This window comes from Sphingomonas horti (assembly GCF_009753715.1).
In the GTDB taxonomy this organism is placed as follows: Bacteria; Pseudomonadota; Alphaproteobacteria; order Sphingomonadales; family Sphingomonadaceae; genus Sphingomonas_B; species Sphingomonas_B horti.
In genome coordinates this window covers 55,372-111,816 of record NZ_WQMS01000001.1, presented here as the reverse complement: position 1 = coordinate 111,816, position 56,445 = coordinate 55,372, and the positions used below count along the sequence as shown (strand labels likewise).

The following is a 56,445-nucleotide window of genomic DNA, read 5'->3' as shown; positions in this document are numbered from 1 at the left end:
GCGCACGTTGGTGCCGAGCGCGGCGGTGGCGTAGCCGCCTTCCTGGACGATGACGGTGGGCAGGCCTGCGTCCGCGATGTCGCCGGCGAGCATTCGATAGTCGCCGGTGCTGAGCTTGAAGTGGGAGATCGGGTCTCCCTCGAACGTGTCCGCGCCGAAGCTGACGACCAGCAGCCCGGGATTGAAGGAGCGGATCGCCTCGATCGCCTGCATCTGCGCCGCGCGGAAGTCGGACAGGCCAGTGCCCTGGGGCAGAGGCAGGTTCAGCGTCGCGCCTTCGCCCGGCCCGCCGCCGGTCTCGTCGGCATGGCCCCAAAAGAAAGGATAGTCGGTCGCCGGGTCGGCATGAACGGAGGTGTAGAACACGTCGCCGCGCTCCCAGAAAATGTCCTGGGTGCCGTTGCCGTGGTGATAGTCGATGTCGAGGATCGCGACGCGCTCGACGCCAGCATCGCGCGCTCGTTGCGCGGCGATCGCGGCGACGTTCAGGTGGCAATAGCCGCCGAGATAATCGGCCCCCGCATGGTGCCCCGGTGGCCGGCAGAGCGCGAACGCGGCCCGCTCGCCGCCCAGCACCGCGTCCGCCGCGGCGATCGCGGTTTGCGCGTTCCAATAGACCGCGTCCCATGTGCCTTCGGCGATCGGCGTGGTCGCATCGAAGCTGAAGCGGCCGAGCAGCGCGTCGATCCGCGCCAGCCGGAGCGGTCGGCGTCCCACCACCGGCCAGGCGTAGGGGATCGGATCGCCTTCGCGCCCGGCCGCGCGCCACAGCCTATGGGCAGACTTCAGGAATTCGACATATTCGCTGCTGTGCACGGCAAGGATCGGCGCTTCGCCCTGGTCCGCCGGCATCTCCGTCGGCCCGATCGCGTGGAGGATGGACTCGGCGCGGTCCGGCGTCTCCTGATACGGCGCGAAGCCGCCATTGTGCAGCTCGGCGGTCGGGCCGTGCAGCAGCTGCCGGGGATCGAAAAAGGCACGCATCCGGAACTCCGCGGCATTGCTATGGCGCCGTCATTGCGCGGAGGCGGCGGCGAAGCAATCCGGCAGGAGAGGCGCACACGAAGCCGCCTCTCCTTCGCCGCCGGGTCAATATTGGGCCGTGAAGGACAGGCCGATGGTGCGCGGGCGGATAATGCCGGTGCCGATCGCGCCGTTCGGATAGATGTCGAAGCCGTTCGCCTTGACCGCCGACGTGGAGGTTATGCCGTGGCTGTTGCCCAGGTTCTTCACATAGGCCTCCAGCGCGAAACGGCCGAAGTCGACGCCGGCCCGCAGGTCGACGACGCTGTAGGAGGGAACTTCCCGCTGACGGCCGTTCGCGGCGCGGAAGGTCGCGTCGAACGCGCCGGGCTGGTCGCCGACCAGTCGAACCGACCCGCCGACAAAGGCGTCGGTGCTGCCGCCGAGCGACCAGCGATAGTCGCCATTGACGGCGCCGCTGAATTTCGGCGTGAACGGCAGCCGGTCTCCCTTCAGGCCGCCGACCAGCGGACTGCTGTCGGCAGTCAGCCGCGCATTGGTGAAGGCGCCGTTGATCGCGAGGTTGAGGCCCGCCGTGGGCCGTACCGTCACCGTGAACTCGGCGCCGTCGCTCTTCGCGCTGCCGCCGTTCGTGTTCACGCCGAAATCGTTGACGACCGCGAACAGCTGAATGTGCTTCCAGTCGATGTGATAGAGCGCGAAGTCGATGCTGAACGCATTGTCCGGCGTCTGCGCTTTCACCCCGGCTTCGTAGCTGAGCACCGAATCGGAGTCGTACGTCGCAGGGGTACCGGCAGGCGCGTTCGGCGGCAGCACGTTGGGACCGCCGGGACGGAATCCCTTGGCGACGCGCACATAGACAGAGACATTGTCGTCGAACTTCACCTTCGGCGCGACCGAGTAGGTGAAGACGTTCTCGGAGGACGAAGCGACATTGTTGGTCGGGCCGCCGGCCAGCGCGCCGTCGCCGACCTGGTTGGCGTGCTGGCGGTTGTGGCTGTAGCGGCCGCCGAAATCGATATCGAACCGCTCGCCCAGGTGAAGGGTGGCGTTCGCGAAGCCGGCGATCTCCTCATACTTTGAATGCAGGCTGACCTGCGCCAGCAGCGGCAGGGTGGTGATCCGGGTGAAGCTGCCCGGCACAACCGGGACATATTCCTGCACGATCTCACCCTTTTCATGGGTGTAGTAGCCGCCGACCAGCCAGTCGAACAATGGCGACTGGTTCGAGAGCCGGAGTTCCTGCGTGAACTTCTCGTCATTGGTCTGCTGCGCGAGGAAAAGCTCGTTCGGCGTCCCGAAGACCGCCGCGACCAGGCCGCTCAGATTGGTCGTGACGTCCGAGCGGAGAGTTTCGTCCTGCGTCGAATAGCTGGTCGACGAGGTCAGGCTCGCGAAGCCGAGGTCTATTTCCGCGGTGCCGTTGTAGATTCGGTAGCGGATATCGGTGAATTGCGGGACGAACTGCGACTGCGACAGGCGCCCGTAAAGGGGTTTCAGCGAAAACGCGTCGGCCTCGACCGTGCTCGGCGCGTCGGCTTCGATATTCTGCAAGATCGCCGTCAGCCGGACGGACAGCGCATCGCTCGGCGCGAACAACAGCGATGCACGCCCGCCATAGACGCGCGAATCGTTGATGTTTTTCTCGACATCGGAGCCGGCGGTGCCGATGGAATCGATGAACCCTCCATCCTTGCGGTACGTGCCCGATGCGCGAAAGGCGAGCGTGCTGCCCAGCGGGATGTTGACCACGGCGTTGCCGGCATAGGACGTGTCGCCGCCGTCCACCGCTTCCACGGTTGCGCGACCACGCACCTCCAGCCTGTCCATCTGCGGCGCGTTGGTCACGAATTTGAGCACGCCGCCCAGCGAGCTCGCGCCGTACAGCGTGCCCTGCGGACCGCGCAGAACCTCGACTCGGGCGACGTCGAACGTGTCGAAGTCGCCCGCCAGGATGGCGCCGTTGACGAGACCGCTGCTCGACCCGAACGGCGTTTCGTCGACATAGACGGAGACGGTCGAGGCGACGCCGCCGGTGTTGATGCCGCGCAGCAGCAGCCGGCCCTGGCCCGGCGTGGCTTGGCTGAGCTGGAGCCCGGGCACGAGCTTCAGATAGTCGCTGAAATTGTTGGCGTGCTGCTGCTCCAGCGCCGCCCCGCTGACCACGGAGATCGATTGCGGCACGTCGATCAGCAGCTGCTCGCGCTTCTGGGCAGTGACGATAATGTCTTCCGAATTGGCCGCCGCGGCGGACTGCGCGCCGGCCGAAGCCGCGGTCTGGGCGGTTGCGGGCGCCGCCATCAGCGCCGCCGCCATCGCGGTGCCGCTGCAAAGGATGCGAACCATGTTCATCGAATCTCCCCTCCGTACCCCTGAGTGCCGTCTGCGCATGCTCGTCGCGCCGATCCCGGCGCGAGCGCGACAGTCATTTTCTGAATAGAAACATGCTATACGGAAAAATGCAATCCCGTTCAGGACAAGTCTGTCAGTTCGTGCGCGCTGTGGCCGGTATGAACAGCAGGTCTTGATAGTCCCAGCTGAAGTCGACCAGCGGCGACACCGCCTTCATCGTGATCCGCTCGATCTTGCCGTCGGCATCAAGGCTGAAGGTCACGTAGGCGGGCTCGATCGCCTTGTCGTCCCACACGGTGCGGAAGCTGTCATATTGCCAATGTTCGAGCGTGCCGGTCATCCGCGGCGTCTGCTTGAAATCGATCCTGAGCTTGCCGCCATCGTTGCGGATCGAGATCGGGCCGTACCAGGGATCGACATAGTCGCCGGCGTAGCGCGCGATCGGCAGCGACGGGCCAACCCTGGCGGGCGCGGCCGTTGTCGCCTTCAGCGCGGCGACCGCCTGCGCCTGCCGGTCCTTCTTGAACGCGCGCCAGGCGGCGGGCCAATCCTGGGTCGGCCGCTCCAGATAATGGTCGAGCAGCTCGTTCATCAGACCCCGGATGATCTCGCCGTCTTCGGAGTTGATCAGGATCGTGAAGCCGACATTTCGTTCCGGGATCAGCACCACGGCCGACTGGAAGCCGAACACCGCCCCGGTGTGCGACACGATCTTCGCGCCCTTGTAATCCTGTACGTCCCAGCCGAGCGCATAGGTGTTGAACATGGGCGTCGCAGGCGTGAGCGGGGGCGGCAGCGTCGGATTGGGCATCAGCACCACCGGCTTCCACATCTCGGCGGAGACGGCATCGCTGAACAGCCGCCCGCCTTCGGGCAGCTTGCCGTGTGCCAGCTGAATCTCCATCCATCGCGCCATGTCGTCGGCGCTTACCGCGAGCCCGCCGGCCGGCGCGGCATTGCGGCCGAGCTCGTCGCGCTCGTTCAGCGTCACCTGGTCGCCAAGGCCGCGGAATGGGCCGTTCAGCCGCGCGTGCGGGAAGGCGCGGTCGGCGCTCGCGAACCGGGATTCGCTGTCGCTGGTCGAATGCGCCATGCCGGCCGCGCGCAGGACGTGATCGCGGACGAACACTTCCCAGCTCTGGCCGCTGACTTCCTCGATCAGCTGGCCCGCGGCCATGTACAGGACATTGTCATAGGCATAGGCGCTGCGGAAGCTGGTCGCCGGCTTCAGGTAGCGCAGCCGGCGGACGCTTTCCTTGCGCGTCAGGTTGGTGCGCGGGACCATCAGCAGATCGCCCTGGCCCAGCCCGAGGCCGCTGCGGTGGACGAGCAGGTCGCGGATCGTCATCTCGCGCGTGACCCAGGGATCGTACATCGCGAACCAGGGCATGTGCTCGATCACCTTGTCGTCCCAGCCGATCCTGCCCTGGTCGACCAGGATGCCGAGCGCGGCGACGGTGAAGGCCTTGCCCGTCGATCCGTTCGGGAAGATGGTGTCGGCGTCGACAGGGTCGGCCGCGCCGAGCTTCTTCAAGCCATAGCCCCTGGCGAGCGTGACCTTGCCGTCCTCGACGATCGCGATCGCCATGCCGGGCACGCCGATCTCCTTGCGCAGCGCCTCGACGCGTCGGTCGAAATTGGCCGGCGGCGCCGCCAGCGTCAGCGAAGACGAGGCGAGCAGGGCGGTGGCAAGGGCGGTGCGCATGATCGAAGGCATGTCAGGCTCCTCCGGGTGTTGCCGGTCGATGGATGAAGGCCGTCGGGTTCAGCAGCTTCGCCGCGCCGATCGTCAGCAGCGGCACCACGTAGACGGCGAGAATCGTGTAGGCGAGCAGCCGGTAGCCGCTGCCGATCAGCGCCACGAGGCCGAACCGGTCGGCGACGAAGATGCAGCCGATCAGCAGCGCCGCCGCGAATGCTGCGCGGGCGCGGTAGGGTAGCTCGACGCCGCGCCGCCTGCGCCAGACGGCCGCGATCCGCTCGTTGATCGCGTGCACGGCGCCGGATCCGCTTTCCAGCAGCGCCGCGAAGATCATCGCCTGGAACAGCAGGTGGAACGCAGGGATGTGGAGTTGCTGCAGGATGAAGTCCGACGGCAGGGTCTCGCGCGCGATGCCGGGGTAGAAGGCGATCATGCAGGTGAAGAACAGCAGGGCGGGGAGCATCGCGAGCGGCCCTGCGACCAGCCCAGCTATCACCGCGTCGCGGCGCCCCGTCATGTGGCGCATCACCGGCAGGATTACGACCGCGCCGACGACATTGTAGCTGGCATAGGTGAGGCCGCCGAGCGCCCAGCCGTGGCTCGGGCCGCCGGCCGCGAAGCGTTCGCCGATCCGGTCGCCGAAGCTGCCGAGCGACAGCAGCACGAACAGCACGTAGACGCCGTAGAGCAGGAACGAGACGTATTTGAATAGCCGCTCGACCGAGGCATTACCGAACGTCACGAACAGCGCGATCGCGGCCGCCAGCGCGAGCGTTCCGGCAAGCGTGGGGAGGCCCAAAGTCGCCGTGCCGATCGCGCCCGCCGCTGCGCCGAACACCGACAGGATCAGGATCACGAACAGCACATAGGCGATCTCGAACACCACCCAGGCGGGGCCGAGCAGCCGCTCGAAAAAGGTCCGGTAGTCATAGGCGCGAGCGGCGTGCGCGAACGCGAAGGTGAGGGCGCAGATCAGGCTCCAGGCCAGCATCGCGAGCAGCATGCCGGCAAGGCCGCCCCAGGGGCCGCTCGGCAGGAAGAATTCGGCGAGCTCGCGTCCGGTCGCATAGCCGCCGCCGATCACCACCGCCTTGAACGCGAAGCCCGGCAGCAGGAAGCGCTGGAACCAGCTCGATCGCGTGCCGTCTGCCCCCGCCGTCATCGCGTCAGCCGAGGCAGCGATCGATCAGGCGATCGAATGCCGGGCCGCCGCGGATCGGGTCGGCGACGGGCAGGCCGAGCCGTGCTTCCTCCTCCGCCATCAGGCGGGACGCTTCGGTCTCGTCCAGATCCGACGTGTTGAACGAGACGCCGCCGCAGCGGATCGCCGGATTGGTGCGGCGGCCGAGCGCGATCGTCAGCTCGACGATCTCTTCGACCCGCGGCACCGCGAATTCCTCCTCGCCCAGCAGCACGCGGCGGCCGGGCTCGTGGCAGACGACAAAGACGTCCGGCTGGCTGCCGTGGAGCAGGCCGAGCGATACGCCGGCATAGGCCGGGTGGAGCAGTGAGCCCTGCCCCTCGATCACGTCCCAGTGACCGGCGGCCGCGTCCGGCGACAGCAATTCGGCGGCGCCCGCTTCGAAGTCGGCGACCACCGCGTCCATCGGGATGCCGCCGCCGGCGATCATGATCCCGGTCTGCCCGGTGGCGCGGAAGTCCGCATCGATGCCGCGCCGGGCGAAGGCCGCGGCGATGGCGAGCGCCGTGTATTTCTTGCCCAGCGCGCAATCGGTGCCGACGGTCAAAAGGCGCCTGCCGCTGCGCTTGCGGCCGGTCGCGACCGGGATGTTCGCCGGCGGCGTGCGCACGTCGATCAGCCGCCGCCCATTCCGCCACGCCGCTTCGGCAAGGCCTGGCAGGTCGGCCAGCCGCACATGCATGCCGCTGATGATGTCCAGCCCTGCCTCCAGCGCCTCGACCAGCATCGGCTGCCATGCGGGCGGGATATAGCCGCCGCTATTCGCGACCGCGACGACCAGGGAGCGGGTGCCGCGGCTCGCCGCCTCGGCGGGCGTCATACGGGGAAGGCCGGTGGTGACCGCCTGCGGGTCAGACGCGCATTCGCCGATGCATTTATCCGGCGCCCAGTCCTTCAGGCCGAATGCGGTCTTGGCATAGCCACGCTCGCGCACATCGCCGACGAAGAGCAGATAGGGCGTGGGCAGCTCCAGCGCCGTGCCGCTGGAATCATGATCGCCACGGCTCTGCTGGACGGGCTGAAAGACTGTCATGCCTCCAGCCTAACAGCCGCCCATAGTTTCCGTCTAGAGAATTATTGCTTGAACAGGCTTGCTTGCGGCCCGGCGGACAATTGTTCAGAGCGCGTGGGCCGCGATATCTTCGAGCGCATTCAGCGTGCGGTCGACTTCCCCGGCCGTGTTGTAGTGGCAGAGCCCCAGTCGCAACAGCCCGCCGCTCTCCGAAAGCCCCAGCCGGGCGACGACCTCAACCGCATAGAAATGGCCGGACCAGGCGAAGATGTCGCGGCGCGCCAGCGCTTCCGCCGCGCGATCCGGGCGGCAATTGGCGAGGGTCAGGCCAAAGGTCGGCACGCGCCCGCTCGTGGTTGGCGGCCCCCAGAGCTTGACCGACGGGATCGCATGCAGGCCATCGAGCAGGCGCTTGCTCAACAGAACCTCATAGGCTTGGAAGGCCTGGAAGGCGCTGCGCAACCGTTCGACGCGGGTTCCGGCGCCGGGCGCGAAATGGGCGCCAAGCCGGTCGAAATAATCGATCGTGCCGATCACCGCCGCCTGCGCCTCGAATGACGGCGTGCCGGTCTCGAACGCGCGCGCCGGCGGACGATCCGCGGCGGGGCGCACCTTGTAGGCGCGAATCTTTTCGAGCAGCTCGGCCCGGCCCCACAGCACGCCCTGGTGCGGCCCGAAGAATTTGTAGGGCGAGCAGACCAGCAGGTCGCAGCCGAGCGCGGCCACGTCCGTCGCGACATGCGGCACCGACTGCACCGCGTCGACGAACAGGATCGCGTCGGAATGCGCCTTCACCAGTTCCGCGATCATCGCCACGTCGTTCAGCGTGCCGATCGCGTTGCTGGCGCCGCCGACCGCGACGAGGCGCGTGCGCGGCCCGAGGAGCGCCGGCAGCGTGTCGAGCCGCAGCACGCCGCTATCGGGGTCGAAATCGAGCCAGCGCACCGTCGCGCCGCGATCCTCCGCCGCCAGCAGCCAGGGCGCGACGTTCGCGTCATGGTCAAGCCGCGTGACTACGATCTCGTCTCCCTCGCGCCATTCGCGGGCCAGCGCGCGCGAGACGGACAGGGTGAGCGTCGTCATGTTGGGGCCGAACGCGATGTCCTCCGGCGCGGCGCCGAGCAGATCGGCGATCGCCGCATGCGCCGCGTCGCTGAGCGCGCCGGTCTCGACCGAGGTGGAGAAGGCGCCGCCCAGGTTGGCGGTGCCCGTCTCCAGATGCCGGAGCATCGCCGTCATCGCCGGCGCGCACATCTGCGTGCCGCCGGGCCCGTCGAGATAGATGCGATCTCCGACCCCGAGCGCCGGGAATTGCGCGCGGACCTGGCCGATCGGGAAGGCCTCAGCCGCCGCGGCGGACGCATGGAGAGTATCGGACAGCATCATCGTTCCTTACGGCGCCGCCGAGATGGGCTTGGTCGCCGGCAGCTCGTTCGCCATGCTAGCCGCGACCTTCTCGGCCTGCGCCATCACGCGCAGCACATTCTCGCCCGCGACCTTGCGGATATCCGCGTCGCTCCAGCCGCGCCGCATCAGCTCGGCGAGCAGGGCGGGGTAGGTGCTGACGTCCTCCAGTCCCTTGGGCAGCGAATTGCCGACGCCATCGAAATCGGAGCCGATGCCGACATGGTCGACGCCCGCCACCTTGGCGACATGCACGATATGATCGGCGACGTCCGACAGGGTGACCGGCGGCGCCGGGTGTGCCTTGTCCCATTCCGCGAGCGCCGCGGCGGCCTTTTCGGGCTGGCCGATGTAGAGCCCGCCGAACGGCGGCGCGTTCAGCCGCGTCTTTTCGGCCGCGCGATCGGCCGACCAACGCCGATAAGCGTCGGAGACATAGGGCAGAGCGTAGTTAACCATCACCACGCCGCCATTCTGCGCGAGCAGCTTCAGCACGTCGTCGGAAACGTCGCGCGGGTGGTCATCCAGCGCCCGCGCGCTGGAGTGGGAGAAGATCACCGGCGCTTTCGACACGCGCAGCGCGTCGCGCATCGTCGCCTCGCTGACATGGCTCAGGTCGACCAGCATGCCGAGCCGGTTCAGCTCGTGCACCACTTCCTCCCCGAACGGGGTGAGGCCGTCATGCTTCGGCTCGTCGGTCGCCGAATCCGCCCATTCGATCGTGCGCGAATGGGTGAGGGTCAGATAGCCCGCGCCGAGCGCATGATAGGCACGAAGCACCGACAGGCTGTTGTCGATCTGGCCGCCGCCCTCCACGCCGATCATCGACGCGATCTTGCCGGCGCGGTGGATGCGCCGCACGTCGTCGGCGGTGCGGGCGAGCGCGAAATCGTTCGGGTGGCGGGCGACGATGTTGTGGACGAGGTCGATCTGCTCCAGCGTCTGCTTGACCTGCTCCAGCCCCGGCAGGTCGGCCGAGACATAGACGGACCAGAATTGGCCGCCGACCATGCCGCGCCGCAGCCGCTCGATGTCGGTGTTGTAGGGCTCCGGCCGCTTGTCCAGGCCGTGGGTCAGGTCCATCGTCCATCGCGCGTCTCCCTCGCGCTCGCGCAGCACCTCGGGCCAGTCGTTATGCCCGTCGATCAGCGGCGTGGTCTTCAGGATGCGCGCGACCCGCGCCGAATAGTCCTGCGCCGCAGCCGGCGACGAAAGGGCGAGCAATGCTGTCAGGCAGGCGAGCGACGCGAAACTTCTCATGACTGGCGATTCATCCTCTCTGGTTTTCGGGGAGGCCGCGGCTTCCGCACCCTGGATAGGTCGGGCAGCGCCGCGCCTCAAATGGAAATCACTGCCATGTCGCCGCCAGCAGCCGCCGGAAATTGCCGCCCAGCACCAGCGCGATGTTGGCATCGCTCCAGCCGCGCCGGATCAGCTCCTCGGTCAGGTCGTACATCTTGCGCGGATGGTCGAACCCCTCGATATCGATCCGGTCGCGAAAGGCGTAGCTCGACTTGTACGCCGCCTTCAGCGCCTTGTACTGATCGGGCGCCATGTCGTCATAGCCGTTCAGGTCGGCGTCGGACCCGATGCCGACATGCTCGACGGCGGTCAGCTTCACGACATGCTCGATATGGTCGGCGACGTCGGCGACCGTCGTCGGATCGCGATCCTTGACGAACTGGCGCACGCCGCTGATGCCGATCACGCCGCCCTTCCTGGCCAAGGCGACGATCGCCTCATCGGTCTTGCCGCGCGGGTGATGGGAAAGGGCACGGCAATTGGCATGGGTGATCGCGATCGGACCCTGCGACAGCGCGATCGCGTCGAGCGTCGTCCTGTCCCCCGAATGCGACACGTCGACCAGCATCCCGGCCTTGTTCATCTCGGCCACGATCTCCGCGCCATAATCGCTGACGCCGCCATCGACCCGGTCGGTGCAGCCGGAGCCGATGCGGTTCTGCGAATTGTAGGTCAGCTGCGCGCAGCGAAGCCCGAGGCCGTAGAATAGCGGCACGTCCTTCGTGGTCTCGAACTGCTCGGCGTTCTGCAGGCCCATGATCATGCCGATCTTGCGCTCCGCCTTGGCCCGGTCGAGGTCCGCGACCGATCCGACCAGCGAAAACACGTCGGCATTGCGCCCGGCGAACCCCTGCTGTGCGGCAAGGAAGGTCAGCGCGTCGACTCGCGCATCCGGGCCGCCGATGCCGATCGCATTGTGCATGCCGGTGATGCCGGAGGTGCGGAAGTCGGCCCGCTCCTTGTCGCTCAAAGGCCGCGTCCAGCCGGTCTCCGACAGGTCGAGCCGCGGCGGGGCCAGCATGTCGATCACCAAGGCCTGCTCGACGATGCGCCGGGCGCGCGGCGAATAGCGGGCGCGCGGGTCCGCGGCGGCCGGTTTCGCCATGGCGCGCGAGGTTGCGAGTGCGGGCCCCGCTATCGCAGCACCCAGAAGCGATCGTCGATCGACTCCCGTCATTCCGTCCTCCCTGTTTGATGTGCCGCCAGCAGCCCCGTCAGCGGCCGGTTGAGCGTGCGCAGCAGCAGCGCCGCGACGGCCGCGATCGCCGCCAGCAGCGCGAAATAGGCGGCGTGCCCCATCCGGCTCCACAGCGTGCCGACCAGCCCGGCGGCCAGGCTGCCACTGAAGATCGTGACGTACCAGGCGGCGACCGTGGTCGCGCCGAGGCCCTCAGGCGCCAGCCGCGCGAACAGGCCCAGGCCGGTCGGCAGGATGAACAGCTCGCCGAAGGTGAACACCGCGAAGAACAGCACCAGCCAGCCCCAGGCGGCGCGGCCGTCCGCTAGCAGCGCGACTGCGGCAAGCAGCAGATAGGCGCCGCCGACCATCAGCGCGCCCGTCGCCATCTTGCGCGCCGGCGCCTCCCGACGTCCTCCCTCCGAACGCTGCCGCCAATAGCGGAGCAGGGGCGGCGTCATCAGCATCACCAGCAGCGGGTTCAGCGACTGGAACCACGTCATCGGGATGGTGAAGGCGCCGGCTGCCCGGTCGATGCCGGCATCGGCCCACAGCGCGACGGTGTTGCCGACCTGCTCATAGGCGCCGCGGAACACAGTGACGGACAGGGCGATGCCGGCCAGCACCAGCACCGTCCGCCGCTCGAACCTTCCCGTTGGTTCCGCCGCCGTTACCCGCCGCTCCTGGGCCGGAAGGTAGCGTCTGCCACCCAGATAGATCAGCAGGCCCAGCACCATGCCGATCCCGGCCGCGCCGAAGCCGTAATGCCAGCCGTACAGCTCGCCCAGCGTGCCGCAGATCAGCGGCGCGAGGAATCCGCCGATGTTCACGCCGACATAATAGACGTTGTACGCCCAGCCGACGCGCGGGTCACCGGGCTCGTAAAGGTCGTCGATCTGGCTTGGCAGGCTCGGCAGGAACAGGCCGTTGCCGATCGCGATCGTTGCCAGCGCCGGATAGAAAAGCGGCTCGAACGCCATCATGAAATGGCCGGCGGCCATGATGCTGCCGCCGGTGATGATCGCCCGCCTTTTGCCGAGCAGCCGGTCGGCGACGACCCCGCCCACGATCGGCGTGAAATAGGCGCAGGCGGTGTACGCCCCGTAGATGACCGAGGAGCTCCCCTGGCCGATCATCAGCTGCTTGGTCATGTAATAGACCAAGAGCGCCCGCATGCCGAAATAGGAGAATTGTTCCCACATGTTGGTGAGGAAGAGGATGGTGAGGCCGGGCGGCTGCCCGAACCATGCACGCTCGCCGCTCACGCCACCTTCGCCGGCGCGCCGCCCCAGACCTCCGGCCCGGCCCAGATGTCGCCGTCGCGATAATCAACCGCCGGCGAGCAATCCCTGGTCAGGAACGTGGGTCCATCGAGATCGACCAGGTCGCAAAGCTGGCCGAGCACGAACGCTGGGGCCATCGCGAGACTGGTGCCGACCATGTTGCCGACCATCACGCCCAGGCCAAGCCGCCTAGCCTCCTCGGCCATCATCAGGCCCTCTGTCAGGCCGCCGCATTTGTCGAGCTTGATGTTGATCACGTCGAACCGGCCGACCGCGCCGGCCACGTCTGCCAGCGAAAGGATGCTCTCGTCGCCCGCGATCGGGATCGGCGAGCGATAGCCCTGCAGGTCGGCCTCGCGCCCGCGCGCGATCGGCTGTTCGATCAGCGACACGCCCAGCGCCTGCATCGCCGCGACGAGCGCATCGAGCTGGCCGATCGCGAAGCCCTGGTTTCCGTCGACGCCCAGCCAGGCGTCCGGCCGGGCGGCGCGGATCGCGCGCACCCGCTCGATGTCGAGATCGAGCTCACCGGTCAGCTTGATCTTGATGGAGCGCGCTTCGGCATAGCGCCGCGCGCCCTCCGCCATCGTCGCGGGGCTGCCGGCGCCGAGCGTGAAGGTGGTGCGGAGCGGCCGTGGCGACTGCAGGCCCGCGAGCTGCCAGACCGGCAGGCCGGCGCGGGCGGCCTCCAGCTCCCACAGCGCGCAGTCGACGGCGTTGCGCGCGCCCCCGGGCGGCAGCAGCCCGCGCAGCTCCTGCCGGCCCGGCCCGGCCTCGATCGCCGGGCGGGCAGCCTCCAGCGCCGCGACCATCGCCGGCACGTCGTCGCCGGTATAATAGACGCCGGAGGCTTCGCCGCGGCCGCGGTGCTCGCCGTCGCTCAACGTGACGACCACCACGTCCGACGTCTCGAACACATAGCCCGAGATGCGGAAGGGAGCGGCCAGCCGCAGCGTCTCGGTGCGGATGTCGAGCGACAGCGCCGGCATCAGTAGCTCACGGTCATCGCGATCAGCCGGAAGGCGATGGCGACGTAGAGCACCAGCAGCGTCGACAGGAAGACGAGCAGGCTCCACAGCTTGCGCGTCCAGCGGCGGCCGTCGCGCCAAGTCAGCCACAGGTTCCAGCCGCTGATCAGCACGGCGCCTACGAAGATGATCGCGCCGGCGATCTGAAGCAGCCACAGCCAGAAATCGAACGCGCCGGCGAGGTTCTCCAGACTGCTGAACAGCATCGAGATCACAACCAGCCAGCCGATCAGCACCGCGAGATCGAGGCCGGCCATGATCCGCGTCGCACGATAGGCCTGAAGGGCGCGGCCGCTGACGCCGACCGGCGCCTTGTAGCGGCGACGGATCGCCCAGGCGACCGGCCAGTACAGGAAGGTCAGCAGCAGCACGGCGATGCTGAGGTACAGCGCCGGCAGGATCCAGGCGGAGGACAGGCTTGCCGGGACCCGGTCGAAGACCATGAAGGGCGAAATCATGTCGAAGCTCCAGCGGACGACCTTGCCGTCGACCACTTTCGCCGCCAGCCGCTCATGGCCGCCCTTTTCGCGCCAGACGAACGGGGCGATCTCGACCCATTCGCGGACCCGTCCGTTCAGGCCCTTCAGCTCAGGCACGACCAGTTCACCCTTCGGGCCGACCGTCACCTTGGTCTGGCCGAACAGGCCGATCGCCTTCAGGAAGCTCGATTCGGACCGGCGGCTGTTTTCCCACACGCCCGCCATCATCCGGGCATGTTCGGCCGCGGTCTTCTGGTCGACCTGCCCGTCCTTTGTCGTGGACGGGAAATAGCGGTCGGCGAAATCCTGGAACAGCGCGCCGCGCAGCGCCCCCACCGCGCCCTGCTTGCCCGGGCTGTTGAACGAGACGTAGAGCCCGACGCCGTCATTGATGAACAGGTGCAGCGAGGTGTGGAACGCCGAGGTGTCGCCGAGATGGCCGATCACTTCGCGGCCGTTGATATTCGTCTCGAAAAAGCCGAGCTCCATCCGGTTCAGCGGCGGGATCAGCGAATAGGGGTTCACCCTGGCGAGCGGACTGTTGTGCATCGTCGCGGCGGTCTGGGCCGACAGGATGCGCTTTCCGTTCAGCTCGCCGCCCTGAAGATGGGCGAGCATGAACCTGGCCATGTCGATACCGGGCGCCGACAGCGACCCGGCGGGGGCCGGGCCGACGATCTCGAATTTGTCCGCCTTACCGGGCTTGGCATAGCCGGTCGCCATCTGCGGCACGAGACGCGCCGGGAGCGGCTGGCGGAAGGTCGAATCCGTCATGCCCAGCGGCGCGAAGATGTGGCGCTCGACATAGTCGTCGAACGGCTCGCCCGACACGCGCTGGACGATATAGCCCGCCAGCGCCGTCGCCCAGTTGGAATAGGCGGGCGTGGTCCCGGCGTCGTAGATCCGCTCCGGAGCCGAGGACTTCAGATATTGCTCCAGCGACTTCAGATGATCTGCGTCGTAGAAGATGATGTCCTTCGCGTGCTCCTCGAAACCCGCAGTGTGGGTCATGATCTCGCGCAGCGTCGCCGGCTGGCCCTTCCGTGGCGGGATCTTGAAATCGAGATAGGCATTGACGTCGCGGTCGAGGTCCAGCTTGCCCGCCTCGACCAGTTGCATCACCGCCGTCCAGGTGACCAGCTTGGAGACCGAGCCGGGACGGAACAGCGTTTTGGCCGGATCGACCGGCGTGCGCTTGGCGACGTCGGCATAGCCGAAGCCGCGCGCGGTGACGATTTGCCCGTCCTTCACGATCGTAACGACCGCGCCCGGAATATCGCCCGAATGGAGCGCGTAGGGCATGTAGCCGTCGAGCCAGGCGTCGACGTCCACCTTGGTCAGCGCATGGCCGCCCGGCTGCGGCGGCGGCGTCACCGGCGGCGCCGGCGCGATCTGGGCCGACTCGGTGGGAGCGAGGGTAGGCGCCAGTTTCTGCCCCTGCTGCGCCAGCGCGACGGTCGCCGCCAGGGCCAGCACGCCGGCCGTTATCGACTTGATCGTCCTCATGATTTTGCTCCCGCTCTCCCCATGGGATTGCTCCCGACCCGGCCTGCAAGTAGTATCGGCCGAAATATGTTCTGATTGGGATGTCTTATCCTAATCAGAAAATTGGTCAATAATCAGGAGAAGTGGTTTCGTGGCATCGCCCGTCCCGACCCTAGGCGCGCTGCTGCGCGGGCTCAGGAGCCGCAATAATTGGACGCTCAAGCAGATGAGCGAGGAAAGCGGAATTCCTATCTCAACCCTGTCCAAGGTCGAGCATGACCGGCTGACGCTCACCTATGACAAGCTCTACCAGCTGAGCCAGCGGCTCGGCATGCGCATGTCCGAGCTGTTCGCGGAGACGGACGACGACGCGTCGCAGCCGGTGACGGCGCGCCGCAGCCTGGGCGACATGGCGCGGTCGGTCCGCGTTGAGACGCCCAATTACGATTATTACTATCTCTGCACGGAGCTTCGGCGGAAGCGGATGATCCCGGTGATCTCCAAGATCCGCGCGAAGACGGCGGAGCAGTTCGGCGAGCTCGTCCGCCATGCCGGCGAGGAGTTCGTCTATGTGCTGAAGGGCCGGATCATCGTCGCGACCGAGTTCTACGATCCGGTGACGCTGGAAGAGGGCCAGTCGATCTACATCGATTCGAACATGGGCCATGCCTATCTGGCCGCCGAAGGGTGCGACGAGGCTGAAGTGCTGGCGGTCATGTCCAGCGCCGACGAGGAGCTGATGCAGTCGCTGCTCGGCATGCACGAGGAAAAGAAGAGCGAGCAGCTGCAGGTAGCGAGCGGGCAGGCGGCCCAGCCGCGCGACCGCCGCGTCACCGGCCGCGGCGGTCGCCGGAAAGCGGCCGCCGCCTGATCGCTCAGCGGTCGAGCGCCTGCCGCATCGCCCGGGCAAGATCGGCGGTCTCGAACGGCTTGCGCAGCGTCGGCGTGCCGGCGTCGCCGGCCGACGCTTCCAGCATTTCCTCGGGCGCATAGCCGGTCGCGTACACGACGGGCAGCTCCGGACGCCGCTCCCGCACCAGCGTCGCCAGGCGGCGCCCGTTCATGCCCGGCATGACGAGATCGGTGAACAGCAGCGCCACCTCCGGGTGGCGGTCCAGCAGCGCCAGCGCTTCCTCACCGCCCGACGCCTCGATCACCGTGTAGCCGAGCTCCCGGAGCGTCTCGGCGCTCATCCGGCGAACCTGGTCCTCGTCCTCGACCAGCAGGATCGCTTCGTCGGGACGGGCGGTCGGCACACGCACGTTCTTCGCGACGGGCTCCGGCGATGCCGTCTCCTCCCGTCGGTCGCGGGGAAGGAGGATCACGACGGTCGTCCCCCGGTCGGGCGCCGAGGTGAGTTCCAGCGTGCCGCCGGACTGGCTCACGAAGCCGTAAACCTGGCTGAGGCCGAGCCCCGTGCCGCGGCCGACATCCTTGGTCGTGAAGAACGGCTCGAAGGCGCGGGCGGCCACGTCCTCTGACATGCCGTGTCCGGTGTCGCGAACGCTGATCGAGACGAAGTCGCTGCCCTGGCCCGCATCAGTCTGCGCCGCGGAGCTGCGGCGCAGATTGGCCGTCGCGATCGTCACCGCGCCGCCGCCAGGCATCGCATCCCGGGCATTGATCGCGAGATTGAGGATCGCGCTCTCCAGCTGCACCGCGTCGACGAAGCAGCGCCAGAGATCTTCGGCGAGCACAGTTTCCAACCGGACTTCCTTGCCGAGCGCGCGGCGCATCAGCTCGGCCATGCCGAGGATCAGCGCATTGGCGTCGACGACGCGCGGAGCGAGCGACTGGCGGCGGCCGAAGGCAAGCAGCCGCTGAGTCAGCTGGGCGGCGCGGATCGCGCCTTCGCGGGCGTTGCCGATCGCGGTGCACGCCCGTTCCGGCTCCGCCACGCGCCGCTCGGCGAGGTCAAGATTTCCGAGGATGATCGCGAGCATATTGTTGAAATCGTGCGCGATGCCGCCGGTCAGCTGTCCGATCGCCTCCATCTTCTGCATCTGGCGGACCTGCGCCTCGGCCTCGGCGCGCGCCTGCCCTTCGCTGACGAGGCGGGTGTTGGCGTCGCGGAGTTCGGCGGTCCTGAGCTCGACTTCCTGCTCGGTCCGTGCCGCGGCCCGCCGCTGCTGGAACATCAGGATCGCGATCAGCAGGCTGATCAGCGCGCCCGCGCCCGCGACGAGCGCTTCGAGCTGGAAACTCTGCGCGCCGTCGAACCGCGGCGTCGAGGTCAGGCGGACGATCCAGGTCCGCCCGCCCGTCTCGATCCGGCGGACGCGCTGCACCGAAGCGTGCCGCTGGACCGGCCCGGAGCGATAGAGCAGCCGCTGCTCGGCAGCCTCGATGTCGAACACCTCGACTGTCAGTTGCGACAGGTCGCTGCCGGCGAAAGTGGCGTCGAACAGGTCATAGGCGCGCAACGGGCTATAGACCCAGCCGCGCAGCTTTCGCGCGGCGCCTTCGCCGTCGAACAGGGCCAGATAGATCAGAAAGCCCGGCTGCTTCACCGGATCGATCTCCTGCACCAGCCGGACGCGGCCGCTGACGCGTGCCTCGTCCGATGACAGGGCCTGGGTCATGGCCGCGCGGCGGGTCGGCTCGCTCAGCATGTCGTAGCCGATCGCCGCACGGTTGCGACGGTCGAGCGGCTCCAGGTAGCGGATGGCGGAATAGCCGCGGCGCGCGCCTTCGGGCCAGACGCGGAAATCCGGAAATTCCTGGGCCCGTACCTCGCGTTCGAAAGCGACGACGCTGGCCCGGTCGGGCAGATATTGGGCATAGCCCATGCCAAGCACGCCCGCATAATAGCCGCTCAGCCGCAACCGGTCGACGAAGTTGCGGAACTCGTCGGGCCGTACATCGTCGGAGGCCTTGAAGAAGCCGGCGGTCGCGCGAAGCAGTGTCAACTGCGACAACATCCGCGCGCGGATCGCGCTCACCGCATTGTCGGCCAGGACTTCGAATCGGGCGGCGCGGCGCGCGGATTCCGCGTGCGACACCACGGCCGCCGCCGCAATGGACGCCGCGAAGCCGAGCAGGAAGACCAGCAACGGGATCAGGTCGCGGCGGCTGCGCTGCATCGCCCCCGCGTATCATGCGGGGCGCATCTGTCCAGTCGCGGTCAGCTTCCCTTCGGCAGCGCATAGGCAACGATGGCGTCGCCCGCCTTGGTGCCAAGGGTTCCGTGGCCGCCCGCCGCGATCACCACGAACTGCCGGCCGCTGGCTGCGGACCAGTAGCTCATCGGCGTCGCCTGGCCGCCAGCCGGCAGCCGTGCCTTCCACAACACGTTGCCGGTCGCGGTGTCGTAGGCGCGGAGGTAATAATCGAGCGCCGATCCCATGAAGGCGATCCCGCCCGCGGTGACCATCGGTCCGCCGAGCGAGGGCACGCCCATCTTGAACGGCAGCGGGATCGGGCTCTGGTCGCGGATCGTGCCGTTGCGGTGCTGCCAGATCACCTTGCCGGACACGAGGTCGAGGCCGGCGACATAGCCCCAGGGCGGGGCCTGGCAGGGGAGGCCGATCAGCGACAGGAACGGGTTCAGCGCGACCGCGAACGGCGCGCCGTAATTCGGGTTGAAGCCCTTCACGTCCGAACCCTTCATGTCGGAGCCGCTGGCCGGGCCCGTCTCCCCCTGCCGCTCCGGCGCCGGCGCGGGCTTTTGCGGAATCAGCCGATCGACGAACGCCATGTAATTGGGATGGGCAAAGGCCACCATGCGGACCGGATCGATCGCCATCCCGCCCCAATCCATCACGCCGAAATTGCCCGGGAAGACCAGCGATCCCGTGGTCGAGGGCGGCGTGAACGGGCTTTCGTAGCGCAGGCCGCGGAACGTGATCCGGCAGGCAAGCTGGTCCAGCATCGTCGCGCCCCACATGTCTGCTTCCGTGACGCGCCAGTCCGGCATGAAGCTGACGCTGGAGAAGGGCTGGGTCGGCGACAGCCGGTCACCGGCCGCGGGGTCGCCCGGCACCGGCCGCTCCTCGACCGGAAAGACCGGCTGCCCGGTGCGGCGGTCAAGCACGAAGATGTTGCCAGTCTTGGTCGACTGGACCAGCGCCGGCACCCGACCCCGGCCCGGCAGCTCGAGGTCGACCAGCGCCGGCTGGGCCGGCACGTCCATGTCCCAGAGGTCGTGGTGCACCGTCTGGTACACCCAGCGCGGCTTGCCGGTGGCGATATCGAGCGCGATGATCGCCGAGGAGAAGCGCTCCGTCTCGGGAGAGCGGCGGCCGCCCCATTGGTCGATCGCCGCCATGCCGGTCGGCACATAGACGAGCCCGAGCGCCTCGTCGGCTGCTCCGACCATCCAGCTGTTCGGCGTCGACGGTACGTAGCGGCCGGTGCCCGGCGGCTGCGGCGCGGTGTCGTTCGGGTTGCCGGGGTCGAAGCTCCATGCAGGCTTGCCGGTGACGACGTCATAGGCGCGGATCACGCCTGACGGCATGAAGGTCGATTTGTTGTCATAGACCGCGCCGCCCAGGATCGCCAGATTGCCGGCGATCACCGGCGGAGACGTGACCTGCCACCAGCCGCGCTGCCATTCGGGCGCGCCGGGCCACAGATTGACCTGGCCGCCGCTGCCGAAGCTGCGGCAGGGCTGACCGGTCCTGGCATCGAGCGCGATCAGCCTGGCGTCGTTGGTGCCCATCAGGATCCGCTCCGGGCATTCGCCGTTCGGCCCCGGGGCCGCGGCATAGGACACGCCGCGGCAAGTCAGGTGCTGCATTTCCTTGCTGGCGGTGATGTGCGGATCGAAGCGCCAGACCTGCTTTCCCGTCTCCGCATCGAGGGCGAAGACGATGTTGTGCGGCGAGCAGAGATAGACCAGCCCGCCGACCTTGATCGGCGTGACTTCGTAGGTGAATTCGTCCGGATCGCTCGCGCGCTGCAGGTCGCCGGTGTGGAATTCCCATGCCTTTTGGAGCTTGCCGACATTGTCGGGCCGGATCTGGTTCAGTGGCGACCAGCGATCGCCGCGCCATGAGCGGCCATAGGCGGTCCAGTCCTGCTGCGGCACGTTGCCGTACAGGCTCGCCGCCAGCGTTGCGCGCGGGCCGGGCAGCGTGCCGTGCAGGTCGTGGCGGTTCTGGAAAGCGGAGATCAGCGCGACCAGACCCGCGACGCCGAGCGCCACCACCAGCGGCCAGGCGGGGCCGGGCCAGCGGCCGCTCGCCGCCAGCCGCCGGACGATCCATGGCAGCACCAGCACGACGCCAAGGATAACGAGCAGGTCGCCGCGCGGGGCGAGCTGCCAGAAGTCCAGCCCGACCTCGGCGAGGGCCCAGATCATCGTCCCGACCAGAAGCAGCGCATAGAGCCACAGGGCGGCGGGCCGCCGCTGCCACAGCAACACCGCGCAGCCGATCAGCGCGAGCGCAGCGATCAGGTAGTAGAGGCTCCCGCCCAGCACCGCGAGCCAGATGCCGCCGATGCCGAGCACGATGCCGAGCAGCGCCAGGATCGCGGCCATGACCGCAAGCAGCAGCGATCGTCCGGGCCGCGCCGCATTGTCGCCTGCCTGCTGCTGCGTCGCCATGGCTCGCTCCCGATTTTACGAACCCAGGTTAAACACGGCGGGCGCGAAATGGTTCGCGCGCCGGCGCAACCGGGTTATGCGTGGAGAGAAACCAGCGAGAGAGTCATGGCCGAACCGCAGCCCATTTCGCAGAATCCGGACATTCGCTTCCTCGGGCGGCTGCTGGGACAGGTGATCCGGCATTACGGCGGCGACGCGCTCTATCGGCGGACCGAATATATCCGTTCGGCGTCGGTGGACCGGGCGCGCGGGCTGGCCGACGCGGAGTCGATCGATCCGGGGCTCGACGCGCTCAGCCTCGACGACACGCTCGCTTTCGTGCGCGGCTTCATGCTGTTCTCGATGCTCGCGAACCTGGCCGAGGACCGGCAGGGCGTCGCCGCCGAGCCCGAGGCCGACCTCGCGCACGCGGTCGAGAAGCTGCGCGGGGAGGGCATTGGCGAGGACGCGATCGCCGAATTGCTGAAGGACGCGCTGATCGCGCCGGTGCTGACCGCGCATCCCACCGAAGTGCGGCGCAAGAGCGTGATCGACCATCGCAACCGCATTGCCGAGCTGATGCGGCTGCGCGACACCGGGGCGGAAGAGACGTCCGAAGGCGAGCCGGTCGAACTCGCGATCGAGCGGCAGATCGCGCTTCTGTGGCAGACCCGGCCGATCAGGCGCGAGCGGCTCTATGTGGCGGACGAGGTCGAGACCGCGCGCACCTATTTCCAGGACGTGTTCCTGCCGGTGCTGCCCTCGCTCTACGCACGCTGGGAGCGCGCTCTCGGCTTCCGCCCGCCCAGCTTCGTGCGCCCGGGCTCGTGGATCGGCGGCGACCGCGACGGCAATCCGTTCGTCACGGCCGACGCGCTGCGGCTCGCCTTGTCGCGCGGGGCGGAGACGGCGATCGCCCATTATCTTGACCGGCTGCACGCGCTGGGCGGCCAGCTGTCGGTCTCGTCCACCCTCGCCGACGTCGAGCCGGGAGTGATCGCGCTGGCGGAGGCCAGCCATGACGAAGCGGCGGCGCGGATCGACGAGCCCTATCGACGCGCGATTTCCGGCATCTATGCACGGCTGGGCGCCACCTTCGAAGCGCTGACCGGGCACGCGCCGCCGCGCCCCACCCGGATCGCGGGCGACCCCTATGCGGCACCGGAAGCATTGGTCGCCGATCTGCGCGTGCTCGGCCGCTCGATCGGCGGGCAGGGCGGACCGCTCGCCGGGCCGGGGCCGCTCGGGCGGCTGATCCGCGGCGTCGAGACGTTCGGCTTCCACATGGCGACGCTCGACCTGCGCCAGAACAGCGCGGTGCACGAGCGCGTCATCGGCGAGCTGCTTGCGCGCGCAGGCGTCGAGGCGAACTATGCCGCGCTCGATGAGCCGGCCCGCGTGGCGCTGCTGCTGCGTGAGCTCGGATCGGCGCGGCTGCTCGCGACGCCGTTCGCCGACTATTCCGACGAGACCAGGAGCGAGCTGGAGATCGTGCATGCCGCCGCCGAGGCGCATGCGCGCTACGGCCCGGCCGCGATCCGCGCCTATATCGTTTCGATGTGCAAGTCGGTCTCCGATTTGCTCGAAGTCCATATCCTGCTGAAGGAAGCCGGGCTGTTCGCGCCGGGCAAGGCGCCGGCGATCATGGCGGTGCCGCTGTTCGAGACGATCGCCGACCTGGAGGCGGCGCCGTTCATCATGCGCGACTGGTTCGGCCTGCCCGGCGTGGTCGACTGGGCGCGCGAGCGGGGCCGCCAGGAGGTCATGCTCGGCTATTCCGATTCCAACAAGGACGGCGGCTATCTGACCTCGGTCTGGTCGCTGTACCGCGCGAGCGAGGCGCTGCGCGACGTGTTCGCCGACAAAGGCGTGGGGATGCAGCTGTTCCATGGCCGCGGGGGCGCCGTCGGCCGGGGCGGGGGCTCGTCCTTCGCGGCGATCCGGGGACAGCCGAGCGGCACCGTGCAGGGACGCATCCGCATCACGGAACAGGGTGAGGTGATCGCCGCCAAATACGGCACGGCGGAAAGCGCCGCGACCAACCTGGAAGCGATCGCGGCGGCGACTCTGCTCGCCAGCCTCGAGCCGCCGTCGTTGCCCGGCCGCGACAAGGCGCGGTTCGAGGACGCGATGGCCGAGCTGTCGCAGAGCGCGTTCGGCTTTTACCGCAGCCTGGTTTACGAGACCGAGGGGTTCCGCACCTTCTTCCGCCAGATGACGCCGATCGCCGAGATCGCGACGCTGAAGATCGGCTCGCGGCCGTCCAGCCGCACCAAATCCGATGCGATCGAGGATCTGCGCGCGATTCCCTGGGTGTTCAGCTGGTCGCAGGCGCGGGTGATGCTGCCGGGATGGTACGGCGTCGGCCACGCACTGGCGGATTTCGGCGACAAGGGGCTGCTGCGCGAGATGGCGGCGGCCTGGCCGTTCTTCGCCCCGACTCTCGCCAATCTGGAGATGGTGCTCGCCAAGTCCGACATGGGCATCGCCGCGCGCTATGCGGGGCTGGTGGAGGACCGCAACGCGGCGGACGCGATCTTCGGGCGGATCCGCGACGGCTGGCACCGGACCCGCGATGCTCTCCTGGACGTGACCGGCCAGACCCGTTTGCTGGAAAAGACGCCGAGCCTGGATATCTCGATCCGGCTGCGGCTGCCCTATATCGAGCCGCTCAACCTGCTGCAGATCGAGCTGCTCAAGCGGCACCGCGCCGGCGAGGCGGACCCGCGCATCGCCGAGGGCATCCAGCTGTCGATCAACGCGATCGCGACCGCGCTGCGCAACAGCGGCTGAATTTGCGTCCCCGACGGGCTTGCGAACCCGCGCCGGTTTTGAAAGTCTAAGGGCCGGGGAAACAATGGGGAGCATCATGGTGTTGATTGCGATTGCCTTGTTGCAGGCGGCCGTGCCGGCTGCGGCCGATGCGACGGCCGAGCCAGCAGCCGCCGCCACCGCCGAGCAGGCCGAGAACGCCGCTGCGTCGGAGCCGGCAGGGCCGAAGATGAAGCGCGTGTGCCGGATGAAGATCGACCCGCGGGTGGGCACGCTCGCATCGCGGCAGCGGGTTTGCGAGTATGTGCGCGCCGACCGGGATTCGTCGCCGAAATAGCGGCGGCTGGTCAACCGCGCCCCGGCGTGCAAGCTTGGGTGCATGACCGATCCGATCCTCTGCGCGCGTAACGGCGCCGTCCTGACCGTCACGCTCAACCTGCCCGACAAGCGCAACCCGATCTCCGATCCCTTGGTGATCGATGCGCTGGAGCAGGCGCTGCTCGCCGCCGATTCCGATATCGGCGTGCGAGCCGTGATCCTGACCGGGGCAGGCACCGCCTTTTCCTCGGGCGGCGACCTGAAGGCGATGAAGGCGGGGCGCGGGCTGCGCGCGCCGCTGCCGGCCCAGACCCGACGCAATTATCGCGAAGGCATCCAGCGCCTCCCGCTGCTGTTCCACGCGCTCGAAGTGCCGGTGATCGCCGCGATCAACGGGCCCGCGATCGGCGCCGGGCTCGACCTCGCCTGCATGTGCGATATCAGGATCGCGGCGGAAACAGCTGTATTCGCGGAAAGCTTCGTGAAGATCGGGATCGTGCCCGGCGACGGCGGCGCCTGGCTGCTGCCGCGGATCGTCGGCTTTTCCAGGGCGACGGAGCTGGCGCTGACCGGAGAAACCATCGGCGCGGACGAGGCTCTTCGTATCGGCCTCGTCTCCCGCGTCGTGCCGGCCGGCGAGCTCATGGCTGCGGCGCGTGCGGTCGCCGACAGGATCGCCGCCAATCCGCCTCACGCGGTGCGCATGACCAGGCGGCTGCTGCGCGAGGGGCAGACGGCGACGCTGGCGAACATCCTCGAAATGTCCGCCGCGATGCAGTCGCTGGCGCACGCGACGCGCGACAATGACGAGGCGATCGACGCGTTCATCGAGAAGCGCGCCCCGCGTTTCACCGGCGAATAGATGTTCGACGCGCTGCAGCTTGCCTCCATTCCGGCGGAGGACGAGGCGCTGCGGCCGAAGGTCCGCGCACTGATCGCCGAGCATGTGCTGCAGCGGCCGATCACCGATCGCGTGCGATCATGGATGGGCGTCGACGCGGCGTTCAGCCGGGCGCTCGCGGAAGCGGGCCTGCTCGGGCTGACGGTGCCCGCAGCCTATGGGGGCGGCGGGCGGGGGCCGTTTGCGCGCTATGTCGTGGTCGAGGAGCTGCTGGCTGCCGGTGCGCCGGTGGGCCTGCACTGGATTGCGGACCGGCAGAGCGCCCTGCTGATCCTGGGCTTCGGCACGCAGGCGCAGAAGCAGCTCTACCTGCCGCGCATCTGCCGCGGCGAGATCTTCTTCTGCATCGGCATGAGCGAGCCCGGCGCGGGGTCTGACCTGGCCTCGGTCCGTTCCCGCGCTGAACGGACGGAGCAGGGCTGGCGGCTGACGGGGCAGAAGATCTGGACCACCAGCGCCCATCTTTGCGACTATATGATCGCGCTGGTCCGCACCTCCGGAGCGCCCGGGGACCGGCAGCAGGGGCTGTCGCAGCTGATCGTCGACCTGCGCGCGCCGGGGGTGGCGATCCGGGGCATCGAGGACGCCACTGGGCACCGCGACTTCAACGAAGTGTTTTTCGACGGCGTCGAATTGCCGGCCGATGCGCTGCTGGGGACGGAAGGCGCCGGCTGGGCCCAGGTCAATGCCGAGCTCGCCTTCGAGCGGAGCGGGCCCGAACGCATCTGGGCCAGCGCGGTGCTGCTCGACGGCTGGATCGCGCACCTGAAGCGCAGCGGTGCCGGGGAGGCGCGGGTCGAGCGGGTCGGCGCGCTGACGACGCAGCTTGCGGCGCTCAGGACCCTGTCGATCGCGCTCACCGCCCGCCTTGCGGCCGGCGAGCGGCCGCTCACCGAAGCCTCGCTGTACAAGGATCTCGGCACCAGCTTCGAGCAGGCAATCCCTGTCGCCATCGCCGACGATCTGGGCAGCCATCCTGACGAGCCGGTCGCGCCCGAGCTCCGGGCGGCGCTGGTCGAAGCGCTGGCGCTCGCGCCCACCTATTCGCTGCGCGGAGGCACACGCGAGATCCTGCGCGGCATCATCGCGCGCGGCCTGGGCCTGCGATGAGCGAGCTGCTGGCTTCATTCGAGCGGCTGCTCGACACGGCGGGCGGCGACGCGCTTATGCCGGCGCTCGATGTCGCCGGCTTCCTCGACGCGCTGCGGGAGCTGCCCCTCCGTGAGATCGAGCCGTTGCTGCGCGCGCTGGGGCGCCGCGCAATCGACGCGCCGGTCGCCGAAGCGATGGCCGCGCGCGCGGTGCCGGCGCCGTCGCGGGCACTGCTCGCCGTGATCGCGACCGCCGAGATGGCGGGCATCGGCGAGCGGCTGCTCGACATGAGCATCGAACACGCCAACACGCGCGAGCAATTCGGGCGGCCGATCGGCAAGTTCCAGGCGATCCAGCAGCAGCTCGCGGTGATGGCGGAGCAAGTGATGATGACTCGCATCGCGGCCCAGACCAGCTGCGCGCACGGTCTGGAGCCGCCGCTTGCCGCCGCGGCTGTCGCCAAGAGCGCCGCGAGTAGCGCCGCTCCTACGATCGCCGGCATCGCCCATGCCGTGCACGGCGCGATCGGCATCACGCGCGAGTTTCCGTTGCACCGTTTCACCGCCCGGCTTCACGCGCTGCGCATGAGTCACGGCTCCGAAAGCTATTGGAATCGCTTGCTCGGGTCGGCGCGGCTGCAAGCAGACGCCCAGAACTCGCTCGATTTCGTTCGAAGTATTTGACGCCTCGCAGCACGTGAGCGTTAACTATAGCCTGTCCCACGGCGGGGCATGCGATGGTTTCTACTTCCTTTACTATTCGATGCGCTGGGCGCATTCTATCGCTGGATTTGTCGAGTCGCCGGGACAAGGCGGCCATCATCCAGACGCACCGAAACATCGGGGGGTATTGCATGCGCGGGCTTGTCGTGCCGATTGCGATCGCATTTGCGAGCGTCGGCACGGGCGCGCCTGCCGCCCAGCCGATCAGCTATGTCCATCTGACGACCGAACGGCCGTTCGGCAGGGACAATGCCCTTTACGATTTCACTTTCCTGTCGCGGACCGACGATTTCCAGTCGGCGCTCGTCTTCTTCAACCTGAACGGCGGCATCCGCTATGGCTGCGGCGTGCACGCGAACGCCCGTTGCACGCTGCATGCCGCCGGCCAGACGCTGACTCTGGTCGGGCTGAGCAACGGCATCGACGGCAGCTTCGCATGGTCGGGGAATGCCGCACGCGACAATTATCCGCTTGAAATCAGCATCGGGCTGAGGGCGGACGAAGCGGCGCTGGCCGGTTTCGAGAGCAGCATCCAGCTGGTCAGCCCTGTTCCCGAGCCGGCTGCCTGGGCGATGATGATCACGGGCTTCGGGCTGGCGGGGGCCGCCTGCCGCCGTCCGCGCCGGTTCAGCGGAGCTGGCTGTCCTTGCTGCCGCGCCGGTTGATGCCGCCGCGCACGACTGCCGCATCGCGGGTCGACTGACACGCCACGCAGGTTCGCGCGCCGGGCAGGGCCAGGCGCCGGCGCTCGGGAATGCGCTCACCGCAATCCTCGCAATAGTCGGTGCCTTCGCCGGCCGGCATCCGCGCGCGGGCGCCGAGCACGGCGTCCTTTACAGTGTCGTCGATCTGATCCTGCACCGCCCCGTCGGGCGCCCAACCGCCGGCCATCGTCCAAATCCCATCGTGCTCGCAAATCAGTCAGATGGTGCTTGTCGCCGCGGAATCCTAGAAGCGCCCAAGAGCCGGAAAGGCGCGGAAGCCGACTTAGAAACACCGCCGGTGTCCCTACCGGCGGCGCTCGCTGGAGGCAGTTGCAACTTGAGTTAGGCGTGCGCGAGGTTTGTCTTGCGACGGCGCAATGCGGTGCCCAGGCAGGCGAAACCGCCAAGGATCATCGCCCAGGTAGCGGGCTCCGGCACTCCGGGCGCTGGCAAGTCGAACGCCACGGTCGCTGGCGCCATTCGTGCGTCCAGCGTGCCGCTGTAGAGCAGGCCGTTGGCGGCATTGCGGATCTCAACATTGTAGATGTTTCGACCAGTTGCGAGCACCACGCGACCAAACAGAGTCAAACTAGAGAGGTTCTGAGGCGCGGCAAAGGTCAGTTGCGCAAACTCACCCGCGCCTGTTCCTGCCGAATGATATAGGTCGTCCGGATCATTGACTACCCCATCGATCAGATTCTGCGGGCCGTAATATACCGGATTGGGGTGCGGATAGTTGCTGAATGCCGATGTCGATGCAGTCGGAGCAATGTTGATACCGTTATAGTCGTTCGCGACCACCTCAGCGATTTGCAGGTAGTCGGACGCTGGACCTGTAATTCGGATGGTCTTGGCGCCGATCACGGTGGCAGCTTGCACCTCAAACCCAAGCGCCGAAGAGCAGGCTGCAAGCGCAGCCAGGAGAAGTTTGGCTTTCATGTAACCCCCTGTTAACGCGCGAAAACGACTCGCGTCATCCCATGTTAACTATGTTGTTGCGCACGCACTAGACGTTTCAGCCGTTCTGCCTCTCCGGTCCCATATTGGGGCACATATGGGGCGCAATCGCGCAGTCTGCACCGGACCTAGCTAGCCGAGCCTGCCGCGGGCGATCACCTGTGCCTGGATTTCCGCGGCGCCCTCGAAGATGTTCAGGATGCGTGCGTCGCAGAGGATGCGGCTGATCTCGAACTCCAGCGCATAGCCGTTGCCGCCGTGGATCTGCAGCGCGGCGTCGGCATTGGCCCAGGCGGTGCGGGCGGCGAGGAGCTTGGCCATGCCCGCCTCGATGTCGCAGCGCCGGCCGGAATCCTTGGCGCGGGCGGCGCGGTAGGTCAGCTCGCGCGCGCTGACGATGTCGGCCAGCATTATTGCCAGCTTGTCCGCGACGCGCGGGAAACCGAGGATCGGGCGGCCGAATTGCCGGCGGTCGACGGCATAGGCCCAGCCGAGCTCGAACGCGCGGCGGGCGACACCGACGGCGCGCGCGGCGGTCTGGATACGGGCGCCTTCGAAGGTGCGCATCAGCTGCCTGAAGCCCTGGCCTTCCTCGCCGCCCAGCAGCGCGTCGGCGGGTGCCGCCATGCCGTCGAACGCCAGTGCATATTCGCGCATGCCGCGATAGCCGAGCACCGCGATCTCACTGCCGGTCAGGCCGGGCGCGGGGAAGGGATCGACGTCGCCCCCGCGCGGTTTCGGCACCAGCAGCATCGACAGGCCGGCATGGCCCGGCACGTCTGGCCGCGTCCGGGCCAGCAAGGTCATCAGGTCCGAGCGCGCGGCGTGGGTGATCCAGGTCTTGGCGCCGTGGATCGCCCAGCCATCCGCCGTCCGCACCGCGCGCGTCGCAAGGCTGGCGAGGTCGGAGCCGGTGTCGGGCTCGGTGAAGACGGCGGTCGGCAGCACCGCGCCGCTGGCGATGCCGGGCAGCCACTGCGCCTGCTGCGCCTCGGTGCCGCCCGACAGGATCAGCTCGCCGGCGATCTCCGATCGGGTGCCGAGCGAGCCGGCGCCGATCCAGCCGCGGCTCAGTTCCTCGGTCACCACGCACATCACGAGCTTGCCCAGGCCCAGGCCTCCGAACCGTTCCGGAATGCACACGCCGAAGGTGCCGAGCGCGGCCATCTCGGCGATCGTCTCGTCGGGGATCAGCGCGTCGGCGAGGTGCCAGCCATGCGCGTGCGGCAGGATGCGCGCGTCCGTGAAGCGGCGATACTGGTCGCGGATCGCGTCGAGCGTGTCGTCGCCGAAGGAATCCGCGATCGCGCCGCCATCCCGCAGATGGGCGATCAGCGCGGCGCGGGTATCGGCTGTGTTGCCGGTGATCGCGAGCGGATGGGAAGGGCAGGACTCGAGGCCGAGGTCCGACGGGCGGACGATCTCGTTCTGTCCCATGGGCAGCCCGCCGGCGAGCTGGGCCAGCGTTTCGCCGAACGCGATGCGGAGCAGCAGCTCCTCCCCCGCGCCGAGAGCGCCCTGGTCACGCAGCGCGCCTGCCCAGTCGAGCAGCGCCGCCAGCGCCTCGATACTGGTTTCGACCCAGGCATAGCCGTGCGCTGCCCGCTGCTCGGCATCGAGCGACGAGGCCGCGATGCGCGCGCGAACGGCTTCGCGCGCGCGGGCGGCATAGGCGCGCGCGGCGCCGAGCGCGTCCTCCAGCTCGCCGATCATGCGATCACGCCCTGGTCGTGCAGCCGGCCGAGTTCCGCGGACGAAAGGCCGAGGCGGTCGCCGAGCACGGCGTCGGTATCGGCGCCAAGCGTCGGGGCCGGGCGCGGGGGTTCGCGCGGCTGGTCGGGGATCGTCGCAAAGGCGCCCGCAGCCGGGTAGGCGAGGCCGCTGGGATTGGCCGCGAGGCCGAATATCGGATTGGCGGCGACCAGGGCCGGCTCCTGGGCCGCCTCCAGCGTGGTGCGGTAGGCGCCATAGCAGCAGCCGTGCCGCTCCAGCTCCGGCAGCAATTCGTCCGCGCTTCGGGCGGCGACGGCACGCTCGACCAGCGGAAACAATGCTTCCCGGTGCTCGAATCGCAGCCCTTCGTCGCGCGCGAAGCTGACGCCTCGTTCCGCTTCGATTTCAGCGATTCGCGAGCCAATGTTCAGGACGGCGACGAGCCCGCTCCACTGCCTGGGCGTGATTGCCATCAGCATCAGCCGCTTGCCATCGGCGGTGACGAAGTCGCGGCCGAACGCGCCGAACACCGCGTTGCCGAGGCGGGGGCGGTTCGCGCCGGTGGCCGTCACTTCCGCGATCATGCCCAGATTGGCGATGCTGCCAGTCGCGACGTCCTGCAGCGGCACGCGCACTTCGCCGCCGCGGCCGGTCGTGTCGCGGTTCCGGATCGCGGCGAGCATCGCGAAGGCGGCATAGGCGCCGGTCAGCAGGTCCCAGGCGGGCAGCACGTGGTTGACCGGTTCGTCGCCGAGCGCGGCGGGGCCGGTCAGCCAGGGCAGGCCGATCGCGGCGTTGACCGTATAGTCGAGCGCCGGACCGCCATCGCCGGTGCCCATCACACGGACGGTGACGAGGTCGGCGCGGCGTTCCGCCAGACGATCGTGCGCAAGAAATCCGTCGGCCGGGAAATTGGTCAGCAATTGCCCGGTCGCGGCGGCGAGCCCCTGGAGCAATTCGCGCCCTTCCGCTCGGCCGAGATCGAGCGCGACCGACTTCTTGGCGCGGTTCAGATTCTCCCAATAGAGGCTGGCCCCGTTTGGCGCCTGCGGCCAGCGGCGGAAATCCGGCCCGCCGCCGATCTGGTCCACCCGGATCACTTCCGCGCCCATCTGCGCCAGGTAGAGCCCGGCGGTGGGCGCCGCGACGAATGACGAGGCTTCTACAACGGAGAGGCCGGACAGCAACGGGTACATTCAATACCGGATCATGATCCGCCGGGCGAGGGCGGGGGAGAGCTCGCTGACCGCGCGCAGGATCTTCGTGGCGCCGATGAACGCCTGCTCCTGTCCCGTCTCGATCGCGACGACGATCGCCGCTGCGCAATCGCGGGCGGACATCTTCTTGTGCGGGTTCTGCTCGGTCATGCGGGTTTCCACCACCGGCGGCAAAGCCTCTGTGACAATGATCCGTGTGCTCCTGAGCTGATGGCGCAGCACCTGGGTGAAGCTGCGCAGCCCCGCCTTGGTCGCGCAATAGACCGGCCCGCCCGCGCGCGGCGCCAGCGCAAGGCCGGAGGTCACGTTGACGATCGCGGCTTCCGGCCGCTCGCGCATTGCCGGCAGGAACGCCGCGATCAGGTGCATCGGCGCGTTCAGGTTCAGGAAGATCGCCTTGTCGGTCCTCTCCAGGTCGAAATCGCCGAGCAGGTCGGACGGGCCGCCCATGCCGGCATTGTTGACGAGGATGTCTAGCGGCACGCCGCTCAGCTCCTCGACCAACCGGTCGCAGCCGGCTTTGGTCGACAGATCGGCCTCGATCGCCTGGAAGCCCGCGTCGCGCGCGGAAGCGAGGCGGCCGGCATCGCGCCCGCACACGGCGACGATCGCGCCGCGCTCCTTCAGCTGCTTCGCGACTTCGAGCCCGATGCCGTCGGTGCCCCCGGTCACCAGCGCGGTCTTTCCGTTGATCCTCATGATGTCCCCCTCATCATCGTTGCCCGGCTGCCCGGCCATGCCTAACTGTGGCACGCCCATGTCCCGTCCGCAAAGCCCCGACCGTTTCAACGAGGAGACCGCGACCTATTCGGTCCGCGGCGCCGATGCGCCCGATCTGGAGAAAGGTGTCGCGGCGATCCGCAACGTGCTGAAGACGCTGCCGGTGCGGCCGGGCGTCTATCGGATGCACGATGCGCGCGGCGACGTGCTGTATGTCGGCAAGGCGCGGGCGCTGAGGAACCGGGTGACCAACTACACGCAGGTCGCGCGGCTGTCGAAGCGGCTGCAGCGGATGGTCGCGCAGACCCGGTCGATGACGATCGTCACCACCAACAACGAGGCCGAGGCGCTGCTGCTCGAGGCGCAGCTTATCAAGCGCTACCGCCCGCCCTACAATGTGCTGCTGCGCGACGACAAAAGCTTTCCCTACATCCTGCTGCGTGCCGATCATGCCTTTCCGCGCATCCAGAAGCATCGCGGCGCGCAGAAGGCGAAGGGTAATTATTACGGTCCGTTCGCCAGCGCCGGATCGGTGACGCGGACGCTGAACGCGCTGCAGAAATTGTTCCTGCTGCGGTCCTGCTCCGACAGCTTTTTCGCCAACCGGTCGCGGCCGTGCCTGCTGTACCAGATCAAGCGCTGCTCGGCGCCGTGCGTCGGGCGGATCGACGAGGCCGGCTATGCCGAGCTGGTCGCCGACGCCAAGGCGTTCCTGGCCGGCAAGTCGACCCAGGTGCAGGCGAAGCTGGGCGCGGCAATGCAGCAGGCGGCGGAGACCATGGATTTTGAGCTGGCGGCCGTCTATCGCGACCGGCTGAAGGCGCTTACCTTCATTCAGGGCAGCCAGGCGATCAACGCGGAAGGCGTGGGCGACGCCGATATCTTCGCGCTCGCCTGCAAGGCCGGGACGATGGGCATCCAGGGCTTCTTCATCCGCGGCGGCCAGAATTGGGGCCATCGCAGCTTCTTCCCGACCCACACCGAGGACCTCAGCGAGGACGAGGTGTTCGCGAGCTTCCTGATGCAATTCTACGAGGAAGTGCCGCCGCCGCGCACGATCCTGCTGGACCGCGAGCTGGCCGAGGGATCGCTGATCGCCGAGGCGCTGGCCGAGCAGGCGAAGGGCCGAGTGACGATCTTGCAGCCCCAGCGAGGCGACCGGCGGCGGTTGATCGAGCAGGCGAAACGCAATGCGGAGGAAGCGCTCGAACGCCGCATGGCCGAGAGCACGACGCAGGCGAGGATCCTGCGGGAGCTCGCCGACATGTTCGAGCTGGATGGGCCGCCCGACCGCATCGAGGTGTTCGACAACTCGCATATCATGGGCACCCATGCGCTGGGCGCGATGGTAGTCGCGGGGCCCGAAGGGTTCCGCAAGAACAGCTATCGCAAGTTCAATATCAGGCGGCCCGAGACGGCGCCGGGCGATGATTTCGCGATGATGCGCGAAGTGTTCGAACGCCGCTTTGCCCGCGCCAAGAGCGAGGATCCGGATCGCGAGGGCGGCGACTGGCCGGACCTGGTGCTGATCGACGGCGGGCGCGGGCAGCTCAACGCCGCGATGCAGACGCTGGAGGAGATCGGCGTCGAGGACGTCGCGCTGGTCGGGGTCGCCAAGGGGCCGCATCACGGCCGCGAGGGGCGCGAGGTGTTCCACCTGATGGACGGGCGCGAGCTGACGTTGCCGGTCAACTCGCCGGTGCTGTTCTACCTGCAGCGCCTGCGCGACGAGGCGCACCGCTTCGCGATCGGTGCGCACCGGCAGAAGCGCGCCAAGGCGATCGGCGTCAGCTCGCTCGACGAAGTGCCCGGCATCGGACCCGCGCGGAAAAAGGCGCTGCTGATGCATTTCGGGACCGCGAAGGCGGTGCGCTCGGCCAGCCTGGAAGATTTGCAGAAGGCGCCGGGGGTAAGCCGGTCGGTGGCGCAGCAGGTCTATGACTTTTATCATGCGCGGTGAGCGGATGGGCACCACCCATAGCTTTCGATGCTGATCACCACCCCCGCAATCGTCGTCGCTGTCCGCGCGCATGGGGAGCATGGCGCGATCGTGCGGGCGCTGACGCCGCGGGACGGGCTGCAGGCGGGCTATGTGCGCGGGGGGCGGTCGCGGCGGCTGCGGCCTGTGCTGGTTCCCGGCAACCTGGTCGAGGCGGAGTTCCGCGCGCGCGTCGAGGAGCAGCTCGCGGCCGCGACGGTGGAGCTGGCGCACAGCCGCGCGCCTCTGCTGAGCGAGCCGCTGCCGGCGGCGGCGATCGAATGGATGACGGCACTGGTCGCGGCGGCGCTGCCGGAGGGCCAGCCTTATCCGCGCCTCTATGAGGGACTGGGCGGGCTCCTCGACGCCGTCGAGCACGCGCCGAGCGCGCGCGGCTGGATCGCCGGACTGTTGCGGTTCGAACAATTGCTGCTGGCGGAGCTCGGCTATGGCGAAGTGCCGGGCGATGATCTGCGCGCCAACGGCCGGGCACTGGAAGCCCACCTGTTCGCCGGCCGCAAGCTGGATGTGATGGCGGCCCGTGAGCGGCTGGTGGAAAGGCTCAATCGCGCGCACGCGTCACCCCGGGCTTGACCCAGGGCCTAGCTTCTCTCCAGTGCGGCTCAAGGAAGTGGATCCCGGCTCAGGGCCGGGATGACGGAAGGGCTCGAATGCTAGTAGCTGTTTTCCCGGGCGACGGAATCGGGCCGGAAGTCACGGCCGAGGCGGTGCGCGTGCTGCAGGCTCTGGGGCTCGGGCTCAGCTTCGAGGAAGGGAGGGTCGGCGGCGCGGCGTACAAGGCGCAAGGCCATCCGCTGCCGCCCGAAACGCTCGGTCTCGCGCGGCGCGCGGACGCGATCCTGTTCGGCGCGGTCGGCGATCCGGATTGCGACGGCCTGCCGCGCGCGCTGAGGCCGGAGCAGGCTATCCTGGGCCTGCGCAAGGAGCTGGGCCTGTTCGCCAACCTGCGACCGGCCAGGGCCTTTCCGGAGCTGGTCGGCGAATCCGCGCTGAAGCCGGAGGTTGCGGGCGGAATCGACCTGATGATTGTGCGCGAGCTGACCGGCGACGTCTATTTCGGCGACCCGCGCGGCCGGCGTACGACCGGCGCAGGGCTGCGCGAAGGCTATGACATGATGCGATACGACGAGGCCGAGGTGGCGCGGATCGCGCGCGCCGGCTTCGAGACCGCGCGCCGGCGGCAGCGGCGGCTCTGCTCGATCGACAAGGCCAATGTGCTGGAGACGTCGCAGCTGTGGCGGGAAGTGGTGATCGAGGTCTCGGCCGATTACCCGGACGTGGCGCTCAGCCATATGTATGTCGACAATGCCGCGATGCAGCTGGTGCTGAACCCGCAGGCGTTCGACACGATCGTCACCGGTAACCTGTTCGGCGACATCCTGTCGGACCAGGCATCGGCCTGCGTCGGCTCGATCGGGCTGCTGCCTTCGGCCGCGCTCGGCGAAGGCGGCAAGGGCCTGTACGAGCCGATCCACGGCAGCGCACCCGACATTGCCGGGCAGGGCAGGGCCAACCCGCTGGCGGCGATCCTGTCGGCGGCAATGATGCTGCGCCATTCGCTGGGGCAGCCGGGCGCGGCCGAGCGGATCGAATCGGCAGTCGCGCGGGCGCTGGCGGAAGGCGCGCGCACGTCCGATCTGGGTGGCACGCTGTCGACGCGCGCGATGGCCGACCGGGTGCTCGCTTGCTTGTGAAATCGCTCGAACTGGCGGTCGTGATCCCGACCTTCAACGAGGCCGGGAACGTTGCCGAGCTGGTGCGACGCCTCGATGTCGCCCTTGCCGGCCGGGCGTGGGAAGCGGTGTTCGTCGACGACGCCAGCCCGGACGGCACGGCGCGCATCCTCCGCGATCTGGCCCGGCAGGACCGCCGCATCCGCGTGATCGAGCGGATCGGCCGGCGCGGGCTCTCGTCCGCCTGCATCGAAGGGATGCTGGCGACCGGCGCGCCGCTGATCGCCGTGATGGACGCCGATCTCCAGCACGATCCCGCCGTGCTGATCCGGCTGGAAGCGGCCTTGGCCGCCGATCCGGACCTCGACCTGGCGATCGCCTCGCGCTTCGCCGAAGGCGGCGGCACCGGCGATTGGGAGCGGGAGCGGCTCGCCAAGTCGGAAACCGCCAACCGCATCGCGCAGCTGGTGCTGAAGGCGGAGTTGAGCGATCCGCTGAGCGGCTTCTTCATGATACGCGCCGGGCGCTTCCGTGAGCTGGCGCCGCGCCTGTCCGGCATCGGCTTCAAGATCCTGCTGGACCTGTTGACCGCGGCTCGACGCCCGCTGGTATTCGCGGAAGTGCCGCTGCAATTCCACCGGCGCGAGGTCGGCGAATCGAAGCTCGACCATGTCGTCGCGCTGGAATTCCTGCTCGCGCTCTATGATCGCGTGTTCGGCCGCTACGTGCCGACGCGCTTCGCGATGTTTGCGGTGATCGGCGCGATCGGCGTGGTCGTGCACATGGCCCTGCTGGGGCTGACCTACGGCCTGGCCGGATTCGGCTTCCTGCCCGCCCAGGCGACCGCGACCTTGGGCGCGATGACCTTCAACTTCTTCCTGAACAACGCGCTGACCTATCGCGACCGGCGGCTGCACGGCACTCGCGCCCTGCTTCGCGGCTGGCTGAGCTTCTGCGCGGTCTGTTCGGTCGGCGCGCTGGCCAACGTCGGCGTCGCCGCCTTCCTGTTCGAGGAGCGCTATGCCTACGCGACCGTGTCGGCTCTGGCCGGCATCATGGTCGCGGCGGTGTGGAACTACGCGCTTTCATCCCGCTTCACCTGGGGACGATATTAAGGCCAGGTCGACAGCCACATCCAATGCTCGAACGCGCGGTCGTTGGGCAGCGGCGCGGCCGAGATGATCGGGTAGAAATAGACGAACAGGCCGAAGCTGAGCGCAATGAAGGTGGCCGGCAGCCAGCGGTCCTCGCGCCGGTAATAATGATGGAACGCCGCGGCCAGCAGCAGCGTCAGGAACAGACCGGGGAAATAATAATAGTAATAGAAGCCGATCTTCTTCGGGATCGCGATCCAGATACCCTGCGCGAAGATGTAGAGGGCGGCCGGGATCAGCAGCCCGGCCTTCCGCTCCTTCAGCCCGTCCCACAGGCAGGCGGCGAGGGCGACGAGCCCGCCCCACATGATCGCCGGGTTGCCGACCAGCAGCACGCCGCGCTGCACGCCTTCGACCGGCTCGTACAGATACCAGATCGGCCGCGTGATCAGCGGCCATTGCCAGGGCGTGCTCTGGTAGGTGTGATGGGCGAGCGGCCGCGTCTGCAGGTCGTACATATGAGCTTGCCAGGCGAAGAGCTGGTCGAGCTTCAGCGGACTCGTCGCGTAGAACAGCGCCGGCGCGAAGGTCGCGAAATAGGCAAGCAGGGCGGCAAGGCCGAAGGTGACGGCGGCGCGCAGCCATTGCCGCCGCCAGCCCCACAGCACCGCGAGTCCCAGCAGGGCCGCGAACGGCAGCGTGCTCCACTTGCAGCCGACCGCCAGCCCGATGCAGAGTCCGGCGCCGACCAGCCAGCGGCGCGTGCCGCCATAGCCCCAGGCGAGCACGGCGATCGCCGCGAACAGGAAAGCGCCCGCGAACACGTCCAGCGTCGCGATCCGCGCCTGGATGAACAGCATCTGGTTCAGCATCGCCAGCACCGCGGCGGTGGCCGCAGTCCGCACCTCGCCGGACAAGCGCAGCGCGATCGCGTAGATCGCCACCACCGTTGCCGTGCCCGCAACCGTGCCGAGCGCCCGCCAGCCGACCGGATTGTCCCCGAACAACGCGGTCGACAGTCCGATCAGCCATTTGGCGAACAGCGGATGCTCTTCATTGGCGGGCGCGATCATGCCGAACACATCGCGGCCGGCGGGAACGTAGTAGATTTCGTCGAACATCAGCTTGTTGGGCTGGCCGACATGCACGGCGAACAGCAGCTCGGCGACGAGCGCGAGCAGCAACGCCATCTGCACGGGAGTAAAGCGTTCCAGCCATGCCACCCAAGATTTCATATTGCCCCCGTGCGGTTGACGCTCCGCACCCCTAGCCTGCAAAGCGTGGCGCATGAAGAGGCGTACAGGGCAGGATCGCGGCATCACCGGCAAGTGGCGGCCGGCCACGCAGGCAGTGCGCGGCGGAACCGCGCGCTCCGAATTCGGCGAGACGTCGGAGGCGATCTTCATGACGTCGGGCTATGCCTACGACTCCGCCGGCCAGGCGGCGGCGCGGTTCACTGGCGAGCAGCAGGGCATGACCTACAGCCGGCTGCAGAACCCGACCGTCGAAATGCTGGAGCAGCGGATAGCGCTGCTCGAAGGCGCCGAGGCCGCGCGGACGATGGCCAGCGGCATGGCGGCGATGACGGCGGCCCTGCTGTGCCAGCTTTCGGCCGGCGACCATCTGGTCGCGGCGCGGACGATGTTTGGGTCGTGCCGCTGGCTGACCGACAGCCTGCTGCCGCGCTTCGGGATCGAGGCGACGATCGTCGACGGCTCGGACACCGAAGGGTGGGAGCGGGCGATCCGGCCCAACACCAAGACCTTCTTCTTCGAAACGCCCGCCAATCCGACGCTCGAGATCGTCGACCTCGCGGCGGTGTGCGGCATCGCCAGGGCACGAGGCATCGTGACGGTCGTCGACAATGCGTTCGCGACATCGGCCCTGCAGCGGCCGATGGAGTTCGGCGCCGACGTCGTCGCCTATTCGGCGACCAAGCTGATGGACGGGCAGGGGCGCGTGCTGGCGGGCGCCGTCTGCGGCAGCGAGGCGTTCGTGAACGACGTGCTGCTGCCGTTCGTGCGCAACACCGGCCCGACACTGTCGCCGTTCAATGCCTGGCTGGTGCTGAAGGGGCTGGAGACGCTCGACATCCGCGCGGAGCGACAGTGCCGCAACGCGCTGCAGGTCGCGCGCTTCCTCGAAGATCGGGTGCCGCGCGTCCTCTATCCCGCGCTTGCCAGCCACCCCCAGCACGATCTCGCGATGCGGCAGATGGCGGCCGGCGGCACCATCCTATCCTTCTACGTCCGCGATCGCGTCCAGGCGCACGCGCTGCTTGACGGGCTGGAGCTGGTCGACATCTCGAACAACATCGGTGACTCGCGCTCGCTGATGACGCACCCTTCGTCGACCACCCATATGGGCGTCAGCGAGGAGGTGCGCGATTCGATGGGTATCACCGAAGGCATGCTGCGGCTGAACGTCGGGCTGGAAGACCCCGCCGATCTGATCGACGATCTTGACCGGGCGTTGGCCGCGGCAGGGCTGTGAAGGCGCTTTTTCCCCATGCGCTGACCACCCGCGGCGTGACCGTGCGGGTGTCGGTCAGCTACCTGCCCGAGCAATCCGACCCGGACCGGGGGCGCTGGTTCTGGGCCTATCACATCCGCATCGAGAACGAAGGGCGGATGACGGTGCAACTGCTCACGCGCCACTGGATCATCAGCGACGGCCGCGGCGTGCGCCACGAGGTCCAGGGCGAAGGCGTGGTCGGGGAGCAGCCGGTGATCGCGCCGGGCGAATCCTATGACTATGTCTCCGGCTGTCCGCTCTCGACGCCGACCGGGCAGATGCGCGGCAGCTACCGGATGATCGGCGAGGACGGGTCGATGTTCGACATCGCCATTCCCCGCTTCCCGCTGGTCGCGCCGGCGGTGCAGGCATGAAGCGCACGCACCTGCCGCTGAACGGGCTGCGCGTGCTCGATGCCGCGGCGCGCCACCTGTCGTTCACCCGTGCCGCCGACGAGCTGGCGGTGACGCCGGCCGCGGTCGGCCAGCAGATACGCGCGCTGGAGGACACGCTGGGCGTGGTGCTGTTCCGCCGCACCGCGCGCGGGCTGGAGCTGACGCCCGAGGGAGAGGCCGGGCTGGAGGCGCTGCGCCACGGCTTCCTGTGCTTCGAGGATGCGGTCCGCGCGATGCAGGCCGGCCAGTCGTCCAAGGTGCTGACGATCGCCGCGCCGCGCGACCTGACCGCGCGCTGGCTGGCGGCGCGGCTCGCCGCGATCGCCGAAGCGGATCCGGAGCTGCGCTTCCACCTGATCGCGGCGGACGAGCCGATCGACTTCACCGAGGCCAATCTGGACCTCGCGATCCGCCTGATGGTGGACAAGGGCGAGCATGAAGGCGTGCGCGTTGGCGGGACCGATTTCTGCAAGGTCGCCGGCCCGACCGGGGAAAGCGAGCGCTGGATCGCCTGGCCGGGCCACGCGGCCCCCGATCCGATCGCCCGGGTCGCCGATGCGGGGTTGGCGATCGACGCCGCCGCGCGGGGCCTCGGCCGCGCGCTGGTGCCGGAGCTGCTGGTCCGCGGCGACCTCGAATCGGGCACGCTGCGCGGCGTCGGCGAGCGGGTCGACCAGGGGCTCGGCTATTGGGTTTTCGCGCCCACGCCGCAATGGCGTCAGGCCAAGGTGAAGCGGCTGGTGGAACATCTGGTCGCCTGAGCAAAGCGTCTCATTTTGAGAAAGGTTAAGAGTGCATTAACCGCTTTGCGGAATCGCGAATCCAGGTTATGGTGCCTCCGAATAGAAGCCTTCTAAGAGGACGAGACAGCGTCGCAGTTGTGACGATTTTTGGAAGGGGGTTCCAATGAAGAAGTTTGCTTTCATTGCAGCGGGCATTCTGGCGGCGATGCCGGCCTATGCTGCGCAGGTTTTTCCGGGTGACGGCATCGGCGGCCCCGGCGCGACCATAGACCTGTTCAGCGCCTCAACCCGTGGCACGCTCTTGGCCTATAGCCAAACGTCGGGCGTTGCGCTCACGTTCGCCACGACGTTCCGCTCGGCGGTCTATCGGAACACCAGCGGGACGCTGGACTTCTATTATCAGGTGGAGCGCACCGGCGCGGGCACCAATTCGAGCAATCCGATCCAGTCGTTTACCGCCGCGAACTTCGGGGGCTTCACGACCTTCGCTTTCCGCGACGGTTCCGATTTCGACGGCGCCGGCGGCTTCCTGGCCGCGGGCAATCCCGGCACGTTCACCTCGAGTGCGAACCGCTCGTTCGACGGCAATGTGGTCGGCGTCAATTTCGGCTCGAACAATCTGGTCGGGACCGAGAACAGCACGACCTACATCTTTCGCACGAACGCGGTCAGCTTCACGTCCGGCACATTCGGCGTGATCGACGGTTCGGCGCTGCAAGGCCCGACCTTCGCGCCGACGGTCCCGGAACCGGCGACCTGGGCGATGATGCTGGGCGGCTTCGGGCTGGTCGGCTTCGCGACCCGGCGCAGCCGGCGTCCGCGCCGCGCGCTCGCCTGAACCCCCTGCGTTCGCAAATGAGAAGGGCGGCTTCGGCCGCCCTTTTTTTGTCCGCGCGAAGGGCCGTTTGTTGCGATCGTTACGGATATGTGCCAGATCGGGATTGGTTAACGCCGATTTAGCACTTTCGCGCCCTGACCGGCGCGGCTAGTCGGGTCGCCAAGAAAAACAGAGAGTCCGGGGCTGTCCGCCCTATTTTGCTTATGCGTAAGGGGGTTTTGTAATGAAGAAGTTGTTGCTTTGCGCCGCCGCCCTGGTGGCGATGCCCGCCCAGGCCACTGTCCTGCTGCCGGGCGCCCAGAACCAGTCTTTCTCGCCGTTCGATTTCCAGACGCAGGGTACGCGCCTGGCGTTCAGCGAAGTGCAGGGACAGGCTCTCACCTTTGCCGCGATCTTCCGTTCGGCCGTGTATCGCAACACGTCCGGCACGCTGGACTTCTACTATCAGGTCGAGCGGACCGGTGTCGGCTCGAACGCGAGCGGCAACGATCACGAGATCACTAAGTTCACCGTCGCTGCCTATGACAACTGGCTGGTCGACGCTCTAGTGAGCGCCGGCGACCCCGACGCCGCGGGCGCCTTCAAGGCGGTCAACAACCCGGGCGGTTCGACCACGCGCGCCAATCGCGGCTTCAGCGGAACCGTCATCGAGGTCAATTTCCAGGGTTCGGGCGCCAACGGCCTGATCGGGACCGAGAACAGCGCGACTTACATCTTCCGCACCAACGCGGTGTCGTTCCAGAAGGGCACCTTCGGCGTCCTCGACGGTTCGTCGCTGCAGGGCATCACCTTCGCGCCGACCGTTCCGGAGCCGGCGACCTGGGCGATGATGATCGCGGGCTTCGGCCTGGTCGGCGGCGTTGCCCGCCGCAGCAACCGCGTGCGCAGCGTCCTCGCGTGAGGATCGCCGCCATCGCAAAGGAAAAGGGCGGCCTCGGCCGCCCTTTTTTGTTATCCTTAGAAGGTAGATTGTCCTACAGCCTGATGGGATCAGGATAATCCCTAATCCCGTCCGGCTCTAGGCCCAGCCCCAGGGCCGTTCCCGAAACCATTTGGTCACGACGTATTTCTGCCCGGCGCGCACCTTCATCGCGTGGTGGATGGTGGAGGGATTGACGCTGCCGTCGGGGCGGCGGTTGTTCCAGGCGAGCAATTTGCCGGCCTCGGGCTGCACCATCTTGTCGATCGCCTTGAAGCGGGTGGCGCCGCCCGCCTCCACGTCGTTCAGGTAGATCATCACTGTCCAGGTGCGCTGGCCGGCGACGCTGGTGTATTTCTCGTAATCGACGCCCTGCGGCTCGAAATAGTCGGTATGCGCCTTGAACTCCTGGCCGACTTCGTAGCGCTGCCCCTGCATCGGCTCGCCATAGGCGAGGTCCAGCCGGCTGAACGCGGCGATCTTCTCGTCGAGCGCGCGGACCACCGGGTCGTCGCCGTCGAGGTCGCAGGTCTCGCTGGTGCGAAAGGCCGCGTCGCCATTGTAATTGGCCAGCGTCGATGGCCGGCGATTGCGGTCGATCCGCTCGATGATCGCCGCGCATTCGCCCCCGTCCAGAAAGCCGCGCCTGACGAACAGGGTCAGCTTCGGGCTCGGCACGCGCTGGATGCCCGGCTGCGCCATCATGCTGTCGATGACCATCTGGTCGAAAGGATTGTCCATGCGGCTCCTGACCCCGTATAATCCGAGCGAAGTGCGATGCTTGGGCGTGGCGCGTCAAGCGTGACTCCGTGGCCCGAAGGTGTCACGAAGGCAGGCAGGAGCGTCTTTCGCCCGCAGCGTCGGGCACCGGGGGGAGTGAATGCGTCTCGCGATCGATCCGCGCAGCTGGCGATTGCTCCGCCGCCTGCCGCATTCCAGCCTGTTGAGCCTGACCGAGCTCGTGCTGCTCATCCTGCTTGCGGTGCAGTGCGCGCGGTTGTTCTGGGCCCTCGTCACGCCGATCGGCCCGCTTGGCGACTGGCGGCCTGCTCAGGGCCCGGACGCAGAGCGCGGGCGCGCGGTGCTGGCGAGCGGCTTCGATCCCTTCTTCAGGATGGGCGATGCCGGCGGCCCGACGCTCGTTACGTCACTGCAGCTGAAGCTGTTCGGCGTCCGCGTCAACGAAGCGACCGGCCTCGGCTCGGCGATCATCGCGGAGGCGGACAATGTCCAGACCAGCTATTCGGTCGGCGAGGCGATTCAGCCGGGTGTCGTCCTGAAATCGGTTGGCTACGACAATGTCGTGATCGCGCATGACGGGCGGGACGAGACGCTCTATCTCGACCAGTCGGGGGAAGCGCCGGTCGCGGCACCTGTCGCACCGGTGCCGGCGAACGTCACGCTGCTGAGCGCCCCGGCGCCCGCGGCAGCCACCGGCGGAGCGGTGACGCTCGCGCAGCTCCAGTCGCAGCTGACCCTTGCGCCGCGGCAGGCCGGCGGCCGTGTGACCGGCCTGATGCCGCGCGGCGATCCCAGTTTCCTTGCGCGCTTGGGGCTCCAGCCGGGCGATGTGGTCGTACAGATCGCCGGCCGCCCGGTTGGCGGGCTCGATGACCTCCGGCGCGCCGCGGCCGGTCTCGCCCAAGGCGGCACGCTCTCGGTCGCGGTCGAGCGCGGGGCGCAGGTCGTCCCCATCGCGATCAGCATTTCAGGACAATGATGCGTCAGTTCCTTCTTCCCGCCATCGTGCTGGCCGCAGCCGGCCCCGCCGCCGCGCAATATTCGCTGAACGTCCGCGACGCCGATATCCGCGCCTTCATCCAGGATGCGGCGAAGGTGACCGGCCGCACCTTCATCATCGACCAGCGCGTGCAGGGGAAAGTCTCGGTCGTCACCGACCGGCCGCTCAGCCGCTCCGAATATTTCGAGGTGTTCCTGTCGACACTGCGCGCCAACGGCCTGGTCGCGGTGCCGGCGCCCGGGGGAGCGTTTCGCGTCCAGCCGCTCGAAGGTGCCGCCACCCAGCCGAGCCGGGTCGGGACGCCTGGCGCCTCGAATGCGCTGGTGACCGAGATTTTCCGCCTGCGGTCGATCGATGCGCCGAGCGCCGTGGAGACGGTGCGGCCGCTGGTCAGCCCGCAGGGATCGGTGACCGCCAACCGCGCCGGCAATTCGCTGGTCGTGGTCGATTTCGGCGACAATGTCCGCCGCGTCCGCGAAGTGCTGCGCCGGATCGATCAGGACAGCGCCGCGACGACCCTGGTGCCGCTGAAGAACGCCGGGGCGCGCGAGGTCGCCCAGTCGCTTGGGCAATTGGTCGGCGGTGCGCCGGGCGGGCAGGGCGGCCCGGGTGCGGCCGCAAGCATCGTCGCCGTCGACAGCTCCAACTCGATCGTGCTGCGCGGCGATCCGGGCACGGTCGCCCGGCTGGCGGCGATCGCGCGCGACCTTGACACGCGTGCCGCGAACGGCACCGAAGTTCGCGTCTATTGGCTGCAGAATGCGGACGCCGAGCTGCTGCTGCCGGTGCTCCAGCAGCTGACCGGGCAGCCCGTCACCCAGCCTGCTGCGCCGCGTGGCCTGACCCCGGTCAACCCGCGCGCGGGGCGGATGGGAGCGAACACCGTCACCGAGCCGCCGATCGTCAACGCGCCCGAGCCGGTTCCGTCCGCCGCGGCGGCGGCGCCGACCGGCGAGAGCATCATCGGCCGCAGCCAGGCGATCGTCACCCGCTTCGAAGGCGCCAACGCGATCATCATCGCCGCCAATCCGGAGACCCAGCGCACGCTGGGCGAAGTGATCCGCCAGCTCGACGTGCGCCGCGATCAGGTGCTGGTCGAGGCGATCATCGTCGAGATTTCCGACAGCCTGGCGAAACGGCTGGGCGTGCAATTCCTGCTCGGCGGCGAGCCGGGCAGCGACATTCCGTTCGCCGTCACCAATTACTCGAACGCCGCGCCCAATATCCTGACCATCGCCGGCGCGGTCGGGGCACGGCAGCTCGACCGGCAGACGACCGTCACCAACGGCAATATCACGACGACCAGCACCAGCAGCCCCGCCTCGGATCAACTCGCCCAGGCAGCGGTCAACTCGATCCTGAACGCGACCGGCGGCATCGGCGGATTCGCGACCAATCTCGGCCGCGACGGCATTTTCGGCGCGATCATCAACGCGGTCCGATCGGACAGCACCTCCAACATCCTGTCCACGCCGTCGATCATGACGCTCGACAATCAGGAAGCGCGAATCCTGGTCGGGCAGGAGATTCCGATCACCACCGGGCAGGCGCTGTCGAACAACTTCGACAACGCCTTCCGCACCGTCCAGCGCGAGAATGTCGGCATCCAGCTGCAGGTGCGCCCACAGATCAACGAAGGCGGCGCGATCAAGCTGGCGTTGAGGCAGGAAGTCAGCTCGATCGCGGGCCCGGTCTCCAATGACAATAGCGAGCTGATCCTCAACAAGCGCGAGATCGAGACGACGGTGACCGTCGACAATGGCGAGATCATCGCGCTGGGCGGGCTGCTGGACGACAATGAGCGGCGCACGCTCGAGCGGATTCCGCTGCTGAGCGACATTCCGCTGCTGGGCGAGCTGTTCAAGTCCCGCTCCAAATCGCGGATGAAGACCAACCTGATGGTGTTCATCCGCCCGACCATCCTGCGCTCCGCCGCCGATGCGCGCGCGCTGGCCGAGCGCCGCTACGGCTATGTTCGCGAGCGGCAGCTGCTGCAGCGGCCGGATCAGGAGCCGAGCATCGACGAACTGGTCCGCGAATATATGGGCGCGGCGCCGCCGGTCCCGCCGGTCGACCTGCCCGGCAGCACGCCGCCGCCGCTGGCCCCGCCGCAGGTGATCACGCCCGAGGTGCACCGCTCGACGACGACGATCCAGCCAACGCGGCCGCCCCGCGAGCGCAGGAAATGAGCGAATTCCACAGTGTTCCGGCGCAGGCCGGAACTGCTGAGCTCCGGCCTTCGCTGGAGCACGGCGGTAGCGCGATCCCCATCATCAGTGTCCCCTACGCCTTCGCGCGCAAGTTCGGCGTCGTGCTGCTGGAGCCGGACGGCGAGCGCTTCCGCGCCGCGCTGCGCGAAGGCAGCGACCCGCGCGCGCTGCTCGAAGTGCGCCGGCACCTCGGCCAGCCGATGGCGGTCGAGACCGTCCCCGCGGACGCTTTCGACAAGCTCCTGTCCGACCGCTACGCGTTCGGCGGCGAAGCGGCGGCCGCGGCGGCGGGGTCGCTCGGCCTCGGTGACGATCTCGCGCTGATCGCGGGCGACCTGCCGACCGCCGACGACCTGCTCGATTCCTCCGACGACGCGCCCGCGATCCGGCTGATCAACGGCATCATTGCCGACGCGGTGCGGCAGGGCGTGTCCGATATCCATGTCGAGCCGTACGAGACCTGGCTGATCGTCCGCATGCGCATCGACGGCGTGCTGCGCGAGACGCTGCGCATGCCCGCGCATGTCGCCCCGGTGCTGGTGAGCCGCATCAAGGTGATGGCCCGTCTCGACATTGCCGAGCGGCGCGTGCCGCAGGACGGGCGCATCTCGCTAACGCTCGGCGGGAAGCTGCTGGACGTCCGCGTCTCGACCTTGCCCAGCCGTGTCGGCGAACGCGTGGTGCTGCGCATCCTCGACAAGGAGAATGCCGGCTTCGATCTCGCCGCGCTCGGCCTGTCGGAGACCGCCGAGGCGGTGCTGCACGAGGCGCTCGCCGAGCCCAACGGCATCATCCTCGTCACCGGGCCGACAGGATCGGGCAAGACGACAACGCTGTATGCGAGTCTCCGCCTGCTGAACGACGGCGCGCGCAACATCCTGACCGTCGAAGACCCGGTCGAATATGCGATCGACGGCGTTGGCCAGACCCAGGTGAACCCCAAGGTCGGCCTGACCTTTGCTGCCGGGCTGCGCGCGATCCTGCGCCAGGACCCGGACGTTGTGATGGTGGGCGAAATCCGCGACCGCGAGACCGCCGAGATCGCGGTGCAGGCGTCGTTGACCGGGCATCTGGTGCTCTCGACCGTCCACACCAACGATGCGGTGGGCGCGATCACGCGGATGCGCGACGTGAAGGTCGAGCCGTTCCTGCTCGCCTCGACGCTGCGGGCGGTGATCGCCCAGCGTCTGGTGCGGCGCCTCTGCCCCGAATGCCGGCGGGCCGAGCCGGCCGGCGAGCAGGCGGCGCGGCTGCTGGGGCTTCAGCCGGGCGCGACCGTGTACGAGCCCGCCGGTTGCGAGGCGTGCGGCCAGACCGGCTTCCGTGGCCGCGTCGGCGTGTTCGAGGCGGTACGGGTCGACGACATCGTCCGCCGCCTGATCAACGAGAATGCCGACGAAGCCGCGATCGCGCGCCACGCCTTCGCCCGTGCACCCAGCCTGGCGGCCGCCGCGCGGGCGCTCGTTGCCACCGGCGAGACGACGCCGGAGGAGGCCGTCCGGATCACCCGTCGGGAGCAGGTGGATGCCTGACTTCGACTATCTCGCGATCGACACGCGCGGGGGCGAGCGGCGGGGATCGGTGGCGGCTCCCTCGATCGAGGACGCGCGCGCGCGGCTCGACAGCCGCAAGCTGTACGTCGTCCGGATCGAGCCGGGATCGGGCGCGCCGGCGTCGGCGAAATCCCTGCTCGCCTTCGGCCCGCGCAAGCTGACGGCGAAGGAGCTGACGCTTTTCACCCGCCAGCTTGCCACTCTGGTGCAGGTCACCCCGATCGAGGAAGCGCTCCGCACCATCTCCCGCCAGACCGAAAAGCCGCACGTGCGCGCGATCACCGGCGCGGTCCATGCCGGCGTGCTGGAAGGCCGCCGCATGTCGGAGGCGATGGCGCGCGAGCCGAAAAGCTTTCCCGCCCTCTATCGCGCGATGGTCAGCGCCGGCGAAAGTTCGGGCACGCTGCCGGTGATCCTCGGGCGTCTCGCCGACCTGCTGGAGCGCCAGGCCCAGGTGCGCGCCAAGGTGCTGACGGCGATGGCCTATCCGGCGGTGCTGGCGCTGGTCGCGCTGTTCGTTGTCGCCGCGTTGATGATGTTCGTGGTGCCGAAGGTGGTCGAGCAATTCGAGACGGTCGGCCAGCAATTGCCGCTGCTCACTCGCCTCGTCATCGGCGTCTCCGGCCTGCTGGTCCATTGGTGGTGGGCGATGCTAATCGCGGTGACGGCCATCGGGCTGGCCACCTGGCGCGCGCTGCAGGACCCAAAGGCGCGGCTGCGCTTCGACGCCTGGCTGCTGCGCTGGCCCCTGGTCGGGCGGCTGGTCCGCGATCTCCACGCCGCGCGCATGGCGCGGACGCTGGCGACGATGGTCTCGTCCCGCCTGCCGCTGCTCGAAGGCGTCGCGCTGACCACCGCGACGATCCGCAACCGCGCGCTCCGCGCCGCGTCCGAGGACATCGTCGACGCAATCCGCGGCGGCGGCAGCCTGTCCGCCGCGCTCCGCCGCGCGGGCGTGTTCCCGCCCTTGCTCGTCTATCTGGCCGCCAGCGGCGAGGCGTCCGGGCGGCTCGACGCGATGCTGGAGCGCGCCGCCGACTATCTAGAGCGCGAGTTCGACAGCTTCACCGCTGCCGCGCTGTCGCTGCTGGAGCCGGCGATCATCGTCGTGATGGGCGGCCTGGTCGCGACCATCGTGCTCTCGATTCTTCTCCCCATCCTTCAGCTCGAAACCCTGGCAGGCGCGTGATGTTCAGATTCTTCCGTCATCCCGGCGAAAGCCGGGCCCTACCTTCTCCCCCTTTTGCCGACGATCAGAAGGTGGGCCCCGGCCTTCGTCGGGGTGTCGAGGAGGGCTTCACCCTTGTCGAGCTGATGGTCGTGATCGTCATCCTCGGCCTGCTCGCGACGATTGTCGCGATCAACGTGCTGCCCGCGCTCGGCAAGGGCAATGCGGCCAAGGCGAAGACCGATATCGCGACGCTGGAACAGGCGCTGGAGATGTACCGGCTCGACAACCTCACCTATCCGTCGACCACCGAGGGGCTGCAGGCGCTGGTCGCGCCGCCGCCGGGGACCGCCCAGCCGCAGCGCTACCACCAGGGCGGCTATGTCAAGCGGCTGCCCAACGATCCCTGGGGGCACCCGTACCGCTACATCTATCCCGGCCAGCACGGCGCGTTCGACGTCTTCTCCTACGGCGCCGATGACAAGGAAGGCGGCGAGGGCGAGAATGCCGATATCGGCAATTGGCAGTAGGACCGAGTGCTCCGGCCAAGGCCGGAGCGCAGCGTCCAGAGATCCGGCCTCCGCCGGGGCAATTTCGCGCCCGCGCGAAAATGGCTTCACCCTGATCGAGCTGATGATCGTGCTCGCGATCATGGGGCTGGTCGCGACGGGGGTGATCGTCGCGATGCCGGACCCGCGCGGCCGCCTGTCGCATGAGGCGGAGCGGTTTGCCGCGCGCACCGTCGCCGCGCGCGATCTCGCCATTCTTCAGGGACTGCCGGTCGCGGTCCGGGTGACGGCGCAGGGCTATGCGTTCGATCAGCGCAAAGGCGGTGCCTGGGCGCCGATTCCGGACAGCGAATTCCGTTCCCGGCCCTGGAGCCGCGGCACGACGGCACTGGTCGGACAGGGCGGAACGATCCGCACCGCCTTCGATGCCACGGGCCAGCCGAGCGCGCCGGCCTCGATCACGCTGACGCGGGGCGGCGAGCGGGTCCGCGTCGCGATCGCGGTGGATGGAGGCGTCCGTGTCGGCACGTGACGAGCGCGGCTTCACGCTGCTGGAGATGCTCGTCGCGCTCGCGGTGTTCAGCCTCGCCGCGCTGGCCTTGCTGCGGCTCGAAGGGGCGACGGTGCGCCAGACCGGCGAGCTCGACGAGCGCATGCTCGCCCAGCTCGTTGCGCGCAACCTCGCCGCCGAGACTCTGTCCGATCCCGCCCCGCCGCCGGTCGGCGCCGCCAGCGGCGAGGCGGTGAACGGCGGCCGGACGTGGCGCTGGTCGCGCGTGACCAGCCGCACGCCCGACGAGCGGCTGGTGCGGATCGACATCAGCGTGGCGACCAGTCGCGCGCCGTCCACGCTGACGATCGTGCGGCCCGCGACATGAGGCGTATGACGCCCCGTGCGCCGACGGAGGCCGGAGCCTTGCCACACGGGGCTCCGGCCTTCGCCGGAGCACAGGATCGCCTCTGGGGGAACGGATTCACCCTCGTCGAAATGCTCGTCGCGCTGCTGATCTTCGGCATGATCGCGGCGGCCGGCGTCGGGCTGCTGCGCTTCAGCGTCGATGCGCAGGACGCGACCAGGACCCGGCTGGAGGCGATGGCGTCCGAACGGCGGGTCGAGGCGCTGATTGCCGCCGATGCCGCCCAGGCGGTGCCGCGGACGACGCGCAACCCGGCGGGCGACCCGGTCCAGGCGTTCGACGGCTCTCCCGCCGGCTTCACGCTGGTGCGCGCCGGCGTCGATCCGCTTGAGGACAGCACGCGCGCGTCGCTGCAGAAAGTCGCCTACGCGGTCGAAGGGGGGCGGCTGACCCGCCGGACCTGGCCGATGCTTGACGGTGCCGCGCCCGATCCGCCCGCAACCCTGGTGGATGGCATCGCCTCGGTCACGCTCCGATATCGCTCGAAGGACGGCTGGCGCGACGTGTGGGACCCGATCCGCCCCGACCTGCTGCCGCGCGCCATCGAGATGATCGTGCAGCCGATCCGCGGTCCCGCGATGCGCTACGTCTTCCTGGTGGGACCGGGGGCATGAAGCGGGGCGAGCAGGGAGCCGCGCTGCTGACGGTGCTGATGCTCGTCTCGGTGATGGCGGTGCTGTCGGCCGCGGCGCTGGAGCGGCTGAGGCTGTCGACGCGCATCGCCGCCAATGCCGGCGCCATCGACCAGGCGCGCGCCTATGCGCTCGCTGCCGAAGAGATCGCCGCCAACCGGATCACGACGCTGGTCGAATCCGATCCGGCCCGCACGCCGCTCGGCTGGGCGGGGCGCGAGACCGGGCTGCCGCTCCCCGGCGGCGCGGCGAGCGTGACCGTCCGCGACGGCGGCAATTGCTTCAACCTCAACAGCGTGGTGACCGGCCAGGCGGGGCAGCGGCTGATGGCCCGGCCCGCCGGCATCGCCCAGTTCGAGGCGCTGATGCGGATCCTCGGCATCGGCGAGGGTGAGGCGGTACGCGTGGCCGCCTCGCTCGCCGACTGGATCGACAGCGACGGCTTTCCCCTCCCGCAGGGCGCGGAGGACGCCGCCTATGCGGGCGGCCCGGTGCCGTACAAGACCGCCAACACCCTGGTCGCGGACGCAAGCGAGTTGCGCGCCGTTGCCGGCGTCACGCCCGCTATCTACGAACGGCTGAAGCCTTGGATCTGCGCGCTTCCAACGACCGAGCTCTCGCCGATCAACGTCAACACGCTCACGCCGGAGCAGGCGCCCCTCTTGTCCATGCTGCTGCCCGACAAGCTCTCGCCGGACCGCGCCCGCGCGCTGATGATCGGCCGCCCGGCCGCAGGCTATGACAGCGGCTATGCCTTCTGGCGCACCTCCTCGCTTGCCGGTATCGCGCCGGGCGGCGACATAGAGGCGCAGACGGGCGTGCGCACGCGCTGGTTCGCGCTCGATCTTCGCGTCCGGCTGGGCGATAGCGAGGTCGTGGAAACCGCGCTGATCGATGCGAGCGTACCGCCGGCGCGGCTGGTGCGGCGAAGCTGGGGAGGGGGGATGTGAGCACGCTGATCCTCTTCATCGCCCCGGATGACCGGCTCGCCGGCTGGTGGATCGCGGACGATGGCGGCGTGACGTCGCGCGCCAATGCCGAGACGCCGCTGCCGCCGGACCTTCCCGACCGGATCGTCGCGATCGCGCCGGCGGAGGCGATGACGATCCACGTCGCGGAGCTCGGCAGTCTTGCGACCGCGCAGGCGCGCACCGCCGCGCGCCTGCTGGCGGCCGAAACCAGCGTCGCGCCGATCGAGACCCAGCACGTTGCGGTCGGCCGGCCGGACGGGGTGGACCGCACCGTCGCCATCATCGGCAATGGCCGGATCGCCGCCTGGCTCGAATCCCTCCAGGCGCATGGCGTCGATCCCGACGCGATCCTGCCCGCCGCCTTGCTGCTGCCGCGCCCGGACAGCGGCTTCGCGCGGACGCGAATCGGGGCGGAGACGGTGCTCCGCGGCAGGAGCGCCGCTTTCGCAGAGGAAGCCGGGCTGACCGAGCTGCTGGTCGGCGACGCGGCGGTCGAGGATTTCGATGCCGAGCCGCTGGTGCTGGCCGCGCTGGACGCGCCGGAGCTGGACCTGCGCCAGGGCGCTTTCGCCAGGCGGCGGCGCTTCCAGCTCGATTGGTCGCTGGCCCGGCGACTGGCGCTGCTGGCCGGCGCGATCGTCGCTGTGACGCTGCTGACCGGGATCGTCCAGACCGTCCGTTACGGCTTCGCCGCCGACCGTCTTGATGCCGAGGCGCAGACGCTCGCCCCCGCCGCCGGACCCGCACGCCTTGGACCGCACGGCGCCGGCTTCAGCGCGGCGGCCGGCGCCCTGGTCGCGGCGGTGCAGGCCGTGCCCAACGTCGAGCTGGCGAGCCTGACCTACGACAGCGATGGGCTGCTCCGCGCGACCGTGCTGGCGCCCGGCGCGGCCGAGGCGGAGGCGCTGCGGAACCGAATCCGCGCGTCCGGCCTGACCGTTGAGGCGACGCCTTTCACCGGTGAGAACGGGCGTATCCGCGGCGAATTCAGGATCGGCGGGCGATGAAGGCGCAGTTCCTCGACTGGTGGCGCCAGCGTTCCGTCCGCGAGCAGCGGCTGCTGCTGGTCATGTTCGCGCTCCTCGCAGTCACGATCCTCTGGCTCGGCCTCTATCGCCCGATCGAGGATGCCCGCTCGCGCGCCCGCGACCGGCATCAGCAGGCGGTGGTGCGCCTCGCCGAGGCCCGCGTCGCGGCGGCGGCTTTCAAGCGAGCCCCGGTCCTGTCTCTGTCCGCGCCGCTGGCGAGCGTCGTCACCCGATCCGCCGCCGATGCGGGCTTCGCGAACGCGATCGTGACATCGCGTGGCGATCGTCGGGTGGCGGTGTCGATCGCCTCGGCGCGCCCGGCGCCGGTCTTCGCCTGGATCGCGGCGCTTGAAGCGCGCGGCATCGCCGTCGAGCAATTGTCCGCGCGCGCCAACGCCGATCCGACGCTCGCGGTCGACGCGACGCTGGCGGAAGGGCGCTGATGCGCGTGCGCCTGCCGATGCGCCGCGTGGTGCTGTTCGCAGCCCTGTTCGTGGTGGCGCTGGTCGTTTTCCTGCCGCTGCGGCTGGTGCTGGCGGGAAGCGGCATCGCCGCGCGCGAAGCGACTGGCAGCATCTGGTCCGGCACGCTCAGGGAAGCGCGGATCGGCCCCGCCCTGATCGGCGACGTTGGGGCGCGCGTGCTGCCGCTGCCGCTGTTGACCGGCGGCCTCCACCTTGAATTGTCCCGCCCGACTGCAGCCGCGGACCGGTTGTCGGGCACGCTGATCCTGTCCCGCAACCGCCGCGCGATCGAAGGCGCGACCGGCCTGATCCCGCTCGAGGTGTCGCTTGATGCCCTTCCGGCGACATCGGTCGAGCTGACCGACGTGACGCTGCGCTTCCGGGACGGCCAGTGCGATCGGGCGGAGGGGATGGTGCGGGCGAACCTGGCCGGGGGCGCCGGCTTCCCGGCCAGCGTGTCCGCCGCCCTGCGCTGCGATCGGGGCGCGGCGCTGCTGCCGTTCGTCGTCGCGCCGGCGGGAGCGCGGATCGAGCTGCGCATCTTCGGCGACGGCCGCTGGCAGGTCGGTACCAGCCGGCGCTGACGTCCCGTCGGCGCGCAGGGAATACAGGTTGACGCCCCGGCACCCGCGCCCCTATGTGCGCGGCCGCGGTTTCCGCCGTCACGGCGATCGTAGCTCAATTGGTTAGAGCGCTGGTTTGTGGTACCAGAGGTTGCGGGTTCAATCCCCGTCGATCGCCCCATTTTTGTAGCAAGTTCAGGGGTTTCTCCGTGACAGCCTGGGACCTTCCCGATTTCGACGACCATGAAGGCGTACACCTGTTCCGCGACCGCGCGAGCGGCCTGACCGCGATCGTCGCGGTCCATTCGACGGTGCTTGGGCCCGCGATGGGCGGCGTGCGCTTCTGGCACTATCCGAACCGCGTCGACGCGCTGACCGACGCGCTGCGCCTGTCGCGTGGCATGAGCTACAAGAACGCGATGGCGGGCCTTCCGCTTGGCGGCGGCAAGGGCGTGATCCTGGCCGACGCCGCCGGCACCAAGACGGCCTCGCTACTGCAGGCGTTCGGCAAGGCCGTGGATTCGCTGGGCGGCCGCTACGTGACCGCGGAGGACGTCGGCATCTCGACCGACGACATGGTCGCGATATCGAAGGCGACCAAGTTCGTTTCCGGCCTTCCGGTCGCGGAGGGCAGCGCCGGCGGCGATCCGGGGCCGTTCACTGCCTATGGCGTGTTCCTGGGCGTGAAGGCCGCGGTCAAGCGCGGCCTCGGCAAGGACAGCGTCAGCGGCGTCCATGTCGCGGTGCAGGGGCTGGGCAGCGTCGGCGGTCGGCTGGCGCGCTTCCTGGCAGAGGAAGGCGCGAAGCTGACGCTGGCGGACGTCAACGGCGCCCGTGCGGCGGCGCTGGCGAAGGAGCTCGGCGCCAGCGCGGTCGAGGCGGACGAGATCCTGGGCGTCGAGGCGGACGTGATCAGCCCGAACGCGCTGGGCGCCGTGCTGACCGAGCAGAGCATCGCCGCGCTGAAGGCGCCGGTGGTGGCGGGCGGCGCGAACAACCAGCTTGCGACGCCGGAGGACGGCGACCGCATCCACGCGCGCGGCATCCTGTTCGCGCCCGATTACGTGATCAACGCCGGCGGCATCATCAATGTCGGCCTCGAATATCTCGGCCGCGGCGACGAGGCGGAAGTCCGCTCGCGCATCCGCCTGATTCCGGACCGGCTGGAGCAGGTCTGGACCGAGAGCGCGGAGACCGGCGACCCCGCCGCCCGCGTTGCGGACCGCATCGCCCAACGGCTGATCGGGCGGGGGTGACGCCCAGCCGCTTGGCCCGCGCGGAGCCTGGCGCAGTCGAAGGGCGACTAAGGACTATTCCCTAGCTTCCGCTTGGCGTCCGCCGTCGCTACATAGCCCGGGTTCCATGCACGCGTTCGCCAACCCTGCCCGATTCCTGTCGCTTGCCCGGCCGCTGACGCCGTGGCTGCTATGGCTTGGCGCCTTGCTGTCGGCCTATGGCTTCTATGCCGGCCTGTTCCTCACGCCGCCCGACTATCTGCAGGGCGAAAGCGTACGGATCATGTACGTGCACGTGCCTGCCGCGTGGCTCGGCATGGGCGGCTGGACCGGGCTCGCGGTGGCGAGCCTGACGCAGCTGGTCTGGCGCCATCCGCTGGCCGGCGTCGCCGCGCGCGCGATCGCCGCGCCGGGCGCGCTGTTCACCGCGATCTGCCTTGTCACCGGCTCCATCTGGGGCAGCCGCACCTGGGGCACCTGGTGGCAATGGGACGGGCGGATGACCTCGATGCTGGTGCTGCTGTTCCTTTATTTCGGCTATATCGCGCTGGCGAACGCGGGCGACGAGAAGGTCGGCGTCTCGAAGGCGACCGCGATCTTCGGCCTGATCGGCGCGGTGAACCTGCCGATCATCAACCGCTCGGTGGTGTGGTGGAACTCGCTCCACCAGGGCCCCAGCATCACGCTGAGGGGCTCGACGATCGCCCCTGAAATCCTTTGGCCGCTCGCCTTCACGACCCTGGGCTTCACGCTCATGTTCGCCGCGATCGTGCTGATGCGCATGCGTACCGTGCTCGCCACCGCCAAGGTCGAGGCGCGCCTGCGAAGGCTCGCCGGCGCATGAGTCACTGGCCCTATATCATCGCATCCTATGTGCTGACGATCGGCGGCATGGCCGGCCTGGCGCTGTGGAGCTGGCTGCGCATGCGCAGGGCCGAGCGGCAGGCCGGTGCACTCTCGAAGCCGCTCGATGTGCGCGGGGGCAGGGTGGCTCAACAACCATGAAAGCCAAGCATCAACGCCTGACGCTGGCGCTGCTCGCGCTGGCGGCGCTGATCGGCGCGGCATTGCTCGCCGCTTCGGCGCTGCGCGACGAGGCCGCCTATTTCTATTCGCCCGCCGATCTCCAGAAGAACCCGGTGGCCGCCGGCAAGCATATCCGCCTGGGCGGCATGGTGGAGGACAAGTCGATCAAGCGCCTCGCCGATGGCGTGACCATCGACTTCG

52 protein-coding genes and 1 tRNA gene (2 of these 53 cut by a window edge) are annotated in these 56,445 nt (G+C 68.7%); 33 read left to right on the top strand and 20 right to left on the bottom strand.

What is annotated here, in order from left to right:
• The 11 genes from GON01_RS00545 to GON01_RS00495 all read right to left on the bottom strand — a co-directional run.
• Positions 1–984, bottom strand: partial view of a histone deacetylase family protein gene (locus GON01_RS00545; RefSeq protein ID WP_157025023.1) — the 5' portion only. 21 nt of this gene lie to the left of the window's left edge; the window shows 984 of its 1,005 coding nt (coding positions 1–984); it begins with the start codon at positions 982–984; its stop codon lies off the left edge, out of view.
• 105 nt (positions 985–1,089) lie between these two features.
• Complete coding sequence (locus tag GON01_RS00540) at positions 1,090–3,336, bottom strand: TonB-dependent receptor (protein WP_157025022.1); 2,247 nt, start codon at positions 3,334–3,336, stop codon at positions 1,090–1,092.
• 133 nt (positions 3,337–3,469) lie between these two features.
• Positions 3,470–5,053: a serine hydrolase gene (locus tag GON01_RS00535; protein WP_232328568.1), complete on the bottom strand. Its 1,584-nt coding sequence runs from the start codon at positions 5,051–5,053 to the stop codon at positions 3,470–3,472.
• Between the two features lies 1 nt (position 5,054).
• Entirely contained in the window at positions 5,055–6,200 is a 1,146-nt protein-coding gene (locus GON01_RS00530) for a YkvI family membrane protein (protein ID WP_157025021.1), read from the bottom strand.
• Positions 6,201–6,204: 4 nt separating this feature from the next.
• The gene (locus GON01_RS00525; RefSeq protein ID WP_157025020.1) at positions 6,205–7,272 is read right to left on the bottom strand and encodes a DUF1611 domain-containing protein; all 1,068 of its coding nucleotides are present in this window, start codon (positions 7,270–7,272) and stop codon (positions 6,205–6,207) included.
• Positions 7,273–7,356: 84 nt separating this feature from the next.
• Entirely contained in the window at positions 7,357–8,634 is a 1,278-nt protein-coding gene (locus GON01_RS00520) for a cysteine desulfurase-like protein (protein WP_157025019.1), read from the bottom strand.
• A 9-nt stretch (positions 8,635–8,643) separates the two neighbouring features.
• Positions 8,644–9,915 (bottom strand): dipeptidase, encoded by a 1,272-nt coding sequence (locus tag GON01_RS00515; protein WP_157025018.1) that lies wholly within the window; start codon positions 9,913–9,915, stop codon positions 8,644–8,646.
• 88 nt (positions 9,916–10,003) lie between these two features.
• The gene (locus tag GON01_RS00510) at positions 10,004–11,062 is read right to left on the bottom strand and encodes a dipeptidase (protein WP_232328567.1); all 1,059 of its coding nucleotides are present in this window, start codon (positions 11,060–11,062) and stop codon (positions 10,004–10,006) included.
• A gap of 68 nt (positions 11,063–11,130) precedes the next feature.
• Entirely contained in the window at positions 11,131–12,399 is a 1,269-nt protein-coding gene (locus GON01_RS00505) for a peptide MFS transporter (RefSeq protein WP_181600146.1), read from the bottom strand.
• The gene (locus GON01_RS00500; RefSeq protein ID WP_157025015.1) at positions 12,396–13,406 is read right to left on the bottom strand and encodes a dipeptide epimerase; all 1,011 of its coding nucleotides are present in this window, start codon (positions 13,404–13,406) and stop codon (positions 12,396–12,398) included. Before GON01_RS00500 ends, GON01_RS00505 begins: the two co-directional genes overlap by 4 nt.
• Positions 13,406–15,430 (bottom strand): serine hydrolase domain-containing protein, encoded by a 2,025-nt coding sequence (locus GON01_RS00495; protein WP_157025014.1) that lies wholly within the window; start codon positions 15,428–15,430, stop codon positions 13,406–13,408. Before GON01_RS00495 ends, GON01_RS00500 begins: the two co-directional genes overlap by 1 nt.
• Before the next feature lie 130 nt (positions 15,431–15,560).
• On the opposite strand from GON01_RS00495, the gene GON01_RS00490 reads away from it, so the two are divergent.
• The gene (locus GON01_RS00490) at positions 15,561–16,280 is read left to right on the top strand and encodes a helix-turn-helix domain-containing protein (protein ID WP_181600145.1); all 720 of its coding nucleotides are present in this window, start codon (positions 15,561–15,563) and stop codon (positions 16,278–16,280) included.
• A 4-nt stretch (positions 16,281–16,284) separates the two neighbouring features.
• On the opposite strand, the gene GON01_RS00485 is transcribed toward GON01_RS00490, so the two are convergent.
• Both GON01_RS00485 and GON01_RS00480 read right to left on the bottom strand, forming a co-directional pair.
• The gene (locus GON01_RS00485) at positions 16,285–18,492 is read right to left on the bottom strand and encodes a CHASE domain-containing protein (RefSeq protein ID WP_157025013.1); all 2,208 of its coding nucleotides are present in this window, start codon (positions 18,490–18,492) and stop codon (positions 16,285–16,287) included.
• Positions 18,493–18,533: 41 nt separating this feature from the next.
• A complete protein-coding gene (locus GON01_RS00480; protein ID WP_198159744.1) occupies positions 18,534–20,957 on the bottom strand; it encodes a membrane-bound PQQ-dependent dehydrogenase, glucose/quinate/shikimate family in 2,424 nt (807 codons plus the stop codon).
• A gap of 105 nt (positions 20,958–21,062) precedes the next feature.
• On the opposite strand from GON01_RS00480, the gene ppc reads away from it, so the two are divergent.
• From ppc to GON01_RS00450, 6 genes are all read left to right on the top strand, one after another.
• Positions 21,063–23,729 carry a phosphoenolpyruvate carboxylase gene (gene ppc / locus GON01_RS00475; protein ID WP_157025012.1) on the top strand — a complete coding sequence of 889 codons (2,667 nt, stop codon included), beginning with the start codon at positions 21,063–21,065 and terminating at the stop codon, positions 23,727–23,729.
• A 76-nt stretch (positions 23,730–23,805) separates the two neighbouring features.
• On the top strand, positions 23,806–24,045 hold the full coding sequence (locus tag GON01_RS00470) for a hypothetical protein (protein WP_157025011.1): 240 nt from the start codon (positions 23,806–23,808) through the stop codon (positions 24,043–24,045).
• Between the two features lie 42 nt (positions 24,046–24,087).
• Complete coding sequence (locus GON01_RS00465) at positions 24,088–24,888, top strand: crotonase/enoyl-CoA hydratase family protein (protein ID WP_157025010.1); 801 nt, start codon at positions 24,088–24,090, stop codon at positions 24,886–24,888.
• The gene (locus tag GON01_RS00460; protein ID WP_157025009.1) at positions 24,889–26,037 is read left to right on the top strand and encodes an acyl-CoA dehydrogenase family protein; all 1,149 of its coding nucleotides are present in this window, start codon (positions 24,889–24,891) and stop codon (positions 26,035–26,037) included.
• Positions 26,034–26,702 carry an acyl-CoA dehydrogenase family protein gene (locus tag GON01_RS00455; RefSeq protein ID WP_157025008.1) on the top strand — a complete coding sequence of 223 codons (669 nt, stop codon included), beginning with the start codon at positions 26,034–26,036 and terminating at the stop codon, positions 26,700–26,702. The genes GON01_RS00460 and GON01_RS00455 overlap by 4 nt, the downstream gene beginning before the upstream one ends.
• Before the next feature lie 170 nt (positions 26,703–26,872).
• On the top strand, positions 26,873–27,406 hold the full coding sequence (locus tag GON01_RS00450; protein ID WP_157025007.1) for a PEPxxWA-CTERM sorting domain-containing protein: 534 nt from the start codon (positions 26,873–26,875) through the stop codon (positions 27,404–27,406).
• Here GON01_RS00450 and GON01_RS00445 read toward each other — a convergent pair.
• The 5 genes from GON01_RS00445 to GON01_RS00425 form a co-directional block, all read right to left on the bottom strand.
• Positions 27,369–27,632, bottom strand: coding sequence for a DksA/TraR family C4-type zinc finger protein (locus GON01_RS00445; protein WP_157025006.1), 264 nt, complete (start codon positions 27,630–27,632; stop codon positions 27,369–27,371). The genes GON01_RS00450 and GON01_RS00445 overlap by 38 nt on opposite strands.
• Positions 27,633–27,787: 155 nt before the next feature.
• Positions 27,788–28,384, bottom strand: coding sequence for a PEPxxWA-CTERM sorting domain-containing protein (locus tag GON01_RS00440; RefSeq protein ID WP_157025005.1), 597 nt, complete (start codon positions 28,382–28,384; stop codon positions 27,788–27,790).
• A 150-nt stretch (positions 28,385–28,534) separates the two neighbouring features.
• Positions 28,535–30,115 (bottom strand): acyl-CoA dehydrogenase family protein, encoded by a 1,581-nt coding sequence (locus tag GON01_RS00435; RefSeq protein WP_157025004.1) that lies wholly within the window; start codon positions 30,113–30,115, stop codon positions 28,535–28,537.
• Positions 30,112–31,311 (bottom strand): CoA transferase, encoded by a 1,200-nt coding sequence (locus tag GON01_RS00430; RefSeq protein WP_157025003.1) that lies wholly within the window; start codon positions 31,309–31,311, stop codon positions 30,112–30,114. The genes GON01_RS00435 and GON01_RS00430 overlap by 4 nt, the downstream gene beginning before the upstream one ends.
• Positions 31,312–32,031 carry an SDR family oxidoreductase gene (locus tag GON01_RS00425; RefSeq protein ID WP_157025002.1) on the bottom strand — a complete coding sequence of 240 codons (720 nt, stop codon included), beginning with the start codon at positions 32,029–32,031 and terminating at the stop codon, positions 31,312–31,314.
• Positions 32,032–32,089: 58 nt separating this feature from the next.
• On the opposite strand from GON01_RS00425, the gene uvrC reads away from it, so the two are divergent.
• The 4 genes from uvrC to GON01_RS00405 all read left to right on the top strand — a co-directional run bounded on the left by uvrC (position 32,090) and on the right by GON01_RS00405 (position 36,839).
• Positions 32,090–34,012 carry an excinuclease ABC subunit UvrC gene (gene uvrC / locus GON01_RS00420; protein ID WP_157025001.1) on the top strand — a complete coding sequence of 641 codons (1,923 nt, stop codon included), beginning with the start codon at positions 32,090–32,092 and terminating at the stop codon, positions 34,010–34,012.
• A gap of 27 nt (positions 34,013–34,039) precedes the next feature.
• On the top strand, positions 34,040–34,624 hold the full coding sequence (gene recO, locus GON01_RS00415) for a DNA repair protein RecO (protein WP_157025000.1): 585 nt from the start codon (positions 34,040–34,042) through the stop codon (positions 34,622–34,624).
• 77 nt (positions 34,625–34,701) lie between these two features.
• A complete protein-coding gene (gene leuB / locus GON01_RS00410; RefSeq protein WP_157024999.1) occupies positions 34,702–35,745 on the top strand; it encodes a 3-isopropylmalate dehydrogenase in 1,044 nt (347 codons plus the stop codon).
• A complete protein-coding gene (locus tag GON01_RS00405) occupies positions 35,742–36,839 on the top strand; it encodes a glycosyltransferase (RefSeq protein ID WP_408640888.1) in 1,098 nt (365 codons plus the stop codon). The genes leuB and GON01_RS00405 overlap by 4 nt, the downstream gene beginning before the upstream one ends.
• On the opposite strand, the gene GON01_RS00400 is transcribed toward GON01_RS00405, so the two are convergent.
• Positions 36,836–38,053, bottom strand: coding sequence for a glycosyltransferase family 39 protein (locus GON01_RS00400; RefSeq protein WP_181600144.1), 1,218 nt, complete (start codon positions 38,051–38,053; stop codon positions 36,836–36,838). The two genes, GON01_RS00405 and GON01_RS00400, sit on opposite strands and share 4 nt — an antisense overlap.
• Positions 38,054–38,105: 52 nt before the next feature.
• On the opposite strand from GON01_RS00400, the gene GON01_RS00395 reads away from it, so the two are divergent.
• From GON01_RS00395 to GON01_RS00375, 5 genes are all read left to right on the top strand, one after another.
• A complete protein-coding gene (locus GON01_RS00395) occupies positions 38,106–39,311 on the top strand; it encodes a trans-sulfuration enzyme family protein (RefSeq protein WP_157024996.1) in 1,206 nt (401 codons plus the stop codon).
• On the top strand, positions 39,308–39,706 hold the full coding sequence (apaG, locus tag GON01_RS00390; protein WP_181600143.1) for a Co2+/Mg2+ efflux protein ApaG: 399 nt from the start codon (positions 39,308–39,310) through the stop codon (positions 39,704–39,706). The genes GON01_RS00395 and apaG overlap by 4 nt, the downstream gene beginning before the upstream one ends.
• Positions 39,703–40,488, top strand: coding sequence for a LysR family transcriptional regulator (locus GON01_RS00385; RefSeq protein ID WP_157024995.1), 786 nt, complete (start codon positions 39,703–39,705; stop codon positions 40,486–40,488). Before apaG ends, GON01_RS00385 begins: the two co-directional genes overlap by 4 nt.
• Positions 40,489–40,633: 145 nt before the next feature.
• The gene (locus tag GON01_RS00380) at positions 40,634–41,308 is read left to right on the top strand and encodes a PEPxxWA-CTERM sorting domain-containing protein (protein WP_181600142.1); all 675 of its coding nucleotides are present in this window, start codon (positions 40,634–40,636) and stop codon (positions 41,306–41,308) included.
• A gap of 223 nt (positions 41,309–41,531) precedes the next feature.
• A complete protein-coding gene (locus GON01_RS00375) occupies positions 41,532–42,209 on the top strand; it encodes a PEPxxWA-CTERM sorting domain-containing protein (protein WP_157024994.1) in 678 nt (225 codons plus the stop codon).
• 117 nt (positions 42,210–42,326) lie between these two features.
• Here the strand turns inward: GON01_RS00375 and GON01_RS00370 are convergent, their stop codons facing one another.
• Positions 42,327–42,968: a prolyl hydroxylase family protein gene (locus GON01_RS00370; RefSeq protein WP_232328566.1), complete on the bottom strand. Its 642-nt coding sequence runs from the start codon at positions 42,966–42,968 to the stop codon at positions 42,327–42,329.
• Positions 42,969–43,107: 139 nt separating this feature from the next.
• On the opposite strand from GON01_RS00370, the gene GON01_RS00365 reads away from it, so the two are divergent.
• The 17 genes from GON01_RS00365 to ccmE form a co-directional block, all read left to right on the top strand.
• The gene (locus tag GON01_RS00365; RefSeq protein ID WP_157024993.1) at positions 43,108–43,947 is read left to right on the top strand and encodes a type II secretion system protein N; all 840 of its coding nucleotides are present in this window, start codon (positions 43,108–43,110) and stop codon (positions 43,945–43,947) included.
• Positions 43,944–46,157 carry a type II secretion system secretin GspD gene (gene gspD, locus GON01_RS00360; protein ID WP_157024992.1) on the top strand — a complete coding sequence of 738 codons (2,214 nt, stop codon included), beginning with the start codon at positions 43,944–43,946 and terminating at the stop codon, positions 46,155–46,157. Before GON01_RS00365 ends, gspD begins: the two co-directional genes overlap by 4 nt.
• Entirely contained in the window at positions 46,154–47,710 is a 1,557-nt protein-coding gene (gspE, locus tag GON01_RS00355; protein WP_157024991.1) for a type II secretion system ATPase GspE, read from the top strand. Before gspD ends, gspE begins: the two co-directional genes overlap by 4 nt.
• Positions 47,703–48,920: a type II secretion system inner membrane protein GspF gene (gene gspF, locus GON01_RS00350; RefSeq protein ID WP_157024990.1), complete on the top strand. Its 1,218-nt coding sequence runs from the start codon at positions 47,703–47,705 to the stop codon at positions 48,918–48,920. Before gspE ends, gspF begins: the two co-directional genes overlap by 8 nt.
• Entirely contained in the window at positions 48,920–49,429 is a 510-nt protein-coding gene (gene gspG / locus GON01_RS00345) for a type II secretion system major pseudopilin GspG (RefSeq protein WP_157024989.1), read from the top strand. Before gspF ends, gspG begins: the two co-directional genes overlap by 1 nt.
• A 61-nt stretch (positions 49,430–49,490) precedes the next feature.
• Entirely contained in the window at positions 49,491–49,940 is a 450-nt protein-coding gene (locus tag GON01_RS00340; protein WP_309503768.1) for a GspH/FimT family pseudopilin, read from the top strand.
• Complete coding sequence (gspI, locus tag GON01_RS00335) at positions 49,927–50,286, top strand: type II secretion system minor pseudopilin GspI (RefSeq protein ID WP_309503656.1); 360 nt, start codon at positions 49,927–49,929, stop codon at positions 50,284–50,286. The genes GON01_RS00340 and gspI overlap by 14 nt, the downstream gene beginning before the upstream one ends.
• Positions 50,287–50,324: 38 nt before the next feature.
• Positions 50,325–50,939 (top strand): type II secretion system minor pseudopilin GspJ, encoded by a 615-nt coding sequence (gene gspJ, locus GON01_RS00330; protein ID WP_408640887.1) that lies wholly within the window; start codon positions 50,325–50,327, stop codon positions 50,937–50,939.
• Entirely contained in the window at positions 50,936–51,907 is a 972-nt protein-coding gene (gspK, locus tag GON01_RS00325; RefSeq protein ID WP_157024985.1) for a type II secretion system minor pseudopilin GspK, read from the top strand. The genes gspJ and gspK overlap by 4 nt, the downstream gene beginning before the upstream one ends.
• A complete protein-coding gene (gene gspL, locus GON01_RS00320) occupies positions 51,904–52,935 on the top strand; it encodes a type II secretion system protein GspL (RefSeq protein ID WP_157024984.1) in 1,032 nt (343 codons plus the stop codon). Before gspK ends, gspL begins: the two co-directional genes overlap by 4 nt.
• The gene (gene gspM / locus GON01_RS00315) at positions 52,932–53,399 is read left to right on the top strand and encodes a type II secretion system protein GspM (protein ID WP_157024983.1); all 468 of its coding nucleotides are present in this window, start codon (positions 52,932–52,934) and stop codon (positions 53,397–53,399) included. The genes gspL and gspM overlap by 4 nt, the downstream gene beginning before the upstream one ends.
• The gene (gene gspN, locus GON01_RS00310; protein ID WP_157024982.1) at positions 53,399–54,004 is read left to right on the top strand and encodes a type II secretion system protein N; all 606 of its coding nucleotides are present in this window, start codon (positions 53,399–53,401) and stop codon (positions 54,002–54,004) included. The genes gspM and gspN overlap by 1 nt, the downstream gene beginning before the upstream one ends.
• A gap of 83 nt (positions 54,005–54,087) precedes the next feature.
• Positions 54,088–54,164 (top strand) — tRNA-His (locus tag GON01_RS00305).
• A 28-nt stretch (positions 54,165–54,192) separates the two neighbouring features.
• A complete protein-coding gene (locus GON01_RS16510) occupies positions 54,193–55,239 on the top strand; it encodes a Glu/Leu/Phe/Val family dehydrogenase (RefSeq protein ID WP_181600140.1) in 1,047 nt (348 codons plus the stop codon).
• Positions 55,240–55,345: 106 nt separating this feature from the next.
• Positions 55,346–56,062 (top strand): heme ABC transporter permease CcmC, encoded by a 717-nt coding sequence (gene ccmC / locus GON01_RS00290; RefSeq protein ID WP_157024980.1) that lies wholly within the window; start codon positions 55,346–55,348, stop codon positions 56,060–56,062.
• The gene (gene ccmD / locus GON01_RS00285; protein WP_157024979.1) at positions 56,059–56,223 is read left to right on the top strand and encodes a heme exporter protein CcmD; all 165 of its coding nucleotides are present in this window, start codon (positions 56,059–56,061) and stop codon (positions 56,221–56,223) included. The genes ccmC and ccmD overlap by 4 nt, the downstream gene beginning before the upstream one ends.
• On the top strand, positions 56,220–56,445 hold the 5' portion of the coding sequence (gene ccmE / locus GON01_RS00280; protein WP_157024978.1) for a cytochrome c maturation protein CcmE. 221 nt of this gene lie beyond the right edge of the window; the window shows 226 of its 447 coding nt (coding positions 1–226); it begins with the start codon at positions 56,220–56,222; its stop codon lies off the right edge, out of view. The genes ccmD and ccmE overlap by 4 nt, the downstream gene beginning before the upstream one ends.

Excerpts from the sequence above, each read along its gene's own strand:
- GON01_RS00425 (WP_157025002.1), bottom strand. The coding sequence starts at position 32,031 with ATGAGGATCAACGGAAAGACCGCGCTGGTGACCGGGGGCACCGACGGC.
- GON01_RS00525 (WP_157025020.1), bottom strand. The coding sequence starts at position 7,272 with ATGACAGTCTTTCAGCCCGTCCAGCAGAGCCGTGGCGATCATGATTCC.
- gspM (WP_157024983.1), top strand. The coding sequence starts at position 52,932 with ATGAAGGCGCAGTTCCTCGACTGGTGGCGCCAGCGTTCCGTCCGCGAG.
- gspG (WP_157024989.1), top strand. The coding sequence starts at position 48,920 with ATGTTCAGATTCTTCCGTCATCCCGGCGAAAGCCGGGCCCTACCTTCT.
- GON01_RS00395 (WP_157024996.1), top strand. The coding sequence starts at position 38,106 with ATGAAGAGGCGTACAGGGCAGGATCGCGGCATCACCGGCAAGTGGCGG.
- GON01_RS00365 (WP_157024993.1), top strand. The coding sequence starts at position 43,108 with ATGCGTCTCGCGATCGATCCGCGCAGCTGGCGATTGCTCCGCCGCCTG.
- GON01_RS00375 (WP_157024994.1), top strand. The coding sequence starts at position 41,532 with ATGAAGAAGTTGTTGCTTTGCGCCGCCGCCCTGGTGGCGATGCCCGCC.
- GON01_RS00535 (WP_232328568.1), bottom strand. The coding sequence starts at position 5,053 with ATGCCTTCGATCATGCGCACCGCCCTTGCCACCGCCCTGCTCGCCTCG.
- GON01_RS00435 (WP_157025004.1), bottom strand. The coding sequence starts at position 30,115 with ATGATCGGCGAGCTGGAGGACGCGCTCGGCGCCGCGCGCGCCTATGCC.
- GON01_RS00465 (WP_157025010.1), top strand. The coding sequence starts at position 24,088 with ATGACCGATCCGATCCTCTGCGCGCGTAACGGCGCCGTCCTGACCGTC.
- GON01_RS00470 (WP_157025011.1), top strand. The coding sequence starts at position 23,806 with ATGGTGTTGATTGCGATTGCCTTGTTGCAGGCGGCCGTGCCGGCTGCG.
- GON01_RS00400 (WP_181600144.1), bottom strand. The coding sequence starts at position 38,053 with ATGAAATCTTGGGTGGCATGGCTGGAACGCTTTACTCCCGTGCAGATG.
- gspF (WP_157024990.1), top strand. The coding sequence starts at position 47,703 with ATGCCTGACTTCGACTATCTCGCGATCGACACGCGCGGGGGCGAGCGG.
- GON01_RS00450 (WP_157025007.1), top strand. The coding sequence starts at position 26,873 with ATGCGCGGGCTTGTCGTGCCGATTGCGATCGCATTTGCGAGCGTCGGC.
- GON01_RS00440 (WP_157025005.1), bottom strand. The coding sequence starts at position 28,384 with ATGAAAGCCAAACTTCTCCTGGCTGCGCTTGCAGCCTGCTCTTCGGCG.
- gspK (WP_157024985.1), top strand. The coding sequence starts at position 50,936 with ATGAAGCGGGGCGAGCAGGGAGCCGCGCTGCTGACGGTGCTGATGCTC.
- GON01_RS00480 (WP_198159744.1), bottom strand. The coding sequence starts at position 20,957 with ATGGCGACGCAGCAGCAGGCAGGCGACAATGCGGCGCGGCCCGGACGA.
- GON01_RS00455 (WP_157025008.1), top strand. The coding sequence starts at position 26,034 with ATGAGCGAGCTGCTGGCTTCATTCGAGCGGCTGCTCGACACGGCGGGC.
- ccmD (WP_157024979.1), top strand. The coding sequence starts at position 56,059 with ATGAGTCACTGGCCCTATATCATCGCATCCTATGTGCTGACGATCGGC.
- GON01_RS00430 (WP_157025003.1), bottom strand. The coding sequence starts at position 31,311 with ATGTACCCGTTGCTGTCCGGCCTCTCCGTTGTAGAAGCCTCGTCATTC.
- gspN (WP_157024982.1), top strand. The coding sequence starts at position 53,399 with ATGCGCGTGCGCCTGCCGATGCGCCGCGTGGTGCTGTTCGCAGCCCTG.
- leuB (WP_157024999.1), top strand. The coding sequence starts at position 34,702 with ATGCTAGTAGCTGTTTTCCCGGGCGACGGAATCGGGCCGGAAGTCACG.
- GON01_RS00515 (WP_157025018.1), bottom strand. The coding sequence starts at position 9,915 with ATGAGAAGTTTCGCGTCGCTCGCCTGCCTGACAGCATTGCTCGCCCTT.
- GON01_RS00500 (WP_157025015.1), bottom strand. The coding sequence starts at position 13,406 with ATGCCGGCGCTGTCGCTCGACATCCGCACCGAGACGCTGCGGCTGGCC.
- GON01_RS00530 (WP_157025021.1), bottom strand. The coding sequence starts at position 6,200 with ATGACGGCGGGGGCAGACGGCACGCGATCGAGCTGGTTCCAGCGCTTC.
- GON01_RS00380 (WP_181600142.1), top strand. The coding sequence starts at position 40,634 with ATGAAGAAGTTTGCTTTCATTGCAGCGGGCATTCTGGCGGCGATGCCG.
- GON01_RS00460 (WP_157025009.1), top strand. The coding sequence starts at position 24,889 with ATGTTCGACGCGCTGCAGCTTGCCTCCATTCCGGCGGAGGACGAGGCG.
- GON01_RS00385 (WP_157024995.1), top strand. The coding sequence starts at position 39,703 with ATGAAGCGCACGCACCTGCCGCTGAACGGGCTGCGCGTGCTCGATGCC.
- ppc (WP_157025012.1), top strand. The coding sequence starts at position 21,063 with ATGGCCGAACCGCAGCCCATTTCGCAGAATCCGGACATTCGCTTCCTC.
- recO (WP_157025000.1), top strand. The coding sequence starts at position 34,040 with ATGCTGATCACCACCCCCGCAATCGTCGTCGCTGTCCGCGCGCATGGG.
- GON01_RS00520 (WP_157025019.1), bottom strand. The coding sequence starts at position 8,634 with ATGCTGTCCGATACTCTCCATGCGTCCGCCGCGGCGGCTGAGGCCTTC.
- gspE (WP_157024991.1), top strand. The coding sequence starts at position 46,154 with ATGAGCGAATTCCACAGTGTTCCGGCGCAGGCCGGAACTGCTGAGCTC.
- GON01_RS00445 (WP_157025006.1), bottom strand. The coding sequence starts at position 27,632 with ATGGCCGGCGGTTGGGCGCCCGACGGGGCGGTGCAGGATCAGATCGAC.
- gspD (WP_157024992.1), top strand. The coding sequence starts at position 43,944 with ATGATGCGTCAGTTCCTTCTTCCCGCCATCGTGCTGGCCGCAGCCGGC.
- GON01_RS00540 (WP_157025022.1), bottom strand. The coding sequence starts at position 3,336 with ATGAACATGGTTCGCATCCTTTGCAGCGGCACCGCGATGGCGGCGGCG.
- uvrC (WP_157025001.1), top strand. The coding sequence starts at position 32,090 with ATGTCCCGTCCGCAAAGCCCCGACCGTTTCAACGAGGAGACCGCGACC.
- ccmC (WP_157024980.1), top strand. The coding sequence starts at position 55,346 with ATGCACGCGTTCGCCAACCCTGCCCGATTCCTGTCGCTTGCCCGGCCG.
- GON01_RS00510 (WP_232328567.1), bottom strand. The coding sequence starts at position 11,062 with ATGGCGAAACCGGCCGCCGCGGACCCGCGCGCCCGCTATTCGCCGCGC.
- GON01_RS00495 (WP_157025014.1), bottom strand. The coding sequence starts at position 15,430 with ATGAGGACGATCAAGTCGATAACGGCCGGCGTGCTGGCCCTGGCGGCG.
- GON01_RS00485 (WP_157025013.1), bottom strand. The coding sequence starts at position 18,492 with ATGCAGCGCAGCCGCCGCGACCTGATCCCGTTGCTGGTCTTCCTGCTC.
- GON01_RS00370 (WP_232328566.1), bottom strand. The coding sequence starts at position 42,968 with ATGGACAATCCTTTCGACCAGATGGTCATCGACAGCATGATGGCGCAG.